The organism is Pseudomonas rosaeacicularis (assembly GCF_057128745.1).
The window spans coordinates 1-57,671 of record NZ_JBSKHT010000007.1; the positions used below are offsets into that span (position 1 = coordinate 1).

Sequence of the window (57,671 nt, forward strand, 5' to 3'; positions counted from 1 at the left end):
TAACAACCCGAAATCCCATGATGCTTCCTTAAGTTGAAACTCCTACATCATGGTCCATAAATATTGAGCCACAACAGCTTGCCCGCGATGAGGACGGCCTGCGCAATATATTTCTAGCGCCCGAAAGATCTTTCGCGGGCAAGCGCGCTCCTACACCGGATCGAGGCGCTGCGTGAATATCGACTCGGCGCGGAGCGTCAGCCCACTGCGTTACGAGACCATAGGCAGAAATGATCAAGTCTGGATTCAATGCAATTTTTGTAGGAGTGAGCTTGCTCGCGATGACGGTTGCAAATCCGATACATCTCCTGCGCTTGGAAGAACCATCGCGAGCAAGCTCACTCCTACAAGAGATCAAGGCGCTGAGGACATGTCGACTCGGCGCGAACGCCGCTCTGTCCGTTCAAGCGCTTTTGATCTTCACTCGCGATCGTCAGAACACCACTAATCGCGACTTGGGTGCAGGCCGAACGCAGGCGGCGCGCAGTGGGATGGCGGGCAGGGACGCCCGCCAAGCGCCGTCAGGACATGGATGTCCGTTCGGCGCGTGCCCACGGAGCGTCGCCGGAGTGAGGGAACCCGACGAAGTCGGGCCAAACCGGGAGCAAATGGTTTTGGTTACTTTTTCCGAAAAAAAAGTGACCCGCCGTAAGGGCGGAACCAATATCAGCAACAACCCAGATAACGGATATGCACACAATCCCGGTACACCCGACACACCGCATCGTCCGAATGCGGCCCAGACCGTCGTTACCTCCGATTGCTCCTACAGGGGATAGCGTGATCCGCTGTAAAAGCGGAACCAATGCTGGAGCCAACTGAGGAACAGATATACACACCATCCGACACCCCACCGCCCACAGTAAAAATCCCGCAAACATCTGCCACCGACGGTATGCGAAGAGCCTGCCACACCGCGCTCGCAGCTTCGCGGGCAAGCCTCGCTCCAACAAGAACGCTGATCTTCAGTTACTACATGAGTGGACGAGCAGCGAGGCTGGGATGCGGCGTGCTTGACACACCGCGTTTGCAGCTTCGCGGGTGAGCCTCGCTCCAACAAAAACGTTCTTATCGTCAGCTCAAGGCTGTGATTGTTCCAACGATCAACTATCGCGCCGCAGATCCGGCGGAATCGGCAGGTTATCCCCGATCGGATTCGGACGTTTCCCGCGGCCGGCGTGGTACTGGCGGATCTGGTAGACGTAGGCCAGTACTTGCGCCACAGCCAGATACAGCCCCGCCGGGATTTCCTGGTCCAGTTCGGTGCTGTAATAGATTGATCGCGCCAGCGCCGGGGATTCCAAAAGGAGGATGCCGTGCTGTCCGCCGATCTCACGGATTTTCAACGCCAGGAAGTCACTGCCCTTGGCCAACAACAACGGCGCCCCACCCTTCTCCGCGTCGTACTTGAGCGCGACGGCGTAGTGGGTCGGGTTGGTGATGATCACGTCCGCGTCGGGGATGGCCGACATCATCCGTCGCTGCGACATGTCGCGCTGCAACTGGCGAATCCGCTGTTTGACCTCCGGCCGACCCTCGTTGTCCTTATGCTCGTCGCGCACTTCCTGCTTGGTCATCAGCAGCTTCTTATGGGCCTCCCACAACTGCACCGGCGCATCTACCGCCGCGATGATGACCAGCCCGAACGCCATCCACAGCGTGCTCCACCCCACAATCTGCAAACTGTGAATCACCGCCATTTCAATCGGTTCGTGGGCGATGGAAACAAGGTCGTCCTTGTCCTTCATCAAGACAACGATCGCCACGGCGAGGACGATCAGAAACTTGGCCAGGGACTTCAACAGCTCAATCAGCGCCTTGGCCGAGAACATGCGTTTAAGGCCTGCTGCCGGGTTCATGCGGCTGAACTTCGGCGCCATGGAACCTGCCGCGAACAGCCAGCCACCGAGGGAAATCGGGCCGATGATCGAGGCCAGCATGAGCGCGATCAACAGCGGTTGAAGCGACAATACCGCCGCCTTGCCCGACGCCATCAGCATCAGGCTCATGGAGCGCTCGTCCATGATGGCTTCGCGGGTGATGGTGAAGTTGTCGCGCATCAACTGCATCATCATCTCGGCCATGGAACCGCCGAACGCCAACAGCCCGCCCGCACCGACGATCATGATCGCAACGGTGTTGAGCTCCTTGGATCGGGCGATCTCGCCCTTTTCTCTGGAGTCCTTCTTGCGTTTGTCCGTGGGGTCTTCTGTTTTGTCCTGACCATTCTCGTTTTCGGCCATATCAGCGCGCCCTGACCATTTCGCGTAGCAACTGCAAGGCGTCGACCGCCAGCGGTTGGTACTGGTTGAGAATATCGCCGAGGGAGATCCACAAAATCCCCATCCCCAGCACCAGTGTCAGCGGGAAACCAATCGAGAAAATGTTCAGCTGCGGCGCCGCCCGGGTCATCACGCCCATCGCGATGTTGACCACCAGCAGCGCGGTGATAGCAGGCAAAACCAGCGCCAGCGCCGCGCCCATCACCCAACCCAGACGCAAGACCAGTTGCCAGAGATTGGCGGTCAGTAACCCCTCGCCCACCGGCAGCGTGGTGAAGCTCTCGATCAAGGTTTCGATCACCACCAGATGGCCATTCATCGCGAAGAACAGCAGCGTCACCAGCATGGTGAAGAACTGCCCGATCACCGCCACCGACACGCCGTTGACCGGGTCGACCATCGAGGCGAAGCCCATGCCCATCTGAATGCCGACGATCTGCCCAGCAATCACGAACGCCTGGAAAAACAGTTGCAGCGATAACCCCATGGCGGCGCCAATGATGATTTGCTGCGCGATCAACAGCAGCGCGCTCAGATCAAGCGCACTCACCGCTGGCATCGGCGGCAAGGCCGGCGCCACCACCACGGTAATCGCCAGGGCCAGGTATAACCGCACCCGCGCTGGCACCAAAGCGGTCCCGATGGCGGGCATGGTCATCAATAACGCGGCGATGCGAAACATCGGCAGCATGAACGTCGCGACCCAGGTGCTGATCTGGGTGTCGGTCAGCGCCAGCACGGGCTCCATCGCCAATCAGCCGATCACTTGGGGGATGCTGGTGTACAAATTGGTGATGTACTCCATGAACGTGCGGATCAACCACGGCATGACCACGATCAGCGTGATCAACATCACCAGCAGACGCGGGAGAAAGCTCAAGGTTTGTTCGTTGATCTGCGTCGCGGCCTGGAACATCGAGACCAGCAGACCGACGATCAGGCTCGGCACCACGAGAATCGCCACCATGGTGGTGGTCAGCCACAAGGCATCACGAAACAGATCGACCGCTACTTCCGGGGTCATGCTGCGCCCTCCTCGATAAACAGGTTCATACGCCGCCGAAACTGCCGGCCAGCGTACCGATAATCAGCGCCCAGCCGTCCACCAGCACGAACAGCATGATCTTGAACGGCAGCGAAATGATCAGTGGCGACAGCATCATCATCCCCATCGCCATCAACACGCTGGCAACCACCAAATCGATGATCAGGAAAGGAATGAAGATCATGAAGCCGATCTGGAAAGCGGTCTTGAGTTCGGAGGTCACAAACGCCGGCACCAGAATCGTCAACGGCGCCTGATCCGGGGTGGCGATGTCGGTGCGCTTGGACAGGCGCATGAACAGGTCCAGATCGCTGGAGCGCGTTTGCGCCAGCATGAAGTCCTTGATCGGCACCTCGGCCTTGGCCACGGCGTCTTGCGCGGTCATCTTCTCGGCCAGATAGGGCTGCAAGGCGTCCTGATTCACCCGATCAAACACGGGCGCCATGATGAACATCGTCAGGAACAGCGCCATGCCGGTGAGGATCTGGTTGGACGGCGTCTGTTGCAGGCCAAGGGCCTGACGCAGAATCGAAAAGACGATGATGATCCGCGTGAAGCTGGTCATCAGCATGACGAAGGCCGGGATGAAACTCAGCGCCGTCATGATCAGCAGGATTTGCAGGCTGACCGAATATTCCTGCTGGCCGTTGGCGCCGGTGCCCAGGGTAATCGCCGGAATCGACAATGGGTCGGCGCCAAACGCCAGCGGCGCTGCCAACACCAGCAGCAGCGTCAAAACAATGCGCATCAGTGCTTATCCTTCTGAACACTACTATTCACTTGTTACCCGTGCCTTTGTTGCTCAGGTCTTTATTGCTCGCGCCCTTGTTGCCAAGTGCTTCCATCAGGCGCCGGGCAAATTCGGGCGTTGTGGACTGGCTTTCGGGCACGTGCACCGGCTCTTTCATCACATGCAACGGGGTGATGCGGCCAGGCGTGACGCCGAGCAGAATCTGCTCGTTGCCAACCTGCACCAGCACCAGTCGATCCCGCGGGCCGAGCGCCCGCGAGCCGAGCAATTCGATGACCTGATTGCCCGCAGGCCCCGCGCGTTGCACCCGGCGCATCAGCCAGGCCAGCACGAAAATCAGACCGACCACCAACCCCAGCCCCAGCAGCAACTGCAACAGTTGCCCGCCAATGCCGCTGCTCATGGCGCTGTTTGCAGCGGTCAGCGCCGGGGTGGCAGGCGCAGGTGCCGATGCTGCGGGCGTCACGGGATCTGCTGCCAGCACGCCGCAAGACAACGCCAGCATCGGCAACGCCCACAAAGCTTTCTTGAAGCGGCCCATTCAGCGCAGCTTCTTGATGCGTTCGCTCGGGCTGATCACGTCGGTCAGGCGGATGCCGAACTTTTCGTTGACCACGACCACTTCGCCGTGAGCAATCAGCGTGCCGTTGACCAACACGTCCAGCGGCTCACCGGCCAGTCGATCCAGCTCGATCACCGAGCCCTGGTTGAGCTGCAGCAGATTGCGGATATTGATGTCGGTGCTGCCCACTTCCATGGAAATCGACACGGGGATGTCCAGGATCACGTCCAGGTTCGGGCCGTCGAGCGTCACCGGGCCGTTGTTTTTCGGCATACCGCCGAACTCTTCCATCGGCAGACGGCTGGAGGACGGGCGCCCGGAATCGGCGGCCAGCAGTGCGTCGATGTCATCCTGACTGGCATCGCTGGATTCGCCCAACGCTGCGGCCCACTCATCGGCCAGGGCCTGGTCTTCTGCAGAAGTCATATCTTTATCATCAGCCATGGAACCCTCGGTGAACATTGATTCGTATACACGCTACATTCTGACGCTGGCGCTGCCCCTATAGCCCGGCAGCTCAGCGTCGTTCTATCGGTTCGATCACTTGCAGGGCCAGATTGCCCTTGTGCGAACCCAGCTTGACCTTGAAGGTCGGTACGCCATTGGCGCGCATGACCATATCCTCCGGCAAATCCACAGGGATCACGTCACCGGGCTGCATGTGCAGGATGTCGCGCAATTTGAGCTGACGACGTGCGACCGTCGCGTTCAGCGGCACCGACACATCGAGCACGTCTTGCTTGAGAGCGTTGACCCAGCGTTCGTCCTGATCGTCGATGTCGGACTGGAAACCGGCGTCGAGCATTTCACGCACCGGCTCGATCATCGAATACGGCATGGTCACGTGCAGGTCGCCGCCACCGCCATCGAGTTCGATGTGGAACGTGGACACTACAATCGCTTCACTGGGGCCGACGATGTTGGCCATGGCCGGGTTCACTTCCGAGTTGATGTACTCGAAATTGACTTCCATGATCGCCTGCCAGGCTTCCTTCAGATCGATAAAGGCCTGATCGAGCACGATGCGGACCACGCGCAATTCGGTCGGGGTAAATTCGCGGCCTTCGATCTTGGCGTGGCGGCCGTCGCCACCGAAGAAGTTGTCCACCAGCTTGAACACCAGTTTGGCGTCGAGGATGAACAACGCAGTGCCGCGCAGCGGTTTGATCTTGACCAGGTTGAGGCTGGTCGGCACGTACAGGGAATGCACGTACTCGCCGAACTTCATCACCTGCACGCCGCCCACCGCCACGTCCGCCGAGCGGCGCAGCAGGTTGAACATGCTGATACGGGTGTAGCGGGCGAAGCGTTCGTTGATCATTTCCAGGGTCGGCATGCGCCCACGCACGATCCGGTCCTGGCTGGTCAGGTCGTAACTTTTGACGCTGCCAGGCTCGGAGATACTTTCGGTCTGCACCAGACCATCGTCCACGCCGTGCAACAGCGCGTCGATCTCATCCTGGGACAGCAGGTCTTGCACGGCCATGTCGTGGTCCTACTGCAATACGAAGTTAGTGAAAAGCAGCTGATCGATTACAGTCTTGCCGAGTTCTTTCTGCGCCACTTCCTGGACGCTGGCGGTGGCCTTCTGGCGCAGCATTTCCATGCCCACCGGCGTCGCAATGGTATCGAAGGGTTGGCCTGAGAACATCATCACCAGATTATTGCGGATGACCGGCATGTGAACCTTGAGCGCTTCAAGGTCGGCTTTGTCACGCGCCAGCATCGTGATGCTGACCTGCATGTAGCGTTGGCGACCGTTGACGTTGTAGTTCACCACGAAGGCGGGGGTGAGCGGTTCGAAGATCGCTTCCTTCTTGGTATTGGCAGCGGCAGCGGCCACAGCAGCCTCGTCGGGCTTGCTCTGGGCCTTGTGCATGAAGAACCAGGTTGCACCCACGGACAAACCGATCACCAGCAGCACGCCCGCAACCACGATAAGAATAAGCTTGAGCTTGCCTTTTTTCGCGGGGTCTACCACTGCTGCGTCGTCACTCTTCGCCATGCCAATAATCCGTCACTATTCCAGGGGTTCGATGTTACGTGACAGAGGGAGAGCAAGGGTTGTGCCAGAAAGGCTGTAGCAGCGCGCTTGCCCGCGATGAAGATCAGGCAAGCACTGGAGATGTATCGCATTGATGGGCCTCTTCGCGGGCAAGCGCGCTCCTACAATAGGCCGGTGTCGATCAGGCGTAGTAGTCGACCGCGCTGGAGCCGATCACGGTCAACGGCTGGCTGGCTGCGACGGCCGCTGAGTCAGCGGGCGAGCCGTCGGCAATCCCGTCCACCCCACCGCTGCGACCGGTGCCATTGCTGCCACGGGCGTTATCGCCGGACTGCTGCTGTTGCGCCTGCTGCTGCCAGCCGCGGGACTGATCGGACACGTTGACGTCCACCTGCCCCATGCCCTGCTGAGTGAATGAATCACGCAGCCGGGCCATCTGGCTTTCCAGCGCATCACGCACGCCGACGTGGGCGCTCATGAAGGTGACTTGGGTCTGCTGGTCCGCCGCCATATTGACGCGGATGTCCAGACGACCGAGCTCGGCCGGTTCCAGCTGAATATCGGCCTGCTTGAGGTTCATGCTCGAGAGGTACATCACGCGGTTGACCACGCCTTCGGTCCAGCCGCTCTGGTTCATCGCCAGCGGCTGATTGAGCAACGGCGCGGTTGGCGCTGCGGTGGTTTTGACCTGGGCCGCTTGAGACAACGCCGCCAGACGGTCCGCGAAGTTATCGATTCGGGTATCGCCCGCCGCGCCCTTTACATCCTTTAGGCCGTCGGCAATCAAACCGCTGAAGGCTTTGTCGTCACCACTGGGCGTGCCGTCCTTATCGACCTGCTGATCGCCCAATGCCGCCAGATTTCCGGCAAGCGCCTGGGCAGGATCGGCATTGGCCGCGTCGGCTTTACCGGTCTTGCCGGCGTCGGCGGCGGTCTTGCTGTTCTGAGCGCTCTGCTGGGCCTTGTTATCCAGCGCAACCTGCACCGCCGTCAGGCCGGCCAGAGGATCGGCGTGAGGGTCAAACGTCGGATCTTCGGCGGGCGCATCCTCCCCGGACACCGGCGCGGCTTGCGCAAACGTACCCGCGAGCAACGCAGGGTCCACCGGCGCAGGGGCTGCATCGGTGACTGCCGCAACGGGCTCTGCCGGGGGCGGCACGACTGTGTCAACCTGCGTCGGATCGCTCACCGAGGCGTCGGCCAAGGTCTGATCCGCCGGGCTGTCGGCGTCGTCGTCTTTATCAGCCTTGCTGTTATCAGTGTCCTTCTCGGCACTGCCGGCGACTGCCTTGTCAGGCAACGTTTTGCCGCTATCGGCCACTGTCTTGTCGTGGGCGGCAGACGTTTCACTGGCGGCAGGCTTGTGCTCGGCTGCCGAAGATTTGGCGGCGGAGGGCTTGGCCGGGCTGTTATCGACGTTCGCAGCCTTGACGCTGGCCTGCTTGGCGTAGACGTCGGAAAAGCTGGAAGCGTTGCTCTTGACGGGGTCCGGAGCCTTGGCCGATTGGCTGGCACTGGCTTTCTGGGCTTTGGCCGTCGTCAGAGCCTGAAGTAATGGGTTGGTGGCAAGGGCCATGATGATCTCCGCAAAAGCACGATTGCCAGGAGACATAGCAATTGCCGGGCCAGCTTTGCCGGCAACTGTGGCGACCTGTTCAGCAAATCAATGGCGAACGGCCAACAGCTGCAGCTCGGCATCGAAAAGACGGCGCACCAGTTGGTATTCGTGGTCGATCCGTTGAGTCAGCTGGAGAAGCGACAACGGGGGAATGGGGTCAGCGCTGCGAGCCAGTTCTTCGAGCTGGCGACACAGGTCGGCCAGTTGCACGGCGCCCATGTTGCTGCTGCTGCCTTTGAAGCTGTGGGCGGTCATGCCCAAAGCTTTGAGATCGAGGTGATCTAATTGAGGGGGATCTGCGCCCGCGTCGTGTGGGCTGACCCATTGATGCAGCGCGTGAATGCGCTCATCGGAGTCCTTGAGGAAAACTTCCAGCAACGTCGGGTATTCATCTTCCATGACGTCGCGCAGAGTATTGAGGACGCTGTCGTCCAGATGAATATCCGACACTTGTTCACTCCTTGATCAAGAATCGCAGGATTATGCCAGACCCTCCCAGGCAAACTCCACACACGCGGTACGCCCGTCCGACGACCACCTGCATTGGTTGCTCAGGCGCTGCACCAGCGATAAGCCGCGACCGGACAATTCGTCCACCGCAGGCGGCCGGGACAGCACGTGTTCGGGGTCAAATCCTGCGCCGCTGTCTTCGACCCGAACGGTCAGGCGCCCGCCACTGCCTTGCGGCACCACCTGCAAATGCAAGCGGATGAAACCGGACTCCAGCTTATCGAGCCGCTCCCCCCGTTGCCGGTAATACAGCGCAAAACCTTCGGCATCACGCTTGAGCGACGAATCGAGCCCCAGCACGCCGTGTTCCAGCGCATTGCTGTACAGCTCGGACAACACGATATAGAGCGCACTGCTTTGCATGCGCAGCCCATGGACTTCCTGCAGCAACTGCAACACGTAAGGCAGCGGGTAGAAGCGTTTGAGCGTGGAGGCACGAAATTCGAAGCTCGCCGACCAGTCCAGCGGGCTCGATGCGCCGCTGTCCGAATAAATCACTGCTTGAGGCCCGATCAATTCGGGCTCGATGAACGCCACCTCAACCATGCTGACATCGTCGCGGGCCTTGCCACGAAAACGCGTGACGGCCCACTGCACTTCTTCAATAAGCCGCTCGGGCTGACGATTGGCAACGAACACCTGCTGCAAGCGCTCCATGCCAAACAACTGCCCGTCATTATCGCTGCTGTCGACCACGCCATCAGACAACAGGAAAATCCGGTCGCCATGGGCGAAGGGATGGACCGTGGTGATGTCATCGAAACTCGCCGCACTCAACACACCCAGTGGCAAGTGGTCAGACACCAGCGGCGTATGCGCTCGCCCATCGCCATGCAACAGATAGCCGTCGGGCAGGCCGCCGTTCCACACTTCCACCAACTGCTGGTTGAAATTGACGCTGAGCAACGCGGCGCAGCAGAACATATCAATGGGCAGGATGCGTTTGAGCTTGGCGTTCATCTCGCGCAGGGTTTCCGGCAAGCCATAGCCCTTGGCGGTCATGCCGTAAAAGACTTCTGCCAGCGGCATCGCGCCCACCGCAGCCGGCAGGCCGTGACCGGTGAAATCTCCCAGCAGCACATGCATGTTGCCGGTGGGCGTCCAGGCCGCAAGTAACAAGTCGCCGTTGAACAACGCGTACGGCGATTGCAGATAGCGAATATTGGGAGCGGACAGGCAGCCGGAATGCGCCACCTGGTCAAACACGGCCTTGGCCACACGCTGTTCGTTGAGCAGATATTCATGATGCCGGGCGATCAGGTCACGCTGGCGCAGCACGGTTTCCTGCAGCAGCCGCAGGCGATTCATGGCATTGATCTTGGCTGCAAGCACCACCTGGTTGTAGGGCTTGGCGATGAAATCGTCGCCGCCGGCGTCCAGGCATCGGGCCAACGCCTCGCCTTCGGTGAGCGAGGTCAGAAAGATGATCGGCACCAGTGACTCGCCAGCCATTTGCTTGATCTGGCGCGCCGCTTCGAAGCCGTCCATGACCGGCATCATGGCGTCCATCAAGACCAGTTGCGGACGCTGCGCCTCAAACAACTCGACCGCTTCGGCGCCGTTGCTGGCGCTGAGTACCGTGTGCCCCTGACGGCTAACAATGGCCGAAAGCAGCAAACGGTCGGCGGCGTTGTCATCGGCAATGAGAATGCACAGCCGCTCGGGAGCAGGATTCACCGATCAGCCTATGTTGAACAGTTTGTTGAAGTTGGAAATGGCGAGAATTTTGAGGACGTCATCGTTGCAGTTGATCAGGCGTACATCGGCGCGTTCGCCACCGGCGTGATCGCGCAATAGCAGCAGCATGCCTAGCGCTGAGCTGTCCAGATAACTGGCGCCCTGAAGATCGACGATGAAACGGCTGATGCCTGTGGATTCTTCGTAGGCACTGCGAAAACCCTGATGCGCAGCAAAATCGAAGCGCCCCCGAATCTTGATGGTCAATTGCTGCCCGTCTTCGGAGCGTTCGGCGGTTACTGACATAAAGCGAATCCTTTTAGATGAGTCAGCGTCAGACGCTTACAGGTGTAGCAGGGGTTTGAATGCGCGGCAATAGAAGCTTTGGTGACACTCACTCAAAACCTGTGGGAGCCTCTGTTTCAGCTTAAGTCCTAGATCTGGCACTGACCCTGTGGGGGCCTTTGTTCAGCGCAAGTTCTGGGTCTGGCACTAAGTCCGTGGGGGCCTTTGTTCAGCTTAAGCTCTGGATCTGGCATTAACCCTGTGGGAGCGGACCTGTCCGCGAAGAGGCCCGTACAGTCAATTAATAATCTGTCGCCTGACAATCAGCCTTCGCGGACAGGTCCGCTCCCACGAGAGACTGTGATTCAGCTCAAGTTCTGGGTCTGGCACTAAGTCCGTGGGGGACTGTGATTCAGCTCAAGTTCTGGGTCTGGCACTAAGTCCGTGGGGGCCTTTGTTCAGCTTAAGTTCTGGATCCGGCATTAACCCTGTGGGAGCGGACCTGTCCGCGAAGGAGCCGGTAGATTCCACCCATTTTCATCGGCAGGTACATCGCTTTCGCGGACAGGTCCGCTCCCACGGGCCGGAGGTCAATACTGCTCATTGCGCGGCAGACGCTGTGACAGTTCGTCCAGCAGCTTTTGCTCGCGCTTGTCTTCCAGTGCGCGGGCTTCATCGATGTAGCGTTGCACCAGTTTGCGCAAGCCCTCGACCCGGGCGTAGGCCTTTTGCCAGACGCCGCGGGCCTTTTCCAGATTCTGCTGATGCCAGGTCAGGCTCTGTCGCTGCTGACTGACCGCCGTTTCCAGCTGATTGAGAAAGCGCTGGTAGTTCATTAGCCACTGGCCGGAAACGCCATGGGCGCCTTTATCAATCCACTGCTGCTGATAATCGAGGCGAAATTTTTCCAGCTCGCCAAGCTTGGCTTCCGCCAGCCGCACCTGACCCTGAAAATGCCCCAGACGCTGAGCCGCCGCACGCTCAGCGCTCTCGGCCATATCGACCACGGGTGTCAGACGCGCTGCGCGACTCTGCGCCATGGGTTATCAGCCACTCGCCGCTGGATTGAAAATACCGGCCAACTGCTCGCCGCTGGTCTGCATGCTCTGGTTCTCGTTGAGGCCCTGACGCAGGTATTTCACCAGTTGCGGTTGCAGGGCAATCGCCATGTCGGTCTCACGATCACCGCCCGCTACATAGGCACCCACGCTGATCAAATCCCGCGCCTGCTGATACCGCGACCACAGCTGTTTGAATTGCTGCGCCTGGCCCATATGCATCGGGTCAACCACCGACGGCATGACCCGGCTGATGGAAGCTTCGATGTCGATGGCCGGGTAATGGCCCTCTTCTGCCAGACGCCGGGACAATACGATGTGACCGTCGAGCACCCCTCGCGCGGAGTCGGCAATCGGGTCCTGTTGATCATCGCCTTCGGACAAAACGGTATAGAACGCGGTGATCGAACCACCGCCCGCCTCGGCATTACCGGCGCGCTCAACAAGCTTGGGCAGCTTGGCGAACACTGACGGGGGATAACCCTTGGTCGCTGGCGGTTCGCCGATGGCCAGGGCGATTTCCCGCTGGGCCTGGGCGAAACGTGTGAGTGAGTCCATCAGCAACAGGACGTTCTTGCCCTTGTCGCGAAAATATTCGGCGATCCGCGTGCAGTACATGGCCGCGCGCAGACGCATCAACGGCGCGTCATCCGCAGGCGAGGCCACGACCACAGAGCGCTTGAGGCCTTCTTCGCCGAGACTGTGCTCGATGAATTCCTTGACCTCACGACCCCGCTCGCCAATCAGCCCCACGACGATGATGTCGGCCTCGGTGAAGCGCGTCATCATCCCCAGCAGCACGCTCTTGCCCACCCCTGTACCGGCGAACAAACCCAGACGCTGACCGCGCCCGACCGTCAACAGGCCGTTGATGGAACGAATACCGACGTCGAGCGGTTGGCTGATGGGGTTACGTTTGAGTGGGTTTATCGTGGGACCGTCCAGCGGCACCCAGTCTTCGGCTTTCATACCGCCTTTGCCGTCCAGCGGACGACCGGCGCCATCGAGCACCCGTCCGAGCATGGTCATGCCCATGGGCAGCCGGCCGGTGTCGGGCAACGGCACAACGCGCGCGCCCGGCGCAATCCCGGCCACGCTGCCCACCGGCATCAAAAATACTTTACTGCCGGAAAAGCCCATGACTTCGGCTTCGACTTCCACCGGCTGGTGGCTGTCGTCGTTGATCACCACGCAGCGGCTGCCCATGGCAGCGCGCAGCCCCTCGGCTTCGAGGGTCAGGCCGACCATGCGCAGCAGCCGACCTTCGACAGTCGCTTGCAGCGGCAGGGAAATGGCTTCGGCGTAAGTGCTCAGGCGCTTGGCGAAGCTGGTGCGCTCAAGACGCATCTGAGGCACCGAGCGGGTACATGGTTTTTTCCGCGCTTTGAATCGCCGCTTCCAGTTCCACCGTGACGTCCGGGGGTGCGGGGTGCAACGCCTGCTCATGCAGTTGATCGAACATTTTACCGATGGCCAGGCTGATGCGACTCTCGACTGTCGCGTCGATCCGGCTGTGCTCGCTCTCAACCCGGCAACCACCGGGCAACAGCGTGTCGTCTTCGAGAATGCGCCAGGTTTCTTCATGGCGCTCACGCAGGGTTTTGATCTGCTCGAAATCCTTGGGATTAAGCAGAATGCGCACGTTATTGGCGCCCATCGGCAACAGCTTCAGGGCGTCGCGCAACACACTGCCGATCTGACTGGAATCGGTCGCCAGCTCGCGCTGAATCACTTGGCGAGCAACGTGCTCCACCAGCTCGATCATCGCTTTCTCGATCGTCGCGTCCTGCTCGGCAATGGGCTCAAGCAAATGAGTCATGAGCTGTTCCAGACTGCTCAGCTTGGCGGCCAGCGCAACCTCGGCTTCCTGGCGCACCTTGAGTTGCGCGCCGTGGAAACCGTCTTTCTCGCCGATGGCAAAACCTTCGTTGTAGGCGTCCTGACGGATGCTTTCCAATTCCTCGAGCGTCAACGGCTGGACTTCTTCGAGCGGCACTTCTTCGCTTTCGATCGGTTCGGGTTCAACCACCGGCTCAGGCTCGGGGGTTTCCACGTGGGGATCGAAACTGGGCAAGGACCAGACATCGAGACCGCTCACATCCTTGGCGCGGATGAGCTCACTGGGTGCTTCTTTATCGGAGCTGAACATCTACGGCACCTTCAATCTTTAGATCATTTCCTCGCCACCCTTGCCGCCGAGAACGATTTCCCCGGCTTCGGCCATACGGCGCGCGATGGTGAGGATTTCTTTCTGGGCGGTTTCCACATCGCTGACGCGAACCGGACCTTTGGCCTCCAGATCGTCGCGCAGCAATTCGGCGGCACGCTTGGACATGTTTTTGAAAATCTTTTCCTTGATTGCCTCGTCCGAACCCTTGAGCGCAAGCACCAGCACGTCCGAGGACACTTCGCGCAGCAACGCCTGGATGCCCCGATCATCGACATCGGACAGGTTGTTGAATACGAACATGAGGTCTTCGATCTGCGTGGACAGATCTTCGTCCACTTCGCGGATCGAGTCCATGAGCTGGCCTTCCATGGAGCTGTCGAGGAAGTTCATGATGTCGGCCGCGCGCTTGATACCGCCAAGGTTGGTACGCGAAGTATTGGCGTTGCCCGAGAACTGCTTCTCGAGGATCTGGTTGAGCTCTTTCAGCGCTGCCGGTTGCACGGTGTTCAACGACGAGACGCGCAGGATGATGTCCAGGCGCACTTTGTGATCGAAATGACCGAGCACTTCACCGGCCTGGTCGGCATCCAGATAAGCCACCACGATCGCTTGAATCTGTGGGTGCTCGAAACGGATGACGTCAGCCACGGCGCGCGGCTCCATCCATTTCAGGCTGTCCAGGCCGCTGGTGTTGCCGCCCAGCAGAATGCGGTCGATCAGGCCATTGGCTTTGTCTTCGCCCAAGGCCTGAGTCAGCATCTTGCGGATGTAGGTGTCAGAGCCCACGCCGACGTTGGTCTGGTCGCCCACGACCTCGACGAACTCGCTCATCACCTGCTCAACCTGTTCGCGGTGCACGTTGCGCATCTGCGCCATCGCCACGCCAACCCGCTGAACCTCTTTAGGGCCCATGTGCCGCAGCACTTGGGCTGCGTCCGTTTCACCGAGGGTGAGCAGCAAAATCGCAGCCTTATCGACCCGGGACAGCTTGACCGCAGCCATACGATTCTCACTCATCAGCGTTGATCCACTCTTTTACGACCTGAGCCACACGGCCCGGGTCTTCTGCCACCAGACTTTTGATTGCGTTCAATTGCGCGTCATAACCCTCGCTCGGGCTAGGCAGCAGAATGCTTTGCGGGCCACCCAGACTCACGCGGTCGTTGGCCAGCTCGCCATCCAGGCCAACCATCCCGCCCAGCTCAACGTCTCGGCCGTCGGCCAGCTTGCTTTTCGGATTGGTGATGTTGTTGAGCACCGGACGCAGCACGCCGAACACCAGCACCAGAATGAAGAGCACGCCCATGGCTTGTTTGACGATGTCCCAGAACCACGGCTGCGAGTAGAACGCGATGTCCGGGATCACTTCGCCGCGCTCGGTGGAGAACGGCACGTTGATCACGCTGACACTGTCGCCACGGCTGGCATCGAAACCGACGGCGTCCTGCACCAGGCGGGTGAAGCGCGCCAGTTGATCGGTGGTCCATGGCACGGTAGTGGTTTCGCCGTTGGCCGGGTTGAGTTTGACCTGATCGTCCACCACCACGGCAACCGACAGACGATTGATCCGGCCCTGCTGCTGCTTGGTGTGGCTGATGGAGCGATCGAGCTCGAAGTTCTTGGTGGACTGCACGCGCTTGTCGGCCGGGTATGGCGCAAGCATCGGCTGACCGGTGGCCGGGTCCATGATCTGCTGGCCGTTGGCGTCCAGCAAAGGTTGGCCTGGAGCGATCGCGCCTGCGCCACCGGCAGCGGCTGTTGCGTTTTGCGGTGCGGTGGCCGGACCTGGCGGCTGGTTGCTCAGTGCGCCGGGTACGCCCGAAGAACCGCTGCTGCTGGTGCGTTGTTCGTTGACCGATTGCTCGCTGCGCAGTGCAGGCTGGTCAGGGTTGAAGCTTTCTGCGGTGGACTCCACCGCACTGAAATCCACGTCCGCCGAAACTTCGGCTTTATAGCGGTCGTTGCCGAGCACTGGCTGCAGGATGTTCTGCACGCGCTGAGTCAACATGCCTTCCATGCGGCGGGTGTAATCGAACTGCTTGCCGGCCATGCTCAGCTCAGAGTTCTCGCCCATGTCCGACAGCAGGGTGCCCTTCTGGTCGACGACGGTGATCTGCGATTTGCTCAGTTCAGGAACGCTGGTCGCCACCAGATTGACGATCGCCAGCACCTGGCTCGGCTCAAGGGTACGGCCGGCGTACAGCTCAACCAGAATCGAAGCGCTTGGCTTGCGTTCGTCACGTACGAACACCGAGCTTTTCGGAATCGCCAAATGAACGCGAGCGCCCTTGACGTTGTTCAAGCTGGAAATGGTGCGCGCCAGTTCGCCTTCCAGACCACGGCGATAACGCGTGGCTTCCATGAACTGGCTGGTACCCAGGCCTTGGTCCTTATCGAGGATTTCAAAACCGACGTTGCCGTCATTCTGCGCGATTCCGGCACCGGCCAGTTTGATGCGCGCTCGCGACAAATCATCGGCCTTAACCAGCAGTGCACCGGAGTTTGGCTCGACGGTGTACGGAATGTCGGCTTGGGCCAACGTGTCCATGATCTGCTTGGTGTCCATCCCCGACAGGCTGCCGTAAAGAGGCCGGTAATCGGGTTGTTGCGACCAAAGCACCACGGCAAAACCAATCGCCACGCTCGCAGCCAGACCGACCATGAGGCCGACCTGACGCAGCATGGTCATCTCGGAAAGATTTTGCAGGAAGGCCAACCCGAACACCGGAGGCTTGGTTCCTGTCGCGCCCGCTTTTGCAGGCACGTTATCGACGGCGGCTTCAGCCATGACTTAAATTGTCCTCAAACCGGCATTTGCATGATGTCTTGGTACGCCTGAACCAGCTTGTTGCGTACCTGTGTCAGCGCCTGGAACGAGACGCTGGCTTTTTGCGAGGAGATCATCACGTCGGTGAGATCCACGCCGCTCTTGCCCATCTCAAATGCGCTCGACAGTTGGTTTGAGGCTTGTTGGGTATCGTTGACCTTGTTCACGGCCATGCCCAGCATGTCGGCAAAGCTGCTTGTGCTCGCGCCGACTTCCGGCGCTTGCGCAACCTTGGGCATGGCCATCGCGTCCATCTGCATGGAACGCATGTCCAACATCAAGCGATTAAATTCGACACCTTGGCTCATGGACATCTCTCTCAAAGGACCCGCAAATTTTTGACACTGATTCAGCGGTTATCCATGTCATAGCAACAAGGGTGCCAGCCCAGTAGTGGCACATCGACACATCTACAGGAAAGTATTGGGAACGGTACAAAAGCGGATGTTTGAAGGTTGACGCAAACCCCGTGGGAGCGGACCTGTCCGCGAAGGGGTCGGTACATCCAGCGCACCTTCAGCGGCTGAACATCAGTCTTCGCGGACGGGTCCGCTCCCACGTTAAATAGATGACGCGGCGCAAGTGGGAGTTGACGCAAACCCCGTGGGAGCGGACCTGTCCGCGAAGGGGTCGGTACATCCAGCGCACCTTCAGCGGCTGAACATCAGTCTTCGCGGACGGGTCCGCTCTCACGTCAGATAGCCGAAGAGAGGTCTGAGCGGCGGGAGATTAACTGGCGAACAAATACCCTTCGACATCCATCCCCGCATCACGCATCTGCGCCAGCTTGTAGCGCAATGTACGCGGGCTGATACCCAGCCGTTCGGCGGCTTCTTTGCGGCGGCCGCGCTCGGCACGCAGCGTATCGATGATCATCTGGAACTCGCGCCGGCGCAGGTCTTCACCCAGCGCGCCCGCCTCCCCGGCTCCCGCTTCCAGTGGCGCCGTATCGCTGGCGCTGAAGGCTGATGACGTCAACGGTTGAGGCGCCACTGCATTGACCACCGGCGCGAAGGTAATCGGGCCAGCCAGGCAAAAATCCTCGGCCTGAATCACGCCGCCCTGCTGCAGGATCAACGCACGCTGAATGGCGTTGTCCAGCTCACGCACATTGCCCGGCCAGGCATAACCCACAAGACACGCCTGCGCCTGAGCCGAAAAACGAACCGGCGCGTGCTTCATTTTATTGACGTGCCTGGCCATCAAGCGCTCGGCCAACGGCAGAATGTCGGCGGGACGCTGACGCAGGGACTGCCACGCCAGCGGAAACACCGAGAGCCGATAAAACAAATCTTCACGAAAGCGCCCCGCTGCCACCTCGCCCGCCAGATCGCGATTGGTGGTTGCCAGCACGCGTATATCCAGAGCGATAGGTTTACGCGCCCCGACCCGCTCCACTTCACGCTCCTGCAACACCCGCAGCAGCTTGGCCTGCAAGCCCATGGGCATTTCGGAAATCTCATCGAGCAAAATAGTGCCGCCGTCCGCCTGCTCGAACTTGCCCGCCTGCGCCGCGATGGCGCCGGTGAACGAGCCCTTTTCATGGCCGAACAAGGTGGCTTCGAGCATGTTGTCCGGAATCGCCGCGCAATTGATCGCGATGAACGGCTTGTCGGCACGGGGAGACTGCTGATGGATGAACCGCGCCAGCACTTCTTTGCCGGTGCCCGACTCGCCGGAAATCAACACCGTGGAATCACTCTTGGCCACGCGGCTCGCCAGGCTCAGCAACTGAACGCTGGCAGGCTCGACCGCAATCGGTCCTTCGCCATCTGCCGGGCCCAGTCGGCCCAGCGCGTGACGCGCCACCAGCGCCAGCAACGCCTTGGGCTCAAACGGTTTGACCAGATAATCCGCCGCGCCCTGGCGCATCGCATCCACGGCTCGCTCGACGGCGCCGTGAGCGGTCATCAGCAGCACCGGCAATTGCGGGTATCGACTGCGTAACTGACTCAATAATTGGTGCCCGTCCATGCCTGGCATGTTGACGTCGCTGACCACCAGACTGAAGGAGTGCTTTCTCGCCGCGATCAGTGCGTCTTCGGCCGAGCCGACGGCCTGGTATTCATACCCGGCCAACAGCAGGGTTTCACCGAGCGCTTCACGCAGGGATGGGTCATCCTCGACCAGCAGCACCTTGAGCGTCATGACGAAAAACTCGCAGCTCGCGTCGCAGGAATCAGCGGTAGCGATACCACAGCGCAGGTGCCACGACCTGGCCGCGACAGGTATTTCACCTGCCCCTGATGCGCGCGCGTCACCGCCATCACTACCGCCAGCCCCAGACCGGTGCCGGTGGTTTTGGTGGTGAAGAACGGCTCGCCGATGCGCGCCAGCGCTTGAGCGTCAATGCCGCTGCCGTTATCACTGATGCACAGGCGCAGGGTGTCGCCACGGCTGTAGGCATGCACCTTGATGCGAGAGTTTGTCGGGCTGGCCTGTACGGCGTTTTCGATCAAATTGAGCATCGCGCCCACCAGCGTGTCGCGGTTGCACAGCAATTCGCCATCGGCGGGGTCACATTGCCAGCGCACGGTCACGTCCTGCACGTGGGTCTGCGCGGCCGTTTCCAGTGCTTCAAACAGAGCGGCAGGCGTCACGCGGTCGTTCAGCGGCAATTCACCACGGGCGAATACCAGCATGTCGCGCACCTGATGCTCCAGCTCGTGCAGACGCTCTTTCAAGCGTCCGGCAAAGCGCTGCTGGGTTTCAGCGGGAAGCACTTGTTCAGCCAGATGACTGGCGTAAATCATCGCGGCAGACAACGGCGTGCGGATCTGATGGGCCAACGAGGCCACCATGCGGCCCAGCGAAGACAGACGCTCGTGGCGTGCCAATTGACCCTGTAACTGGCGGGTTTCGGTCAAATCATTGAGCAGCAGCAACTGACCGGGCTCGGCACCCAGCGAGCGCGTCGAGATGGACAAGCGACGGCCATCCTTGAGCGACACTTCGTGGCCGTCGTCTTCACGAGGAGCGAAACAGCGAGTAATCACCTGCCGCCAAAGCATGCCAATCAGCGGCTGGCCCAGCAGATCGAACGCCGCCGGGTTGGCTTCGCGGACCATCCCCGTGCCGTCGATCACGATCACGCCACCGGGCAATACCTCAAGCAGGTGCTGCAGACGATTGGCCAGGCGCTCTTTTTCCGCCAGTTCCTGCATGCGCTGGGCACTGACCACCGCGAGCTCGCCTTTGAGCTCGGTGACCCGCGCTTCAAGCAAACTGTAGGAATCGTTGAGCTGGGTCGACATTTGGTTGAACAGCGAAAACGCTTGTTCAAGGCCCTGGCGACTCTCCAGCTCAAGGGACGGCTGCACTGCTAAACCAATTTCCGAGCCGGGGGTGGAAGCGGGCTGGGAAGACTTCTGGGCGGCCTGAGGCATAAATCATCTCTCGCGTGACGGACCGTCAGTGAAACGGTAGGTTGCAAGAGACATAGCAATCCTCGTGCCGAAAAAAAACCCCTGAAAATTCAGAGGCTTATTTTTGACGCGTCAAACTGATGTCAGTCGTCGAGCTGATCCTCGCCTTCGCGGCGACTCATCCCGTACTTGCGCATCTTCTCAACCAGCGTGGTGCGGCGAATGCGCAGACGTTCAGCGGCCCGGGCCACGATGCCATTGGCGTCATCGAGCGCCTGCTGAATCAAGCCCTGTTCAAGACCACCCAGGTAGTCTTTGAGGTCCAGGCCTTCAGGCGGCAGCATGGCGGTGGAGGCGAAGTTCGGCGTGTGGCCGTTGATCGCCACGCGCTCTTCAAGATCGGTGCGCAGGCTGTCGACCAGTTGCTCGTCTTCGTCATCAACGTAACGAAACTTCTTCGGCAGCTCAATCACGCCGATCACGCCATACGGGTGCATGATCGCCATGCGCTCGACGAGATTTGCCAGCTCGCGCACGTTGCCAGGCCAGGCGTGGCGGCACAGGGACATGATCGACGCCGAGTTAAAACGGATCGAGCCGCGCTTTTCGTGTTCCATCCGTGAGATGAGTTCGTTCATCAGCAACGGGATGTCCTCGACGCGCTCACGCAGCGGCGCCATTTCGATCGGGAACACGTTGAGGCGGTAATAAAGGTCTTCACGGAAGGTGCCCGTGACGATCATCTCTTCGAGATTCTTGTGGGTCGCGGCGATGATGCGAACGTCAACGCTTTGGGTCTTGTTGCTACCCACGCGTTCAAACGTGCGCTCCTGCAACACGCGCAACAGCTTGACCTGCATCGGCAGCGGCATGTCACCGATTTCATCAAGGAACAACGTACCGCCGTTGGCCAGCTCGAAGCGGCCGGCACGGCTGGTGATTGCGCCAGTGAACGCGCCCTTCTCGTGTCCGAACAACTCGCTTTCGAGGAGCTCGGCCGGGATGGCGCCGCAGTTGACCGGCACAAATGGCCCGTCGCGACGCTTAGAGTGGTAATGCAGATTACGCGCGACCACTTCCTTGCCTGTGCCCGACTCGCCGAGGATCAACACACTGGCGTCGGTGTCGGCCACTTGCTGCATCATCTGGCGAACGTGCTGGATGGCGCGGCTGGTGCCTACGAGGCTGCGGAAAAGATTGGGTTCACGCTGGCGACCCCGCTCGCGGGCCTGATCGTACATTTCACGATAGACCTGAGCGCGGTGCAGCGAATCAAGGAGTTTGCTGTAGCTGGGCGGCATCTCGACGGTAGACAGCACACGTCGGCGCAGGTCGTCGGACAGCTCGGCGGACGAGTGTTCGCCCATGAGCAACACCGGAAGAAACTCGTCCCAGGCGGCGATGGTCTTGAGCAAGCCCTGCAGACTTCCAGGCCCGGCGACCGTGCCGACCATGACGCAGAGGACTTCCCGAGTCGATGTCAGGGAGCCGACCACCTGTTGCCAGTCAGTGCTGGAGCAGGACAGGTTCTCATCACCGAGAAAGTTCAGAATGACCGCCATGTCACGGCGGCGCTGGCTATCGTCATCGATTAGCAGAATTTTGATTTCACGCCACATGCAATAGCAACTTCCCTAGTCAACTCGATGCCCATCACGCGGGCAAGCTTGGCATTCTATGGCCAGATGGCTCTACAGAAACCCAGAAATTAGTGAACATCACTAGTTAAGTCAAAAAACCGTACACAGTCAAATTTATGGCGCACAATCTTTTTCGTTCAACCCAGCGTCAACCGAACAGATGGTAAACCTTTGCAGCGTTTTTCGCTCGCTGCATCTGAGACATTTCATCGGCAATTGCTTGACGCTCTCCTGTCGCAATATCTATCAATTGCTTGTACACGCCAAGAAGTTCTTCCAGATTGCTGCGCAGCGCGGGTCGGTGCTCTACGGGCTCGCTGATGACCTCATCGACACAGGCGCGGCAGGCCAGATCAAGCTTGCCAATCGCCTCCCAATCTCGTTCAGCCAAGGCATTGCTTAACGCTTCACGGGTTTGTTCGATTCGCTGGAGTGCGGCAGTCATGGTGTTCTCCTGGTGACGCAGGTTGGCATTACGGCGCGATTGCGTCCCAGCCTTCTTTGACGGTGAGGAGCAGGCCGCTGACCTCATCGAGAATGACCGGGTCGGATTTGATATTGGCTTGCGCCAGACGTTGGCTCATGTACAGATAAAGATTGTCGACCGAGGCCAGGGCCTTGGCTTGTTTTTCCATATCCAGGCCTTCACGCAGACCACCGATGATCTCAATCGCCTTGCCGATCAGCATGCCCTTGGCGGGGATGTCCTTGCGGTCGATTGCACCTTTGGCCTGAGCGATCCGGGCAAGGCCGGTTTCCATCAACATCTGCACCAGCCGATGAGGCGTGGCCTCGGATGTCTGGGCGTGGGAATTGACCTTCTGATACTGCCGAAGGGCTGCCATCCGGTTCATGTTCTTTCCTCACACAACTTAAAATTCGTATAACTTTGTTATCGACGCCGTACCGACAAACTTTAGTCCACATGCCAAAAACCCGGCAGCGGCCGGGTCTTTGGTTTCACAGCCAAAAATCAGCTGGATTGCTGCGCATTGAGCGTATCGAAGAACGACGTAATACTACTCGCCGAAGCCTTCAATTGCCCAACCAACAAGTCCATCGCGTTGTACTTGGCGGTTAACGTAGCGGTCAGGGTGGTCGTCCGCAAATCCAGGGCTGTCTTCTGATTTTGCAGATCATTGCTCTGCTTGTTCAGACTCGTTGTCCGCGTATCCAGAATGCCGCCGGTCTCAGTGTACGGAGTAAGTGCTGCAGTCATACGCGACAGCAGACCGTTGGTGCTGTCGGTGCCGCTGAACAGCTGCTGCACCTCGCCCCCCAGATTGCCAGTGCTCATGGCCTTGTCAAACTTGGTCGAATCCAGCGTCAACGTACCGTCCGTCTGCCCGGTAGTAATGCCCAACTGCGACAGCACCGACAGCTCTGTGCCTGGCCCCGAAGTCACCAGTTCTTTGCGCATCGCAGACAGAATCGAGCGCGGCATCGAGTCGCCGGTCAATGCCGCAGGCGTAACGGTTGCACCTGTCGTAGGGTCCGGCGTCTCACTGACGGTGGCTTTGGTTACCGTCGCAATGGCCTTGACTACCGCATTGTAGGAATCGACGAAAGCTTGCAGTGAGGTCTTCAAGCCATCTTTATTCGTCGCAACGGTGATCGTCGACGTGGAATTATCGGCCAACAACGTCATGGAGACGCCGCCCAGTGCTCCCTTTACCGAATTGGTCGGGCTTGTGATCTGCATACCATCAATGCTGAACACGGCGTCCTTCGGAATCGCGCCCAGATAACCAGAGCTCGTCGAATCAGTGGTATCGAGCTTGCCGCCACCGATCGTCAGCCCGGTGATACCGCTGGCAGTGATTTCAGTGCCTGCACCCGTGGCCGTAGAGCCCAACACCAAGCGTGAGCCGTTGCTGTCAGTAATGATGTTGGCACTGATATTGGTGGTCGTGCTTTGCGCGTTGATCTGCTTGGCAAGTGACTGAAGGGTGGAACCTTCGGGGACAACGAACTTGGTCGTAATATCATTTTGAGTGATGGAAAAGTCACCACTCAGAATGGCACTAGTGGCACCGTCCTTGAACGCTGCGGAAGCAACCTTCGAGCTGGTGGCGATGTTTGTCACCGCAATGTTGTAGGTGCCCGGCACCGCCGAGTTGTCGGAAGTGACGGTCATGGCATCAGGTTTAGAAGACGTCGCCGCATACCCTGCAAACGCAGGAGAGGTTGTATCTCCAAGCTTTTTCATTGAAGCCTGGAAGGCATCCATCGCGCTTTGCAGCGTGCCGATGCCCGATAGCCTGGTCGTAACAAGTTTGGTCTGCGTGCTGATCTGGGTCGTCTTAGCCAAGGTGTCTGCGGTCACAAGGGCACTTACGATGTCGCCAATCGCGAGACCGGAACCCAGACCGGTTGAGGGAGTAATTGGACTAGCCATCTGAATCTCCTTTCAGTAGTGTCAATCTTTTGACTACATCAGTGCTCAAAAGAGCGGCGTACATAATTCATGCCATTAAACTTTTGCGTTGAACAACAGACTGTGTGCGTTATGCAGACTGTCTGCAATTTTCAGGGCTTCGGCCGAAGGTAACTGCCGAACTACTTCACCCGTTTCACTGGCGATGACCTTGACCACAACTTTGCCGGAAGCTTCGTCGATCGAAAACTCCAGGTTGCGCCGCGCTGACTGTACAAACTTCTGGATTTCCTGGACCGCGGTTTTCAAGGCGTCCGAGTTTTCGGATTCCGAGTTTTTACCTGCGTTGGCATTCGAGTCCGCCGACTTAGGTTCGGTGGGTGCTCGAACGACGGGAGGCACCGCAGCCAGGGTATCAACGCCAGCAGAAGCAGGTTGCACCACAGGGTAAGACAAGCTCAGCTTTACGCTCATATCCATGTCTGTTGACCTCTACAAAGTAAAAAAGCGGAGGAGCATGCCAAGCACGCGCCCCCGCCAAAACCTTTATCCGTTATTACTGAAGCAGTTTCAGTACAGAGGATGGCAGTTGGTTGGCCTGTGCCAGAACAGCGGTGGAAGCTTGTTGCAGAGTTTGCTGCTTGGTCAGGTTAGCGGTCTCAGCTGCGAAGTCGGTGTCTTGAATACGACCCAGTGCAGCGGTGGCGTTTTCGTTGACGTTTTGCAGGTTGGAGATAGTACTGGTCAGACGGTTTTGCGAAGCACCCAGGTTTGCACGGGTGCTGTTGATAGCTGCGAGAGCAGCGTCAATTGCAGTGATTGCGTTGTCGATGTTGCCCGAAGCGGTAGCGCTTGTGCCTGAGATAGCAACCGAGCCGCTGGCGACCGACAGAGAAGCTGCGTCAAATTTGCTGCTCAGTACCAGATTGATACGGTTAGCTGAACCAGTGTCCGAACCTACTTGCAGTTGCATGGTTCCGGCCGAACCGTCCAGCAGATTTTTGCCGTTCAGGTTGGTCGACGCCGAGATACGGGTAAGTTCGTCGGACATCTGAGCGAATTCAGCGTTCAGAGCCACACGGTCAGCAGAACCGTTAGTGTCGTTTCGCGACTGAACAGCCAGTTCACGCATACGTTGCAGAATGTTGGTAGATTCTTGCAGAGCGCCTTCAGCAGTCTGAGCCATCGAGATACCATCGTTGGCGTTCTTGATTGCTACTGTTTGACCACGGATTTGAGCGGTTTCGCGAGTTGCGATCTGCAGACCAGCGGCGTCATCTTTAGCGCTGTTGATTTTCAGGCCGGAAGACAGGCGCTGCATCGAAGTTGCCAGAGCGTCGCTAGCTTTGCCCAGGTTCTTCTGAACAGACAGGGAAGCAACGTTGGTGTTTACGCCTAAAGACATGATGAATTCCTCAATGATTTGGGTACTGCGGCTTTCCGGCCCTGGCAACTGCCGGGTTGGCCTAGAGAACCTTCGTAATAGTTATCGTCGTATCTGCAAGGAGCTTGAGGGCAATTTCAAATTTATTTGCCACCAGAGCGCCACCCCTGCTTTTGACGGGGGATACCTATGGTTTCGGCGCAATCCCTTCAAGCTTTAATCACGACGCTAACCCCCTGTCGAACAAAGAGTTTTAAACCAGACACCCCGGTGAGGATGTCTGGGATTCATCATGCAGCGAAGAAACGGATGAAGTTGTTAAAGAGCGATGAAGCGTTATTGCAACAGCTTGAGCACCGCCGCCGGCAACTGATTGGCCTGCGCCAGGACAGCAGTTGAGGCCTGTTGCAGGGTTTGCTGCTTGGTCAGCTCGGCGGTTTCGGCGGCGAAGTCGACGTCTTCTATCTGCCCACGGGAGGCGGTGGCGTTTTTTGTCATGTTTTGCAGGTTTTCCATAGCACTCATCATCCGGTTCTGATTGGCACCCAGGTCTGCACGCGCACTGTTGATTTCACCAATCGCATTATCAAGAATCCTGACGGTGTACTCGATGTTCTCGATTCGGGCGGCCCTGTTTAGCGTTGAATCTGACTTTTCGGCGTCGGAAAGAATCTTTCTCTCGTCGGTCAACTTTTTCCTCGCATCTGCCAGTGTTTGCTCATCAGCGGCAGTCGGCGGGGCGGAAAGATTTGCATACGCTGCTTCAGCTGCTGCGAGACCGGTCGTGGCTGTTTCCACGTTATCTTTCATGGGTTGCGTCACAGTATTGACAGTGTTTCTAAATCCAGATCCGTCAATAGATAAGGGAGTGTAGTCACCCTTTGTCACTTGCTTCTGCCCCGACGTTGTAAGATCCCCAGCGACTAGTGGCCGATCCTCTGTTGCAGCGAGAAGCGTGCTCGATGAGAAATCCTTACCGAGCGTCAGGCTTATTTTTTCGGTCACCCCTACGTTCGCGCCGATTTGAAAGCTCATTTCTCCCGCACTACCATCCAAAAGATTAAGTTCTGCACCAAAGGTCGTTCCTTTAGCGAGACGTGTAACTTCGGCATTGAGCTTTTGAAATTCTGCATTAAGTGCGTTACGTTCGTTAGGCCCCTTATCGGCGTTAGCTGCCTGCATAGCAAGATCACGCATCCGCTGTAAATTATTCAAAGACTGATCCAGTGCGCCTTCCGCCGTTTGAATAATCGAAATTGCAGCGCCTGCATTCCGAGTTGCGACGGTCAGCCCGCGAATCTGAGTAGTGAGGCGTGTTGCCAGCTGCATTCCCGCAGCATCGTCCTTGGCAGTATTGATTCGAAGCCCTGATGACAAGCGCGTCATGGATGTGCTCAGCGAATCGGAAGATCTGTTCAAATTCCGCTGAACAGACAACGAAGCAATATTGGTATTAACGGTTAAAGCCATTTTAAGATCCCTCGTATTGGAAACGGCTGGTTTTCCGAAACAGGTGACATCCATGTCGCCCAGAAAACCTACAACTTCGTTATCGACGAATCACAAACCGGCTTTAACCGTACTCAACACTTCAAAGCTGCGCCATCACGACAGATGTCGGATAAAAAATCGCGTAACTTCTCGCCATTGTTGCAGTTGCATAATTGTTAAATAATTTCAATAAAAAAAGCCCAGGCAATATTCGCCTGAGCCGTTATTTAAAGCTGGTAACCGCGCACTGTAGGAAGTTTCTTTTATTAGTGCGTCACTGGCTAAATACTAATGTTCCAACACCCTCACAAACTCAACCTCCAGCCAATCCGCCAATCCAATCCAGTCCTGCCGTTCCTGACAGTCCAGGATTGCGCCGAGCACTTGGCTGCAGGCATGTTGCTCGGCGGTTGGGCGCGTGGCGAAGAGCGGCATGGCTGTATCGATCAGTTCGACCATAACGAGACCGGCTTCGATGTCGCGGCCCAGTCGGAAAAGGTCGGCGCAGCGGCGGGCCTCGGTGATGATGCTGGTAGAGGCAATCATGGCGCAGTCCAGTCCGGGTCGAAGGTGGTGCCGACAATCAGTGCGCCGTCGCGGCTCGTGTTGAAGAAACTAACCTCGGGATGCCGGGCGATGTAGCGCTCAAGCGCGATCAGGTAACCGCGAAAGTTGAGTTGGGTTTTCACCTTGTTGCCCCGCCCGTCCATGACCCAATGCCGAGAGATGTTCGCTGCCGGCCCCAAGTCGCCGTCTTTCCAGCCCGTGTGAGTTTTATCGCCAGGGAAGGCAAAGTCGGCGCCGAACAGGGTGATGCGGGCAGCGCCCATCTGCACCGCCAGATCGATCGCCGGATGAATCACACTGCCGCCAGCAAACAAGACTCCCCGGGGTGTTTGCTGGCGAATCTGCTCATACATCGGGCTGTTCGAGTAACCGACATACCGAGGACCCTGCCAGGCACTGAGGACTTTTTCATCCAGTCGGGGTAGGTACACCAGCGTGATGTGTGCAGTGTTCTCGGGCACCAGGTGTCGGGCGGTGATGTGATGATCGATGCTGACCACAAAATCAGGGTCGATGCCGTGTTGGCGCAGGGGAACGAGCGCAGTGTCGACACAGATCAAGAGTGGTCGCTCAGGTGCATCCCGGGTCGCGCGCAACCGTGGCAGGTGTTGCTGCAGGCTGGGTCCGGTGGCGATGATGAACACCTCCCGGCCGACCTGAGTGCCGAACAGTGCGCGCACGTCAGTGTCGCTTTGCAGTAGCGCAAGTCCCTGCTGAAGATGCCGCTGGTTATCCTCGGCCTGGGGATCGAACCCCAGATTGCTGAAACCAAGATGCACTTCGCTGACCAACCGATCCCTGATTCGCGCACTGGAGTCGTCGGCCAGCACCAGCTCGGCAGGTAATGCGAAAAACGGCAGTCTGATTTCAGCCTCGTCGCCGGCATACCCAAGCGTGACCCTTGGGTCGGAGAGCCAGTCTTCCTGCTCAAGCAAATTGAGGACGATAGCGAACAAGGCGCCGTTGAGAATATGAACATGCAGCCGCTGAAGGGACGTTGAAGCCAACAGCACCCGGGGCAAGTCGCCCAGGCCGGTACCGTAGACATGCACTTGCGCGGCGTTGGCAGGCAGGCTGTCTGCCTGAAGCTGTGCTTCCTTGAGCCGGTCATGGCGACTGGTCAGCTGGATGCCGGACACGCTCAGGGTTGGCGTGCGACCTTCCACCAGCTCAACGGCAACTGACTCGACGTCCTCGCCGAGCAGGCGCTGCAGCACTTGGGGCCAGCGTTTTTCAAGGACAGCGCAGTTGCGCTCAAAGATTTCGCTCATCACCGCTATCCATGGAGTGTGATCGGCACCAAAAGCAAAACGGCGACCTGATGATCAGGTCGCCGTTCAGGGTCGCTCGTCAGGTCAAGGACGATAGATGATCGCCGAGCCCCATGACAAGCCCACGCCAAACCCACTGACCGCAATACGCTTCCACTTGGAAGCGATCACGTGTTTTTCCAGCAGCAGCGGGATGCTTGATGAGACGGTGTTGCCGGTCTCGAGCATGTCTTTCAGGAACTTCTCTGGCTCGCCTTCAAAGCGGCGCGCTACGGCGTCGACGATGGCGGCGCTGCCCTGGTGGATGCAGAACGCGTCGATGTCGGACGATTGCAGACCCGACTCCTCCAGCAGTTCATGCAAATGCGCCGGGACCTTGAGCAGTGCGAAGTTGAAGACCTGACGGCCGTTCATGAAGAACACGCCGTTGCTGGTTTTCAGGAACGGCGCGCCGGAACCGTCGGTGCCGAACTTGGCCTTGCCCAGCTGCCATGGAGCGTCTTCGCCCATCCAGGTGGCCGTGGCGGCGTCGCCGAAGAGCATGGTGGTGTTGCGGTCTTCGGGGTCGACGATCTTGGAGTAAGGGTCGGCGGTGACCAGCAAGCCGTTCTTCAGGCCCGCGGCTTCCATGAAGCCCTTGAGCGCGTAGATGCCGTACACATAACCCGAGCAACCCAGGGAAATATCGAACGCAGCCACATGGGTCGGCAGGCCCAGTTTGTCCTGAACGATGGCTGCGGTGTGCGGCAGGCCTTCTTCGTCGCCGTTCTGCGTGACGACGATCAGCGCGTCGATGGACTCGCGCTTGAGATCAGGATTGTTAGCGAACAACGCGTTGACGGCTTCGACGCACAGGTCGGAGGTCTCTTGAGCGTCGTCTTTGCGTGGCAGAAAAGCAGAACCGATCTTGCCGAGGATGAACTCGTCATCCTTCCCGAATTTGGCACCCTGCGCGTAATTGTCAACGCCGGCTGCAGGCACATAACTCGCTATGCTTTTGATGCCAATCATCATGGCTTCCCAATAAAAAACTTGCTGGACATCACCGCCCGCCAGGGCGCGCGGCATTGAAAATCAGGGGGTTGTGGCCGAAAAAAATGGCAACGGCAATAGAGCGTTTTCCCCAGATTGTCTCTGAAATCAACCCTATGCCTTCATCACCCAAACTGCACGATACAGTGAAGATGCCCTTTATGACCCATAGGTCACCAATTGTTTTACAAGCTTTTAGCCGAGCGGCGAGTGCCGTGCAAGACTCAAATGAGCTTCAGACAGGGAATTGACATCAAGACGTCACTGGAGTGTGAAGTGCCGAGTCCCGGGCGCCACGGTATCCGGCTTGCTGGGCACCGTGACGAAGTGACACGATATCAGCACGTAACTCACCGGTTTCAGGGGACGCACAATGAACGACGCCAATGTTAAATATTTCGACCTCTTGGCAGCGCGCAAGGCATACGCCGAAGGCCGGAATGTCTCGCAGGTGCTGCGCGAACAAAAAGGCCTGAACGCCAATACCCCGCAAATCATCGAAATCGCCTACGACTTGCAAGCCGGCACCTACATCGAACACGCCCGCAACAATCACACGAAACAGCTGGCCTACGTCGCGGAAATGGCCGAGGTCATTGATCGTCATGTGGAAGAAGGCTATTCCCTGCTCGACATCGGTACCGGCGAAATCACCACGCTGAGCCTGCTCACGGCCCACCTGGCCCTCAAACCCAGGCATGTTTTTGCCTTCGACATCAGCTGGTCCAGGGTTTACAAGGGATTGGGCTATGCACGCGAGGTGATGGGCGATGGCTACGACGCTCTTGTACCGTTCGTGGCGGACATCTCGGAAATCCCCCTTCAAGACAAATCCATCAGCGTGACGATCTCAAGCCATGCGCTGGAACCCAACGGTGGCGCACTGACCGCGTTGCTGTCGGAGCTTTTCAGGGTAACGGCGCAAACCCTCATCCTTTTTGAGCCGTGTTATGAGCTCAACAGTGATGAAGGCAAGCAACGCATGGACCGGCTCGGCTACATAAAGCACATGGCGCAGACCGTTGAAGCGCTCGGCGGCACGCTCCTCGAGCAAATCGCGATTAAAAACGTCAGTAACCCACTAAACCCCACGGTGGGCTTCGTCATCATCCCGCCGGGAGGAAGGACGACTGATCGCAACTACGAACGGGCAACCGACCGCTTCTCGGTACCGGGCACCGATCTGGCGCTGCAAAAGCAGGACGCCGTGTACCACTCCGAGGGCACCGGGCTTTGTTTCTTTGAACTCAAATCAATCCCTGTGCTGACGTCCAGATCAGCAGTGCTGGCTTCAGCCCTTCTGGACTAGCACTCAAAGCACGGCATCCCAACTCAACGCCGTCCCGCGCTTGATCGCCTGACGCGCCTTGCGACCGAGCACAGCGTCGATGTGTTTAGGCGCCAAACCCAACCCCGGACGGATCGCACGTACGTTGCGGGCAGTGAGCATCTCGCCGGCGGCGACATCCTTGACCACGTATAACGAGCGGCGAAACACCAGTGACTTTTGTTCAGCTTGAGTGGCGCCATACTGCACACGACCCATTCCTTGCCAGGCGCGCTCGGTCTCGATCACAAGGCTTGCGAGTTCGGCCGGCTCAAGGGAAAAGCTTGAATCAACTCCACCATCAGCCCTGTCGAGGGTGAAGTGTTTTTCGATGATCGTGGCGCCCATCGCCACGGCTGCGACAGACACCCCCACGCCCATGGTGTGATCGGACAGCCCAACCTGACAACCGAACAAATCGCGCATATGGGCGATGGTGCGGATATGGCTGTTAAGGGGTGACGCCGGGTAGGTGCTGGTGCACTTGAGCAGTACCAGATCCTGGCAGCCGGCTTCACGGGCAGCGCGCACACTGTCGTCAAGCTCGGCGATGCTGGCCATGCCGGTGGATATGATCATTGGCTTGCCCGTGGCAGCCACTCGACGGATCAACGGAATATCGGTGTTTTCGAAGCTGGCGATCTTGTACGCGGGCACATCCAGACTTTCGAGGAAATCCACTGCGGTTTCATCGAACGGCGTGGAGAACGCCAGCATGCCCAGCGACTGGGCGCGCTCAAAGATGGGGGCATGCCACTCCCAAGGCGTGTGGGCTTTTTCATACAACGAATACAACGATGAGCCCGCCCACAGGCTGTCGGCGTCCTGGATGAAAAACTCGCCGTCCGCGATATCCAGGGTCATGGTGTCGGCGGTGTAGGTTTGCAGTTTCAGCGCATGAGCACCGGCTTTGGCGGCAGCATCGACGATGCGCAACGCCTGATCCAGCGACTGATTGTGGTTGCCGCTCATCTCGGCAATGACGAATGGCGGCGAGTCGTCGCCTACGGACCGTGAACCGATCTTGAAACTACTCATGGCTGATCACTCGCTGAAAATAACATTCGGCCTGCACGTAACCAGCCTTTCGAAAAAGCTGGAGAGACACGTCGTTGTCGGCCATGACTCGCGCTTCGATAATCCGCACGTTTGGCCAGTGTCGACGCACGTACCGCTCGCCACTGCCTAGGAGCACCCTGCCCCAGCCAAATCCTGCCTGGCCCGGCATCAGATAAATGGACACTTCGGCGCGCTCGCCTTGCTGATCGTAACGCAGCACGCCAATCGGCCCTTGGGCGGTCTGTGCAATCAATAGCAGACGCTGATCATCGGCCAGACTCCGCTCGAACCAACGCACATGAACGTCCCAGTCGATCAGATCACCGTTGAATGCCCAACGCCGAACCGACTCGGCATTGCGGCCGTCGAATAACAGGCGCGCATCCTGCGCATTCGCCAGACGCAATGCCAGCACGGGGGCCTGCAGCGCGGCCGCGACCCGCCTTGCCCCCAGCCCGTCGACCAGCGCGTGGGAGCGCGCGGCAAAACTCTGACGCAACTCGCGGTTGGCGCACATCACCGCGATGGCGTCGATCAGCCGTTGGCGATCCAATTGCTGGTGTAAACCCAGATAAAGATGCCCCCCGGCCTGCGCCAACAATTGCGCATTGAGCGCCTGATTGTTGGCCACCGAGACACAGATCGTCGGCAAACCCAGTGCCGCGCGTTCCCATGTCGTGCCACCGCCCGCGCCGATGAACAGATCCGCCTGTTGCAGCAATCGGAAAAAATCACTGACCAGTGCGTGCAAACGCCAGTGGGGTCGGCCGGCAACGAGCCTGCTCATCGCCTCCCAGTCCGGATTGTGCAGGCCTGCCACGAAGTCCACTTCAAGGTCAGGGAAACCGTTGAGCGCGAGCATCGCGTTGTGAACCTGCCGCGCGGCGTCGAATCCGCCGAAATTAACCACTACTCGTTTGACCTGCGGGCCAATCGCGATCGGCGCGCAGTGAAACTGTTCGCGCAACAAGGCAAAGCGCGGTCCGAGCAATGCCTTGCACTCGGCACCGATCCACGGCGCATAGGCCTGATCAACGACCTGCGCGGAGAAGTTCTGGTCCAGCAGCAGGTCCACCGCGTGCGGCCTATTGGCCAGATCGTCGATCGCCATGAGGTGATCGGCGAACTGCCGAGCAGCGCTTTCCCAGCGCGCATCGAGACCGTAATGGTCGACGACCAGCCAGTCAAAGCAAGCCTGTGCGCCTAACACAGCCGCCAGCGCATCAATGTCCGCTTGCCACGCCAATGGCGCTTCGATGTCAACGTCAGGTTGGTGATCCTGAACCGTGGCTTGTGGATATGCCCCCGGCAACGCGTGGGTGACGAAACCCTGATCTTCAAGCCGCTGCAGCAAATGGCCCGGCAATTGCCGACACGCGAAGACCACCTCGGCACCGTCTCTGCGCAGCACGTCGGCCAGGGTCATGCAGCGCGCGATGTGCCCGCTGCCGATGGAGATCGAGGCGTCGGCGCGTATCAGGACTTTCACGGCTGCAGTTCCCCACCCGCCTTAAGCGCGGCGTACATGTACTCGGCGCGCAGCCAGTCCTCTTTGGTGTCGATGTCCTGCACCAGATGCCGGGGCAGGACCACCGGCACGCTCAGCGCAGAAAAAATCACATCGCCGCGCAGCCAGGCCTCGCTACGACCCCAATAGAACTGCCCGGCATCCTGATACGCCGCTGGCAAATCCTGGGAGCGCACGTTGCGGTATTCAGGGTGCATGGGGGCCAGCGTGCCTGCGTCATTGATCAGCAAAGCGCGCTGCACCGGGAAGCCAAAGCTGCACACCGAGAACGCATAAGAGGCCTGCGGCGCAGCGTTCAGCGCCTCGAATCCCAGACGCAGAAAGCGCGTCTGGAGCAGCGGTGCCGTGGCGTAAATGCAGCATACGAAATCGAATGACTGATCCAGCGCCGCGATGGCGTGCTCTATAACCGCCGCAGTCCCGGTGAAGGCGTCCGCCAGTTCTGCTGGACGCATGAACGGCACCTGCGCACCATGCTCGCGGGCAACCTGAGCGATCTCTTCATCATCGGTGCTGACGATCACGCGCTCGAATAACCCACTGGCCAGCGCTGCACGGATCGACCAGACGATGATCGGCAGGCCGTTGAACAGCTTCAGGTTCTTGCGGGCGATGCGCTGACTGCCGCCGCGGGCAGGAATGATCGCCACGGCGTTCACAGCAGCAACTGCTTCAGTCGGCTGATCACTTCGTCCTGCTGAGCATCCGTCATGGCCGGGTACATCGGCAGGCTGATCGCCTGACCGTAATACGCCTCGGCTTCGGGAAAATCCCCCGCCTCGAAGCCCAGAGCGCGGTAGTAGGGCTGAAGATGAACCGGAATGTAATGCACGTTTACGCCGATTCCGGCCTCGCGCAACGCTTCGAACACCTGGCGATGACTCAGACTCGCACGCTCGGTCTGCACGCGCACCACGTAAAGGTGCCACGCCGATTGGGCGTCAGCCTGCGCGGTGGGTAGCGTCAGTGGCAGGTCAGCCAGCAGCGCCTGATACCGAGCAGCCAGCTCACGACGCCGCGCCAAAAAGCCATCGAGCTTGCTTAGCTGCGAAAGGCCCAACGCGGCCTGGATGTCGGTGATTCGGTAATTGAAACCCAGCTCGACCTGCTCGTAATACCACGGGCCGTGGCTTGCCTGGCTCATCTGCGCCGGATCACGGGTCATGCCGTGGCTGCGCAACGAACGCAGACGCTCGGCCAGCTCAGTGCGATTGGTCAGCACCAGGCCGCCCTCACCGCTGGTGATGATTTTTACCGGATGAAAACTGAATACCGTCATGGCGGCGAACTCGCCACAGCCCACCGGGCGCCCGGCATAGGAGGCGCCTACCGCATGGGACGCGTCTTCAATGACCGAAAAGCCATAGCGGTCGGCCAGGCCGGCAATGGCGCGCATGTCGCAGCTCTGTCCCGAGAACGCCACCGCCACCAGCACTTTGGGCAACGTCCCGGCCTGCTCGGCGTGTTCGAGCTTGTGCCTGAGCGCGACCACGTCCAGATTCCAAGTCAGTGGATCGATGTCGACAAAGTCCACATCCGCGCCGCAGTAACGTGCGCAATTGGCCGATGCCAAAAAGGTGTTGGGGCTGGTCCACAGTGCGTCACCCGGCCCCAGGTCCACCGCCAGACAGGCAATGTGCAACGCCGCCGTGGCGTTGCACACCGCCACGCCAAAGCCTGCTTCGCAGCGCGCAGCCATGACCGTTTCGAAACGCTCGATGGTCGGGCCCTGGGTCAGCCAGTCGGACTCCAGCACCTGAACCACCGCATCAATGTCAGCCTGATCCAGGCTCTGACGGCCATAGGGAATCATGGCGCGATATCGGCGTGCAGCTCGGCGATCTGGCTGATCGAGAGGAAATCCGGGTTGGTGTCAGAGCGGTACTCAAAATCATCTGCCACTGCACGACCTTTGGCGCCGGTGGCGTCAAGGCTGAAGTCAGCGTCGACGTTATTGAAGCGAATCGAGGGCGCGACGGTGTAGTGATCGTCGAACTCAAAGGTCATGCGTGCGTCATCCTGAGGCACCATCAGCTCATGCAGCTTTTCGCCGGGGCGAATGCCGACCAAATTGTGTGGCAATTCAACTGCCATGGCCCGGGCCAGATCGACGATGCGCACAGAGGGAATCTTTGGCACGAACACTTCGCCGCCGTGCATGCGGGCAAAGCTCTGCATCACAAAATCCACGCCGTGGTCCAGGGTGATCCAGAAGCGCGTCATGCGCGCATCAGTGATCGGCAATTCCTTGGCGCCGCCGGCGATCAGCTTGCTGAAGAACGGCACGATCGAACCACGCGAGCCCGCCACGTTACCGTAACGCACCACAGCAAAACGGGTCTGCTCTTCACCGGCAATGTTGTTGGCCGCCACGAACAGCTTGTCCGACAGTAGCTTGGTGGCGCCGTACAAGTTGATGGGGCTGGCGGCTTTGTCGGTGGAGAGCGCGATGACTTTTTTCACGCCATTGGCAAGCGCCGCAGCAATGATGTTCTCTGCGCCGTTTACGTTGGTGCGAATGAATTCTGTAGGGTTGTACTCAGCGGCCGGCACATGCTTGAGGGCGGCGGCGTGCACAACGTAATCGATCCCGCGCATGCCTTGATGCAACCTGTCGGCGTCGCGCACGTCACCCAGGAAATAGCGCATGCACGGCGCATTGAATTCCTGCTGCATCTCGTACTGCTTGAGCTCGTCGCGGGAGAACACTACCACGCGCTTGGGCTGATAACGCTCAAGCAAGTGGCGAATGAACATCCGTCCGAACGAACCGGTGGCGCCTGAGATGAAAACTGATTTGCCGTTGAACATGCCGGTACCTTTTCTCAATTGACCTTAAGCGAGCAACCTCGCCCAGTTCACACTGGAGGGGTTGCCGAGGGTGAAGCCCTTTGCGCTGCGAGCCAAGTTCTTGTTATATGCCAGGTCGTGATCGAAGCTATTTGGCCATTTGGCCTGCAAGGCGGCCAGCGCAGCCGGCGCGTCCGCAAGCAGGCCGGGATGTATCACATGCACCTGAGGCGTCCACACCGTGAGATAGCCGCCCTGCGCAACTTTCAGGCACAGGTCGATATCGCCAAAGGCGTCAGCGAAATGCTCGGTGTCAAGCCCGCCTGCCGCTTGGAACAATGCTTTGGGCACCATCATGCAGGTCGCTGAAACGGCAGAGTAGTTCTGCTCGACGATCAAGCGCTGCATGTAGCCCGGCGCATCCTTGGCTTCACCGATAAAGCCCGAGCCCACACCGTCAAAGCCGAGGATCAGGCCTGCCTGGGTCACTTTGCCGGCTTCATCGATCAGCTTGGCGCCGACCACACCGACTTCCGGGCGCAGTGCCTGATTGAGCAGGGAGCCGAGCCAGTTCGGGTTCACCACCACAGCATCGGCCGCAAGCAAGACCAGGAATTCGCCTTTGGCCTGTTGCGCGACTTGGTTGAGAAAGGCTGCAGGGCACAGAGCACTGTCGTTATGCACCACGCGCAGACGGCCACTGAGTTGATCAACGCAGCCGAGCCATTCAGCACTCTCTGCAGTTGGCGCGTCCTGTGCCGCTATTACCACCTCATAGCCTGAATAACGCGTGCGCTGCACGATGTTGGTCACACAACGTTCCAGCGCTTGCAGATCACCGATGCCATGCAGGATGACCGACACGTGCGGGCGCTGGTCGTGCCGGTAGTCGATTTGCCAAGTCCCCGGCTCGGCGCTGGTTACCAACGCCTTGTAGCCGCGCGTGCCAAGATGGCGAATCAAAGTCAGTCGCTCATGGGCGTTTTCTTCAAGCACCGGTGCCGCGCAAATCAGCAGAGGTTCGTCCAGATGGGCCAGCCCACCAAGGCCGCCCTGCTCGATGATGCGCAACAACAGATCGAACTCCAACGCATCGCTGTAATCGGCCGAATAGCCGCCAACCTCCAAAATTACATCCCGGCGAATAAGCCAGTGGCGCGCCATCAAACTGGGCACGCTTTGCAACAAGTCGAGGTTAAAGCCTGGACGGAAAGCAACTTTCAGCGCGCCGCTGCTTTGACGCTGAATCTCGTCGCACGACACTGCACGCACCTGAGCGGCGCCGAGCAGTTCCAGGCTCGCCCTAGTCAGCCCAGCTGGCGTAAAGATGTCGCCGACCTCGGCCAGCAGAAGCCAGTCGCACGCCATCTGCCGTACGGCCTGATTGAGCTTATCAACATGGTTTCTGCGGGTGACTTTAACGAAATGAAGTGTGTTGTTGATGGTCGTGGCCGCTGGGGCGTCGCCTGTGGTGAACACAACAATCCTGAACGACTTTTTGTTGCCTTCGACCAGACTGTCCAGAGTGGCCTGGAGCTTATCCATGTCGTCGTCGAAGTTGAGCAGCAACACGCCAAAACGAGGGCCGCCGCCGTTGGCATCCAGATGGACGGAAATGGCCTGCGCTTGTTCGGCGTCCGGGCTGCGACGGGATAGCCAGTCCAGCAGAAGGCCGGACTGTGTCTTCGCCAGCGTCGCCGGGATATCGTAATCCGGAGCGTAGGAAAGCCTCTGTGCCCATGCTGCCATCATCGGCGCGGCCTCATCGCCCAGCGCGGTCAACTGTGTCGATAGCTTGTCCACGACCTGGCGATTGAACGCACTCAGGTCCATGGCTTCCCACAGACGGTTGATCACGGTTTCCGGGACGTCGTTGCTGTGAGTGGCCAGAAGCTCGCCCTGCCGCACCCATACGCCCTCCAGCTCATCGAGCTGGATGCGTCCGGCGGGCATGGTGTGAATCAGGAATTCACAGTGTGTCAGCTCATCGAAGAACGCCTGATTGTAGAAAGGCATTTCAACGTATTGCTTGGGACCGAATACGCGCGCCGGGCCGTCTTCGGGACTGGTCCACTGCGAGCGGAAGATCGGCTCGGCAGTCAGTGCAGTGCCCTTTCGCAAGCTGTCGGCCATGGCTTCGAAGCTTTCCAGCGCGACCTTCCTGCCGTGCTGCGGATCGGCGTTAAGCTCCAGGGGCAACGAGGCGAGGAAACCGGCGAAGGCTTCTCGCTCGGCGACCATTTTCGGCTCCAGTTGAGCCAGCGAGGCGTAGACCTCGGTGTTGTGGTCCGAGTAGCCCACGTTGATTTCGCGCACCACATAGCCGATCGGCAGCACGCGCGCCTTGGCCCGGGCCAGCAGAAAATAGACGTGGCCGATTTCCTGCCATTCGAACCGGGTGCCCTCCGGCATCGCGTCGTACCATTCGTTGATCAACGAGGTGCAAGTCACGGCATAAAACGGCGGAAGGTACTGGCGCATGTAATCGAGCACGCGCTGCTCGCCGGATTCGGCGTTGTAGTCTTCCTGGACCTTTTTGTCGCGACGGAAGTAACGCACCTGATTGGCCATCGCCAGGTACATCAGGCAGTAGCCGTGGCACATGCCGTAATCAGGATTTGCCTCAAGGAAGGCCACTGATTCGACCAGCGCGCTGTGCACGATGAAATCGTCGTCCGCGGCGAAGACCATGAACGGCGTGGTGACTTGCTTGACGCCGAAGAACAGCTTGGCCTGCAAGCCCCAATAGGCATATTGCGGCAAGTGCCGGTAGTCGATCGAGGGATGGTCAACAACTTCCAGCGCCTGAGGCGAGGAATCGAGCACCAGCACTTTGCAGGGCAAATCACTGTAGTACTGCAAGGCACGGCGAAGGAACTCCGGGCGGTTGTGCGTCATCAGCACGACCGTCAGCAATTCGCCAAGCGGTGCAACGAGTTCGAAGCTGTTATTGCCTTTCATCACCTATTCCTACCACCGAGACTGCGCAATTGACGTGTTGACTGTGTAATCCGACTCAGCGGACCCGGCGCAGATAACCGTCGGGCGCCACGGTAATCAGCAGCTTGTGGTCGATCGAGGAGTCGATCTGGAAGTCGCCGTTTTCTTTGAGATACGTCCACACTGCGGTCTTGGGGTTATCGCCCTTGCCCCACGGCCGGTCAGGGAATGCGTCTTCGGGCATGTCTTCGACCACGGTGTCCATCACCACACAGTAACTTCCCACCGACACCATTGGCGCGTACAGACGCAACTCTTCCAGCACGTGCTGATGCGTGTGATTGGAATCCAGAACGACCAACACCTTCTTGCCGGCAACGCGCTCGCGGACCTGCTCAACGATGGCCGAATCGATGCTCGAACCCTGGATCATGCTGACGCGATGACTCATCGGGTGGGCTTCGATGGCCTCGCGATTGTGTTGGCGGATATCGATGTCGATACCGATAACTTCGCCATGGCCGATCAGCTCGAACATGGAGGCGTAGAACAGGATCGAGCCACCGTGGGCAATGCCCGTCTCGACGATGACATCCGGACGCAGCGCCCAGATGATTTCCTGCATCGCAATCATGTCTTGCGGGTATTGAATGATCGGGCGGCCCATCCACGAGAAGTGGTAGCTGTACTTGTGTCGGGCGGTTTCATTGAAGAACTCGCGCGACAGGCGGCCGAGGTTTTCGTCCTTGCCCTGGGCCGCGATTTCGGTATGGCACTCTTCTTCGAAGATCTGCGCGGGAGTCTTAGCCATGTGTGTTGCCTCGATTAGATTGAAAGTCGGCGCTGTCGACAGCGTGGTAGACGTAGCGGCCGGAGGTCATCCGTTTGATTTCCGGGAGATAGTTGGAATTCATCACAAACAGGTTGGCGCCTTCGGGAAGGCTGTCCATCGCCTCCTGGGGCGAAGACACACGCAGACCACTGAGCGGCAGGAACCGGCCTTGCTTGTCGGGGTTGATATCGACCACGTGATCCACCGCGACGCCGACGCGCTGCAGGAACAACGAGTAAATGACGCCCTTGGACGAAGCGCCCCAGATAGCCGCACCCTGCCCGGGTGCTGCGCGAATGATGTCCACGGCGCGCTCGATGCTGCCGGTGAAATCCAGCGGCAAACGCGCTCGCTCCCAGCCGGCTGGCGGTTCGCGCAGGGTCGCCAGATCAGCCACCACGTACAGGTACTGTCCGCCGAACAGATGCCCGGCTTCGTGGACCGTGCCGAACAGACCGCGCAGGTCATTGAGCCGGAAATAATTGACGTGCTCGTAGAAGACGTCGAACCAGGCCTTATGTTCGAGAATCCAGTCGAAACACGGCACCTCGATATAGATCTGCCCGCCCTGATTGGCCTTGGCGATTTCCCGCAGGAACGCCAGCGGGTCCGGGATGTGTTCCAGCACATGGCGCAGGACCACGGCATCGGCGGACAAACCCAGTTCAGCGGTGAACGGCAGCTTGACCACGTCGGCGTTGCTGCCTTCGTAGGCCGGATCAATGCCGGTGATCGGGTAACCCTTGTCGCGCAGCAGTTCGAGAAAGTAACCCTTGCCGCAACCGACTTCGATCAGGCTCAGGCCTTTGAAGTGCCGCCCGATCACGCCCTCTACGTCTTCCAGATGCTGCTTGAACTGCGCCGAATGGGCCTGTTCGTTCTGATAATTGCTGTCGTAGACGAGCTTGTCCGGGTCGAAGGCCTGGTTGTGGATGAGTCCGGTTCCCGCGTCCTGCACCAGCACCACGTCGCCCCTGGCAGAGGCCCGCGCGCTGGCGGCATCGGCAAAGGTGCGATTCTGCAAGACCGGCAGATCGGTGACGCGATACAACTCATAGGACATGTTCTGCTCCCAGTAACTGCTGCAAACGATCGGGGTTGCCCCAGAACGCCATCGGTTCATGCACCGAGTAACCATAGACGCCGAGATTGAGCTTCATCAACGATCCACGCGCCGTCAGGCATTGCTCGACCAGCGTGCGTACCGACACCGGCTTGCCGCTGCAGATGTTAATCACGCCGGCGAAGTCTGGGCACTGCATGACCTGCGCCAAGTGCCCGGCTGCCGTTTCTACGGCCAGATAATCACGTAACTGCTCGCCTGCGGACATATTGAAGGTTGCGTCATTGGCTTCAATTGCACGCTCAAGGCTGGCCAGCAGGCTTCTGGGATTCTGGCCTTCTCCATGCAGGTAGAACAAACGTGCCCACTGCAACGTGAATGGCTGCTCGCGCGCCAGCGCTTCCAGAAACAGACGCAGGCAGTTCTTTGCCAGCCCATAAGCATTAGCGGGTTGTGGAAGTGTCGTTTCATGAAGCGGACCGTTTTGCAAGCCGTACTCGAAACACGTACCCGTGACCAGTACCTGCTTAACGCCGGCCTGCACCACACGCCGGATAAAAACATAGTCACATGGGAGATTGCGTTCGAAATGGAACAGCCCGTTGTAGTCAGGCAAACCGGGCCAAGCGAGATGCGCCAAGGCGGTCACGCCCTGCGTCAATGCACCGATGTCTGCATCACTGTCCTGAATGTCCGCTTTGACGAACTCTACCTCCCCGAACCATGGCAACACCCGTGCAGCCTCCAGGTTGCGGGCCACCGCCCGGACCTCGAAACCACGCTGCAGCAATGCGCCCACCAGGTGGCGACCAACGAAGCCTGTTGCGCCGGTCACGAGGATTTTAGCGGCGCTCACAACAACCTCAACTCGGGCACGGCAATAACGAATTGTCCGCCCCAAGCATGCACTTGTGCCTGTTGCTGCCTCACTTCCTCAAGTAGATTCCAAGGCAGGACCAAGACAAAATCGGGCTTTTCTTCAACCAAACGTTCAGGCGAAACCACCGGAATCCGGCTGCCCGGCAGGTATTTCCCCTGCTTGTGCGGGTTGGCGTCGGCGACCCACGCGAGCAGGTCGCCCCTTACGCCTGCGTAATTGAGCAGCGTGTTGCCTTTGGCCGCGGCGCCGTAGCCGACGACCCGTTTGCCATCAGCCTTGGCCTTGATCAAAAACGCGAGCAACTGAAATTTGATGCGCTCGGCTGCAGGTGCCAGCGTCGCATAGAAACCACGTGTCTTGACCCCTGCGCTCAGTTCCCTATCGAGCATTTGTGCCACGCTCGGGCGAATCGATTGCACGCCGTCGTCGCGCTGCACGAACACGCGCAGCGAGCCGCCATGGGTCGGCAACTCGCTCACATCGAAAACATGCAGCCCGTTGCGTTCGCACAGGGTTTTTACCGAAGACAGCGATAGGTAGGAATAGTGTTCGTGATACAGCGTGTCGAACTGATTGCCAGCCATCAGGGCCCGCAGGTGCGGAAACTCGAACGTCGCCACGCCAGACGGCTTGAGCAGGGTCGCGAATCCACTGAGGAAATCGTTGATGTACGGGACGTGGGCCAGAACGTTGTTGGCGGCCATCAAATCGGCCGACCAACCCTGATCGCGAAGCATACTGGCGGTCTTCTGGCCAAAGAACAATTCGCGAATCTCCAGGCCCTTCGCGCGAGCCGCTTCTGCCGTGCTGTGAGTCGGTTCAATACCCAGGCAGCCAATTCCACGAGCGGCGACATACTGGAGCAGATACCCGTCATTGGCGGCGACTTCAACTACACAGCTTTCGGCATTCAGATTGAAGCGCTCCACCATCTCGGCGACGTAGCATTCGGCATGGGCGAGCCAAGAACTGGAATAGGAACTGAAATAGGCGTAATCAGCGTCGAAGAGACTATCGGCGCTGGTGTAATCATTGGTCTGCACCAGCCAGCAATGCTCGCAAACCTCCACTTTCAGCGGCACCCACTGTTCGGCCTGACTTAGTTGATCAGCACGCAGATAGGCATTGGAAGGCGGCGAAGTCCCCAGGTCAATCAGTGGCAATTTCAGTTCAGCGCCGCATCCTCGACAGTTCATACACTTACTCCCGCGAAAGACGGATCCAGTAAAGGATGACAGGCATCGCGCGCAGACAGATTTTTGACAGATAAGGGCCATTCGATCCCCAGCCGCGGGTCATTGACCGACAAACCGGCTTCGTGCTCAGACGCGTAATCAGCGCTATGCAGGTAAAGTAATTCGGCATCGTCGGTCAACGCCTGAAAACCGTGGGCGAAACCAGCCGGGATCAACAAGCTGCAACCATCGCCGGCTTCCAGTTGCTGCGCATACCATTGCAAGAATGTTGCCGACTCCGGATTCAGGTCCACTACGACGTCCCACACCGCGCCACGCAGGCACGTAATGAACTTGGCCTCTAGCGCGGCTGCGGTCTGGTAATGCAAACCGCGCACGCTGCCACGCTCGGCAGTCACCGAGTGATTGACCTGACGAATGTGGAACGGATGACCGAAAGCGCGCAAAGCGCTTTCGCAGAACAGCCGACTGAACTGGCCGCGCGCATCGGCGTGGCGACGATGGCGAATGCTGAACAATCCGGTCAGCGGCAACGCGCTCAACTGCATCTCGTTCATGCGTGCTCCGAATACAGCGCCAGTTGGCCTAAGGTAAATAGACGCATGTCCTGGCCGGTTTTCCACGCCAGATGCCAGTCCAGTGTGTGCTTGAGGCACTCCTCCAGCGACCAGCGTGGCTGCCATTGCAGGGATTGACGCGCACGAGTGCTGTCGAGCCGTAGCATGCCGGCTTCGTGCATTTCAGTTGGTTCGATCTGCAACCCAGGTGCTTGGGGCCAATGTGTGGCAAGCGTCGCGACCACATCACCCACGCTGCACATATCGTTGTCGCCTGGGCCGAAGTTCCAAGCACCGTCGTAATCGGCACCGTGCAGGTACAGCTTCTGTGCCAACAACAGATATCCCGCCAAAGGCTCGAGCGCGTGCTGCCACGGACGCACGGCGTTGGGATAGCGCAAGGTCACGGGTTCATTGGCGGACCACGCCTTGAGCACGTCCGGAATCAGGCGTTCGGGAGCGAAATCGCCACCGCCCAACACATTACCGGCGCGCGCAGTTGCCAGGGCCAGACCATGTTCGGCGTAACGATCAGGGTGAAAGAACGAAGCTGCGTACGACTGCGCCAGCAACTCGCAGCAAGCCTTGCTGCTGCTATACGGATCATGTCCCCCGAGAGGTTCGTTTTCCCTATACGGCCAAAGCCATTCCTGATTAGCGTAGACCTTGTCGGTGGTAACTAGAACACAAGCGCGTACGCCTCCTAACTGGCGAATCGCTTCGAGCAGATTCAGCGTGCCTATGACGTTACTGGAATAGGTGCCTAACGGGTCACGGTAGCCCTCGCGAACCAATGGCTGCGCTGCCAGGTGCAAAACGATTTCCGGCCGCGTCTGCGCTATCACACCAAGCAACGCGGCCATGTCGCGCAGGTCACCCCGATGATCATCCACGCCTGATGTCACGTCCGACAGCTCAAAAAGGCTGGGTCGCGTGCCAGGGTCAAGCGCGAAACCGGTAACTTGTGCGCCCATGCTTTCCAGCCACAACGCCAGCCAACTGCCCTTGAATCCAGTATGCCCGGTCAGCAGTACGCGTTTCTTTTGCCAGAAGGCAGGGGTCACGCCCAGTTTTTCCAAGGGGCCTCCCCGCGCTGCCAAAGATCCTCTAGCAGGTTCTTGTCGCGCAGCGTATCCATTGGGTGCCAGAAGCCCTCGTGCTGAAACGCCATCAGCTCACCCTGATCAGCGAGACGATCCAGCGGGCCGGACTCCCACGACGTCATGTCATTTTCAATGTACGGCAGAACCTGTGGCGAGAGCACAAAGAACCCACCGTTGATCCAGCCACCGTCGCCGCGTGGTTTTTCAGTGAACCCCAAAACCTTATCGCCTTCGCGATTCAACGCGCCGTAACGGCCTGGGGGTTGAACCGCCGTGACCGTGGCGAGCTTGCCGTGCCCAAGGTGGAAATCGACCAGAGCGCTGATATTTAGATCAGACACGCCGTCGCCATAGGTGAAGCAAAAGGCCTCTTCGTCCTCAACGTACTTGCGAGCGCGACGCAGGCGGCCGCCAGTCAGCGTCTCCTCTCCGGTATCGACGAGCGTTACGCGCCAAGGCTCGCTGTAATTCTGGTGTACGTCCATACGGTTATTGCGCATGTCGAACGTGACGTCAGAGGTATGCAGAAAATAGTTGGCGAAGAAATCCTTGATCGCGTAGCCCTTGTAGCCGAGACAGATCACGAAATCATGAATCCCGTGGGCGGAATACTGCTTCATAATGTGCCAGAGAATTGGCTTTCCTCCGATTTCGATCATTGGCTTGGGTTTAAGATGCGATTCCTCGCTGATCCGCGTACCGAGCCCGCCTGCCAGAATAACTACCTTCAATTGCAACCCCTCATGTTCCGTACAGAACTCAGCCGCACAAGAGCGGGCGTTGAGATATCCGGCACCCCTGCCGTTCTACGGCTGACAGTCAAGCGCCTGAAATGCGTGATTTATGGCGATATAACCAGTACCTGCAGGAACCGCGCCACTTCGTACAGCTAGGGAAAGACGGCAAAGGCCCTCCGCGGGGGGGGGGGCAGGTTCAGACGCTATCTAGTTAGAGTGCAAAGTGCTTCAAAGCACATTTCGCGGCGCCGGACTGTGGGGTGTCCGGCAACGCCGAGGGATTGAATATCAGTGGGACGCAGCCATGGAGGACAGCTTTGAAGTACTTTTCCCGGAAAGGAACAACCGGCCGCGAAAAGCCCGACATCCAGGTGGGCGCCAATATCGACAAGGCTGTGCGCAAGGAACCGGCGCTGCCGCCGACCAATACAAATGAGGGAATCGAACCCGAATGTTCAGGCTGTCAAATCAATTGCAACGCAGGTCTCGTTTTAACCGGCCTCAATCTGCGAGCCACCCATTCACCCAGTGCTGAAGATTGTCACCGCGTAGCATGAAATCGCGCATCACCGCTTCATGAAGGGCATCACCTTGGCGGTAGCTGGCGTCTGGATCTGAAAGGTGATCACGGATGGCCCTGAGCCATTCCGAAGTACTGTTGGTGTGGATTTGCGTGCGTGGCAGATAACCCTTGTAGGCCGCGGTTTCGGTGCATATCACCGGATAACCGCATGCCCCGTATTCCAATAGCCGCAGATTGCTTTTGCAGTCGTTGAAAATGTGTTGTTCCAACGGCGCCACTGCCAGATCTAGGTTAAGGCTGGCGAGCTTTTTAGGGTAGACAGCCAAATCCACTACTGGATGAAATTCGTGGATGTACGGGCGAAGTAAATCGGGGCACATGCCAAAGAATACCCAGTCCACTTCGTCCGCCAGTTCACGTACCACCTCTGCAATAATTTCCAGATCCCCCGTATGGCTGGTTCCACCACCCCAGCCCACGCGGGGCTTTTTACTGGTGCGGCGCTGGCTTATGAGTCCATCCCAAGCTTGGGGCGTGAGCATGTTCGGCACGACGCGGATGTCGCTGTGCATTGACGACAAAGCATCGGCCAGAGGCTGCGTCGACACCACCACACGGTCACATAGGGAAATGCCGCGACGCACGTAACGCTCCATTTCCGCTCGATCCGGCATACCGCGAACGTGTTCGTTCTTCTTGGGCACCTGGATAACGTAGTCGTCGAGCTCAAAGATCCGTCGCGCCTTGGAATAGGTCTTCAAAGACACGATTTCTTCGACGCGCTCCTCGCTGTAACGCCCCTGCAACACGATGACGTCAGGCAACTGGCGCTCGATCTCGATAATGCTTGGCAGGCCGTAATTGATAACACCCACTGCCCTGCCCGCCGACTCCAGAGCCATCAGCGGTTCGGTCACTCGGTAGTAGCCGATTGCAGAGGCGTTGATCGGTAACGCCAGCACATTGGGCAGCTGCGCTTTGGAGAACGGCGTCCAGCCGCTGTTCAGCCCTGGCTCCAGATCAAAGCTGGTGCCCCCGAGGCTGGTCAGTGAAAGATTGGGGTTATAAGACGGATCACGCGCGACCAGGGGCAGCCAACGCAACAGAAAGCGCCGCTCTTCCTCGCCCCGCCGCGCCCGCCAAGCTGGATCCTGAACAACCGCGGGTTGCGAGCCCAGCGCTATCAGGGCATGCGGTGTCCACACCACCAGATAGCCGCGCTCTCGCAAACGAAGGCAAAGATCGACATACATCAGGTCACGATTAGCCTGAGATTTATCAAGACCACCGACTTCGTCGAAGATTGCCTTGCGCACCATCAGACATTCGCCACCCACTGCGCTGAGATCATGCACAGCCTGCAACCGTTGCATATAGCCGCTGGCGCGCATCGACTCACCGGCGAACGGCACGCCGACCGCGCCATGCAACCCCAGAATCAGACCAGCTTGAACGATCTGTCCGCCAGGGCCGAACAGCATTGGCCCCACCACCCCGACTTCGGGCCGCTGTGCCTGACCGATCAACTCCTCAAGCCAGTCCTTGTGAGTAATCACGGTGTAGGGACTGAGCAGCAACAAGTATTCGCCCCGGGCGTCTTGGGCCGCCGCGTTGTAAAGGCTGACGTGACTTTCCCTACCCGGCTGCCTAAGAACACGAATGCGCACATTGTCGAGTTGCCCCATGCCGTCCAGCCAGGCACGGGTTTCAGGATGTTCGCTTTGGTTATCCACGATCAGCAGTTCGTAACGGCTGTAACCCGTGTTGCCGAGCAAGCTCTCCACGCAACGTTGCAGTGCGGCGAGTTGATCCTTCACAATGACAATGATCGACACCAGCGGCTGATCGGAGTGCAGATAGCGAACACGATTGATGAGCGTCAATTTATCGCCATGGTCAATCCGATGGTCGATTGCGCATCGCTGCAAATGCGCGCGTACAACGTTGAGATTTTCCTCGACCACTCGCGGCAACGCCAACCATTGAGACAATGGCAGTTGCGACTCCACTGCTACCTCACTGAGATGGCCGACCACGACGTCGCCACCTTTTTCGACGAGGCGCCAAATAAGATCGTGAGGCGCTAGCATGCCGAAGCTACTGTCGAACCCCCCTGCCTGCATCAGGCCCTCGCGACTTATCGCCAGCGCACGCCCGATGTAGGGGTAGCAGCGCAGCAGGTCCAGATTGAAATCCGGCTTGAATACTGGTTCTGCCGATTCACCATCGCGCAGTGCGCCTTCATCACTGTACACACACTGCAGGCGATCGTTGACGGCCACGCGCTCCGCGAGCATCAGCAGCGCTGGTTTGACCAAACGATCGCCAGCGCGCAGAAGGTAAAACCATTGTGCGCCTTCAAGTTGAAAAAGCAGTTCATTGAGCTGGGCATGAATATCGTCTTGCAGCGGCAAGCTGAAGACCTGTCCATCCAGGCGCGCCTCCTGGCAATTGCACGACAGCACCAGCGTAAGTTCCGGCGCATACAGTTGAGCGTCGAGACTTTCGAGCGTGACACTAAGGCTAGACCTGCTCCCGGCTTCATCGATAATGACCGGTACAATTTTCGGTCGCGAAGACCAATGCGCCAGCGTATTGGGCAACTGCTCCTGCTGCACTTGAGTCAGGGTGCGGCAGGCCAGCCACTGTGCGTAAAGTTCAGCGAAGCTTTCGCTAGCTGTCCCAATCCGCCATTGCTGTGTCGACTGCTTGGTCCCCAGGCTTCGCGCCAGCGGCATCTCTTCCCAGACGCGTCTTTCGAGTTCTGTGCCAATCATTGGCTGATAACGCACCCAGCCTTTACCTATTGACGGATCGCCGCTGCGCGCCTTGAGCATCTGCACCAGCCAGTCTCGCTCTATACCCAAGACGTCGCGTACCGACTGCTGCCTCGTGAGGCGCTCCGGATGCAGCCGCTCCACACTTAGCACATTGTTAAGCACCATCACGTTGCCGCGTCGCATCAAACACACGTATAGCGCAAGGTCCAGCAATGCAGTGAAGCAGTGGCCGGGCTGAGTCAGTGCTGGTAAGAACTCCCCAACATCAGCGCGCCGAAGAAGCGAGCTGCTTAGACCACCCAGGAAGTTCAGCGGAAAGTTCTCGAAAATGGCCAGCAAGTCGTCGCCATTGAACACCGCACTGTCGGGTGCCAGCGCGCTGTTTTCAAGGCGTGCAGGCAGCTGCGTGTCGTCGGCATCCCAGAACAGCCGTTGGCTGATTACCAGATTGATATCGGCGTAGGCGGTCAATTGTTCTGCCTGCATCGAAACTGACTGAGAAAACAGCTGATCGTCGTCGCACAAGAACTTGATGTACTCACCTTGGGCGTGGCTCAGGCACTCGAGCAGGTTTCCTGCGAAGCCAAGGCGATGCGAGTTGCGCACATAACGCAACGACACTGGACTGACTTTGGCTAAAGCCTCAAAAACGGTCTGAATCTCATTGCCCGCAGAGTCGTCGCAGACGACGACTTCAATGTTGGAGTAAGTCTGCGCTAAGGCTCCTTGCAGCGCCCGCTGAAAAAAACGTGGATTGAAGGCCGGGATGACGATGCTGACGAGGGGAGATGAATTCACAGGACTGACTCACAAGCGGCACACACACCCAGAGGATGCAGGATCTGTGGAACCACTGACAATAACGGTTGGCGCGCAGGGCCGGCAGCGCTGGCCAACGCCAACCCTGCCACCTGACACGCAATTAGAGCTTGCTGAACAGGTTCAACGCAGACAGCTGGGTGAACACCAGCTGAGAGGCCTGGAGCATGGTTTTCTGCAAAGTCAGCCGAGCGATGGCATCGACCGGATCGGAAGCGGTGATGGTGCCCGCTTCAGTGGTGCCGTTGTCGATCAGCACCTGGTTTGTGGTGCCTTGGGAGATGGCTGTTGCAGTTCGCGCTCCGCCATCCCCGATAGCCGTGTTGATCACGTTTGACGCACTTTTCAGGTTGCCGATAGCCGAGGCCAACGATGCCTCAAGCTTCTGCTTGGCCACCGGATCGGCATCCGCTGGCGTATTGAGCGCCGTGATGACCGACGACAGGGTGTTGAGGATGTTCTGGCTCTGCTGAGTCGCCGAGTTAGCAGTGAACTGGTCACCCAAAGCTGGCGCGCCGCTGAGATTAAACGTCACGCCCGCCGCTGTTGCGGTATTGCCCGACACATTGCCGCTCGAAATCGGCTTACTGGTGGTCGCGTCATAGGGTGCGGCGTACATATCGAAAGCAGTGGCGCTGGTGAACTTGAGAATCGTGCCCCCTGACGGGAAGCTTTCGTTGAATTTGGTCTGGTCGGTTACAGATGAACTGGTGATGACAGTAGTCGACGTATTCCCAGGCATGCGTGCGGTACTGATCGAGCTAGGCGACACCGCAAGCTGAAAAGTATGGCCCGCGACAGCACTGTCGGCCTGGCCCGCATTGCCATACTGGGCATCCGTCAGGTTGACGTTCAAACCCAACTCCACCCCACGGAAGTTAATGGTCTGGTTGGCCGCATTGGTCGACGTGAACTTGCCGGCGCCCGAAGCTTCAGCCGTAACGTCGGCCCCGGAGGCATCGAGGATCTTGTATTGGGTGCTGCTCTGGAAAGTAATGGTGTATGGCTGGCCTCCGGTGAACTTGGCGTTGTAAGTCGCGTCGGAAGCCACGGTTCCGCCGGACAACGAGATGACGTTGTCATTGACCGCAGGCGAGGTCAGCGTCGCTGAGGTGCGCGTGGTGTTGATCGCTTTCTCGAATGCATCCCAGCCCGTGGTGTTGCTGGCCATGGAAATACCGTTGCCGATATCCAGCTGGTTCAGGCTCTGATCGCCCTGATAGCTGTAGCTGCCATCGGGGTTGATCGCGTAAGGCGGCGTGGTGGATTTCGAGCCCGAGAAGATGTAATTGCCGTCGGCGTCCTGGCTGTTCATCAGACCAAGAACTTGATCCTGCAGCTGCTTGAGCTCCTGCGCGTTGGCCTCACGGTCATCGTCAGTGAACGTGGCATTGCCAGCACCTAGCACCAACTCCTGAGCGCGCTGAATAGCCGAGGTGATGGCGGTCAGTGCGGTCTCGGTCTGGACGACGTTGGTGTTGATGTTCTCGATATTGGATTTGTACTGCAGCAGCATCGAGCCTTGCTGTTGAAGTTCCAGGACACGGGCTGCGCCGATGGGGTCATCACCGGCGGTGTTGAGTTTGACCTGACTGGACACTTCGTCGCCGGTCTTGACGACGTTGGCGTACGTGCGCTGGTAGTTGGACGCACTGGTTTCGTAAAACTGAGCAGTTGAAATACGCATGGATTACGACTCCTTAAAGACTGTTGATCAGCGTGCTGAAAATGGCTTGAGCGGCTTTGATGATCTGCGACGACGCCGTGTAGTACTGCTGATACTTGATCAGGTTGGCGGCCTCTTCGTCCAGGGACACGCCCGACACACCATCGCGAGCGGCCTTGGCCTGGGTCAGCACGGCGGTGGTGGCTGTGGTGTCGTTCTTGGCCTGGCTGGCCTGGGCGCCGACGGTCTGAATCAGGTTCTTGTTGGAGTCACTCAGGCTCATGCCGGTGCCGTTGGCAGCAGCGATGTCTACGGTTTGCTTGGTCTGCAGGGCCAGCGCGGCGTTGGCATTTCGGTTGTCCGAGGAGCCTGCGCCGGTCAGGTCGATGTTGTAGGTATCGGCCGAGGTTGGCGAACCGGACAGGGTCATGCCGAATTTGTAGGACTGCGCTGCGCCCGCGGAGTCGGTGTAGCCCACTTCAAAACTCAAATCGTTGCTCTGGCCCGGCACGATATTGCCGGTGATCGCGTTGCCCGACGCATCGTTGACGGCCTTGCCCGAGGCATCCACCAGCTTGTAGCTTTGCGAGCCATTGGTGACGTCGCCCATGACCAGTCTGACCGGCATCGAGCTGTCGAGCGCCGTGCGCAGATCAGCCGTGGCCGTCGTGTTGTAGATGTCCGAAGTCGTGGTCAGCGTCGGCTGGCCGAACTGGCCGGTGCCTTGGTTGGTGCCAATGCTGCCGGTCAGCGGCGAGGCGGCGGCGATGGTCTTGGTGTCGGTCATGACCGTGGTGATGCCAGACGCGCCGGTGCGGGTCGGCGATACCTTGAAACTGTCGCCAGCGGCCACCGCGTTGCCGTCCAGCTTCAAGGAAAACCCGTCGATCACCGGAGGGGGCGTTGTCCCCAGATCAAAGGCGCCCATGTCTTTGCCATCCGGCAAGCGCTTGACGCTGTAACCGGTGGCGCTGGTGAAGGTCACTTTGTAGTCGTTGGTGGTCAGGGCGCCGGTGTTGGCAATGGTCACATCCAGATTGCCGGAGCCTGCGCTGTTCCCGGCAGCACCAATGCTGCGTTGGCCGGTCAGGCTCGGATCATTGATGCTGTTGAACAGGTTGGCGCCAAAATCGCCGTTGCTGTCGATGCCCTGATTGAGCTGACTGTTGACCTGATCCGAGACCACCAGCGCCAGGCGTCCCAACTCGTTGACCGCAGGTTGCAACACTTCACTGCGATAACGCAGCAGGCCACCGATGGTGCCGCCGGTGACCACCGTAGAGATGTCTGAACTGCCCTGCGCCGAGTTGATCTTGAGCGCATATTGACTGGGGTCGCTGTCGCTTGGCGCGGCCGAGACACTATTGGCCGTATTACCGACAACCAGCGGCTGACCGGAACCGATCGAGACATCGTAGGCGCCGTTGGTTTCCACCACTTTGGCGCCGACCAGATCGTTGAGCTGGCGCACCGCTTCGTTACGCGCATCCAGCAACGAGTTCGGTTCACTGCCACCGCCACGGGCCGTGGTGATCTGGCCATTGAGGTTGGCAATCGTCGACGCCAGAGAGTTGACCTGGCCGGACAAAGACGTCAGTTGGCTATTGATGCTCGAGTTCTGACCCTGCATCTGCGCCGAGATGGAGTTGAATTGCGCTGACAGCGACTGCGCCGATTTCAGAAACGTCGTGCGCGCCGCCACTGAAGTCCCGTCTTTGCCGACCGCCTGCAAGCTGGTGAAAAAGTTGGTAAGCACAGTGCTGACACCGGTCGAGCTGTCCGACAGCATCGAGTCCAGTTTACTGGCCTGACCCAGATAGGCCGTCGCATCGGCACTGAGCGCGGTACTGGTCTGCAATTGGCTATCGAGGTAACTGTTGTAGACCCGGCGCACGTCGGACAGCGTCGTACCGGTGCCGACAAAGCCGACTCCGGTATTTTGCTGTGCACTGGCGACAGTCATCACCTGCTGGCGCGAATAACCCTGGGTATCAACGTTGGCGGTGTTGTTACCGATGGTGTTCATCGCCGCGCTGCTGGCGTACAGCCCTGAAAGCCCAATTGAAATCAGTGACATGGTTCAAGCCTTATAAAGTCGTGGAAGAGCCCGATACGGCTGCGTAGGTCTGGTCACTCTTCATCTGTTTCGCTATCTGTGAAATCTTGCTGGCGTAGTCCGGATCAGTGGCGTAGCCGGCCTTCTGCAGTTCTTTCACAAACTGTTCAGGGTTATCGGCCGATTTGAGCGTTGCTTGATAGCGGTTGTTGTTTTGCAGGAAGCTCACCAGGTCATGGAAGCTGCTGGCGTAAGAGTCGTAGGAACGGAAGTCCGCCGTTTCCTTGACCATCTGCCCGTCGCGAAACTCGCTGGTGATCGCCCGTGCTTCAGGGCCTTTCCAGCCGGCCTGCGCTTTGATGCCGAACAGGTTGTAGCTGCTGCTGCCATCTTGTTGACGCATGATCGATTTGCCCCAACCGGTTTCCAGCGCTGCTTGGGCGACCAGCACGCTTGGATCTACGCCGATACGTGCGGCGGCCTCCTTGGCCAGTGGCAGCATGGTCGCGACGAACTGGTCGTGGCTGGTGAAAGCGCTCTTGCCGGGCGCCAGTGGCGGTTGCGCCATGGTGCGCAGGTACGGATGGGCCGGGGCTGAATATTCCGGGCCCAACGTCCAGTCGCCGTTGCCTTGGCTGCCGGTGCTTTTTGAGGCGGCGACGGCATTGGAAATCGCGATACGGTTTTTCAGGGTCGTGGCGCTGGCGGCTGCATCCTGCGCCCCCGCAGCGGTGTTTGGCACGATGCCAGCCATGATCCGGTCGGCCAGTTTGCTCGGCAGCGCCAGGCGACGGGAGTTGAGTGCGGCAACGTCGTTGTGCGGCGTGACGCCCTCGGCCAACGTCGTTGCAGTTGCCGCCACAGAGCGTGTTGCCCACAACGGACGCTGGGCAACTTTCGTCGCCAGCCCGGTCTGCGCAACGGCACCGTCGGTTTTTGCTGCGGCAGCCTTGGTTGCCTCGTCGATGGCAGAGGCAGCGGGCACGACGCCGGTCTTGTTTTTAGACAGCTGACGCATCAGCACGTCCTGCAAGCCGATACCGCCGCCTTCGCGGGACATGCTGACCGACAACTGCTGGTCGTACATGTCCTGATACTGCCGCGTGGCTGCGGTGTTCATCGGGTTGTCTTTGGCCAGGACTTCGTTGGCCGAGCGCATGGCCTTGAGCATCTGGCTGACAAAAAGCGACTCGAATTCCTGAGCGACCTTTTTCAGGTTGGCATCGCTGTCGCGGTCGCCGGTCTTCAGAGCGGTCAGGCGATTGAGGTCGGTATACGCCCCCGAATCACCTGATGCCGCTGTACCGCCAGACACGCCGCTCGGAATGTTCATCAGCTGTCCTTAAATCACGATCAGGTCGGCTTGCAACGCGCCGGCCTGCTTCAAGGCTTCGAGAATCGCCATCAAGTCGCCCGGTGCCGCGCCGACCTGGTTAACCGCCCGCACGATCTCGTCCAGCGTGGTGCCTGGGCCGAACTTGAACATCGGGTGCAGCTCTTGCTGAGCGTTGACTTTCGAGCGCGGGACCACAGCGGTCTGGCCGTTGGAAAACGCCCCCGGCTGACTGACGATCGGGTCTTCGGTGATGGTCACGGTCAAGCTGCCGTGGGTCACGGCGGCAGGCGACACTTTGACGTTCTGGCCGATGACGATGGTGCCGGTTCGCGAGTTGATGATGACTTTGGCCGAGGTCTGGCCCGGATCGATTTCAAGGTTTTCCAGCACCGACAAATAGTCGACGCGCTGGTTAGGATCCAGTGGCGCAGTGACGCGCACAGACCCACCGTCCAGTGCCTGAGCGACGCCAGGGCCGAGCATGTCGTTGATCTTGTCGACCACGCGCTTGGCGGTCGTGAAGTCGGAGCGATTGAGGTTCAGCGTCAGCGAGTTGCCCTGATTGAAACCACTCGGCACCGTGCGTTCTACCGAAGCGCCGCCGGGAATGCGACCCGATGACGGCACGTTGACCGTGATCTTCGAGCCGTCGCGACCTTCCGCGTCAAAGCCACCGACCACCAGGTTGCCCTGAGCGACCGCGTAGACGTTGCCGTCGATACCCTTCATCGGCGTCATCAGCAACGCCCCGCCGCGCAGGCTCTTGGAGTTACCGATGGACGAAACGGTGATGTCGATCTGCTGACCGGGTTTGGAGAACGCTGGCAAATCGGCATACACCGCCACCGCCGCCACGTTCTTCAACTGCACGGTGCCGGAGCCGGCCGGCACCTTGATGCCGAACTGCGAAAGCATGTTGTTGAAGGTCTGCAGGGTGAACGGGGTCTGCGTGGTCTGGTCGCCGGTGCCGTTAAGCCCCACCACCAGACCGTAGCCGATCAATTGGTTGGTCCGCACGCCGGAGATGCTGGCGATGTCCTTCAGACGTTCGGCGTGAGCACCGAAGGCTGAGGTCATCAGCAAGGCTGCCGCTATCAGTTGCTTGAAATTGGTCATGGCCATCCCGCGATCAGAAAGGGAACAACGGGCTGAGGAAGAATCGGTCGAACCACCCTGGCTGGCTGGAATCGGCAAACGCGCCTGTACCGGAATAAGTAATGCGCGCGTCGGCCACGCGAGTGGACGAAACGGTGTTATCGGTCGCGATGTCATCGGCGCGAATCAGGCCCGCAATGCGCACCAATTCGTCACCGGTGTTGAGCGTCATCCACTTCTCGCCGCGCACCGACAAAATGCCATTGGGCAACACGTCGGCCACCGTCACGGTTACCGAACCGGTCAGGGTGTTGCTCTGCGCTGCAGTGCCGGAGCCCTTGGTCGCCCGGTCGCCGCTGTAGCCAGCGTCCAGGCTAAGGTTGCCGCCGCCCACCGGGTTGTTGGTGCTGAGACCGGCGCCGAACAGCGAGGTCAGACCGACGCTGGTTTTGCTGGTCTTGCTGATCCCGGAACTGGCGGCTTTGCTCGCGGCCATGCGTTCGGAAAGCGTGATGGTGATGATGTCGCCCACCCGATAAGCCTTGCGATCCCCGTACAGGTTCTGCTCGAAGCCTGCTTGATAGATGGAGCCGTTGTTGGCCGCCGAAGGCAACGGCGTGCGCGGCAACACCGGCGCGTAATAAGGGTCATTGGGCTTGGCCGTTGGCGCAACGCAGCCAGCCAATACCGACAGTCCGCAGACCGACGCTACCAACACACAAAGCCGCAGAACAGGAAGCCGTTTCATGACACTTAAAACCTCGCGGTGTAGCAGGCGCGAATCAGGCGCCCCATCAGTTTCGACAATTGGGTCAGGGTGCATCGAGTGTTACAGGTTCTGCGTGACGTACTGCAGCATCGAGTCGGCGGTCGAGATCACTTTGGAGTTCATCTCGTAGGCGCGCTGAGTGGTGATCATGTTCACCAGCTCTTCAACGGTGCTGACGTTGGAGTTTTCCAGGGTGTTCTGCTTGACCACGCCCAGACCGTTCAGGCCAGGCGTACCGACTTGCGGCGCGCCGCTGGAAGCGGTTTCCAGATACAGGTTGCCGCCTTGGGATTGCAGGCCGGCCGGGTTGATGAAGTCTGCGGTCTGTACGTTGCCGATCACTTGCGGCGTGGCCGCGTTGGTCGACGTGGTGATCGACACCGTGCCGTCTTCGCCGACGGTGAAGGTCTGGGAATCCTGCGGCACGACAATGGCGGGCTCCAGGGCGTAACCGTTGGAGGTCACGATCTGGCCGTTACTGTCCAGGTGGAAAGTACCGTCACGGGTGTACGCCAGGGTGCCGTCAGGCTGACGAATCTGGAAGAAACCACGACCGTTCACGGCCATGTCCAGCGGCTGGTTGGTGACTTGCAGGCTGCCGGCGGTGAAGTTTTTCTGCGTGCCGACGATGCGCACACCGGTACCCAGTTGCAGGCCGGTTGGCAGCTCGCTGTCCTGTGTGGACTGAGCACCTGGCT

51 protein-coding genes (1 of these 51 running past the window's edge) are annotated in these 57,671 nt (G+C 59.0%); 1 reads left to right on the top strand and 50 read right to left on the bottom strand.

Going from position 1 to position 57,671, the window contains the following annotated elements:
* Window positions 1–1,103 precede the first annotated feature (1,103 nt).
* The 30 genes from flhB to ACWKWM_RS10495 form a co-directional block, all read right to left on the bottom strand.
* Entirely contained in the window at window positions 1,104–2,243 is a 1,140-nt protein-coding gene (gene flhB / locus ACWKWM_RS10350) for a flagellar biosynthesis protein FlhB (protein ID WP_483846068.1), read from the bottom strand.
* A gap of 1 nt (window position 2,244) precedes the next feature.
* Complete coding sequence (fliR, locus tag ACWKWM_RS10355; RefSeq protein ID WP_483846265.1) at window positions 2,245–3,030, bottom strand: flagellar biosynthetic protein FliR; 786 nt, start codon at window positions 3,028–3,030, stop codon at window positions 2,245–2,247.
* Window positions 3,031–3,036: 6 nt separating this feature from the next.
* Window positions 3,037–3,306, bottom strand: coding sequence for a flagellar biosynthesis protein FliQ (fliQ, locus tag ACWKWM_RS10360; protein WP_483837444.1), 270 nt, complete (start codon window positions 3,304–3,306; stop codon window positions 3,037–3,039).
* Between the two features lie 25 nt (window positions 3,307–3,331).
* Window positions 3,332–4,075, bottom strand: a complete 744-nt coding sequence (gene fliP, locus ACWKWM_RS10365) for a flagellar type III secretion system pore protein FliP (RefSeq protein WP_483837443.1) — start codon at window positions 4,073–4,075, stop codon at window positions 3,332–3,334.
* 28 nt (window positions 4,076–4,103) lie between these two features.
* The gene (gene fliO, locus ACWKWM_RS10370) at window positions 4,104–4,619 is read right to left on the bottom strand and encodes a flagellar biosynthetic protein FliO (protein ID WP_483846069.1); all 516 of its coding nucleotides are present in this window, start codon (window positions 4,617–4,619) and stop codon (window positions 4,104–4,106) included.
* Complete coding sequence (gene fliN, locus ACWKWM_RS10375; protein ID WP_483846070.1) at window positions 4,620–5,084, bottom strand: flagellar motor switch protein FliN; 465 nt, start codon at window positions 5,082–5,084, stop codon at window positions 4,620–4,622. It lies immediately after the preceding gene.
* Between the two features lie 73 nt (window positions 5,085–5,157).
* A complete protein-coding gene (gene fliM, locus ACWKWM_RS10380; protein ID WP_483837440.1) occupies window positions 5,158–6,126 on the bottom strand; it encodes a flagellar motor switch protein FliM in 969 nt (322 codons plus the stop codon).
* A 9-nt stretch (window positions 6,127–6,135) separates the two neighbouring features.
* Window positions 6,136–6,645 carry a flagellar basal body-associated protein FliL gene (gene fliL, locus ACWKWM_RS10385; RefSeq protein ID WP_483846071.1) on the bottom strand — a complete coding sequence of 170 codons (510 nt, stop codon included), beginning with the start codon at window positions 6,643–6,645 and terminating at the stop codon, window positions 6,136–6,138.
* 181 nt (window positions 6,646–6,826) lie between these two features.
* Window positions 6,827–8,221 (bottom strand): flagellar hook-length control protein FliK, encoded by a 1,395-nt coding sequence (locus ACWKWM_RS10390; protein ID WP_483846072.1) that lies wholly within the window; start codon window positions 8,219–8,221, stop codon window positions 6,827–6,829.
* Window positions 8,222–8,308: 87 nt separating this feature from the next.
* Window positions 8,309–8,662: an Hpt domain-containing protein gene (locus ACWKWM_RS10395; protein ID WP_483846266.1), complete on the bottom strand. Its 354-nt coding sequence runs from the start codon at window positions 8,660–8,662 to the stop codon at window positions 8,309–8,311.
* An 81-nt stretch (window positions 8,663–8,743) separates the two neighbouring features.
* Window positions 8,744–10,450 carry an ATP-binding SpoIIE family protein phosphatase gene (locus ACWKWM_RS10400; protein WP_483846073.1) on the bottom strand — a complete coding sequence of 569 codons (1,707 nt, stop codon included), beginning with the start codon at window positions 10,448–10,450 and terminating at the stop codon, window positions 8,744–8,746.
* Between the two features lie 3 nt (window positions 10,451–10,453).
* Window positions 10,454–10,756: an STAS domain-containing protein gene (locus ACWKWM_RS10405; RefSeq protein WP_483846074.1), complete on the bottom strand. Its 303-nt coding sequence runs from the start codon at window positions 10,754–10,756 to the stop codon at window positions 10,454–10,456.
* 569 nt (window positions 10,757–11,325) lie between these two features.
* Entirely contained in the window at window positions 11,326–11,775 is a 450-nt protein-coding gene (gene fliJ / locus ACWKWM_RS10410; protein WP_483846075.1) for a flagellar export protein FliJ, read from the bottom strand.
* Window positions 11,776–11,781: 6 nt separating this feature from the next.
* A complete protein-coding gene (gene fliI, locus ACWKWM_RS10415; protein WP_483846076.1) occupies window positions 11,782–13,140 on the bottom strand; it encodes a flagellar protein export ATPase FliI in 1,359 nt (452 codons plus the stop codon).
* Window positions 13,130–13,942, bottom strand: coding sequence for a flagellar assembly protein FliH (gene fliH / locus ACWKWM_RS10420; RefSeq protein ID WP_483846077.1), 813 nt, complete (start codon window positions 13,940–13,942; stop codon window positions 13,130–13,132). Before fliH ends, fliI begins: the two co-directional genes overlap by 11 nt.
* An 18-nt stretch (window positions 13,943–13,960) precedes the next feature.
* Window positions 13,961–14,980, bottom strand: coding sequence for a flagellar motor switch protein FliG (gene fliG / locus ACWKWM_RS10425; RefSeq protein ID WP_483837432.1), 1,020 nt, complete (start codon window positions 14,978–14,980; stop codon window positions 13,961–13,963).
* On the bottom strand, window positions 14,973–16,751 hold the full coding sequence (gene fliF, locus ACWKWM_RS10430) for a flagellar basal-body MS-ring/collar protein FliF (RefSeq protein WP_483846078.1): 1,779 nt from the start codon (window positions 16,749–16,751) through the stop codon (window positions 14,973–14,975). Before fliF ends, fliG begins: the two co-directional genes overlap by 8 nt.
* Before the next feature lie 14 nt (window positions 16,752–16,765).
* Window positions 16,766–17,098, bottom strand: coding sequence for a flagellar hook-basal body complex protein FliE (fliE, locus tag ACWKWM_RS10435; RefSeq protein ID WP_483846079.1), 333 nt, complete (start codon window positions 17,096–17,098; stop codon window positions 16,766–16,768).
* A 421-nt stretch (window positions 17,099–17,519) separates the two neighbouring features.
* Complete coding sequence (locus ACWKWM_RS10440; protein ID WP_483846080.1) at window positions 17,520–18,938, bottom strand: sigma-54-dependent transcriptional regulator; 1,419 nt, start codon at window positions 18,936–18,938, stop codon at window positions 17,520–17,522.
* Window positions 18,935–20,044, bottom strand: a complete 1,110-nt coding sequence (locus ACWKWM_RS10445; RefSeq protein ID WP_483846267.1) for a sensor histidine kinase — start codon at window positions 20,042–20,044, stop codon at window positions 18,935–18,937. The genes ACWKWM_RS10440 and ACWKWM_RS10445 overlap by 4 nt, the downstream gene beginning before the upstream one ends.
* Before the next feature lie 254 nt (window positions 20,045–20,298).
* Window positions 20,299–21,774 carry a sigma-54 dependent transcriptional regulator gene (locus tag ACWKWM_RS10450; protein ID WP_483846081.1) on the bottom strand — a complete coding sequence of 492 codons (1,476 nt, stop codon included), beginning with the start codon at window positions 21,772–21,774 and terminating at the stop codon, window positions 20,299–20,301.
* Between the two features lie 169 nt (window positions 21,775–21,943).
* Window positions 21,944–22,240 (bottom strand): flagellar protein FliT, encoded by a 297-nt coding sequence (fliT, locus tag ACWKWM_RS10455; protein ID WP_483846082.1) that lies wholly within the window; start codon window positions 22,238–22,240, stop codon window positions 21,944–21,946.
* Between the two features lie 28 nt (window positions 22,241–22,268).
* Window positions 22,269–22,649, bottom strand: a complete 381-nt coding sequence (fliS, locus tag ACWKWM_RS10460; RefSeq protein WP_483846083.1) for a flagellar export chaperone FliS — start codon at window positions 22,647–22,649, stop codon at window positions 22,269–22,271.
* Between the two features lie 119 nt (window positions 22,650–22,768).
* Window positions 22,769–24,193 (bottom strand): flagellar filament capping protein FliD, encoded by a 1,425-nt coding sequence (gene fliD / locus ACWKWM_RS10465; protein WP_483846084.1) that lies wholly within the window; start codon window positions 24,191–24,193, stop codon window positions 22,769–22,771.
* Window positions 24,194–24,268: 75 nt separating this feature from the next.
* Window positions 24,269–24,652 (bottom strand): flagellar protein FlaG, encoded by a 384-nt coding sequence (locus tag ACWKWM_RS10470; RefSeq protein ID WP_483846085.1) that lies wholly within the window; start codon window positions 24,650–24,652, stop codon window positions 24,269–24,271.
* A gap of 76 nt (window positions 24,653–24,728) precedes the next feature.
* Window positions 24,729–25,577, bottom strand: coding sequence for a flagellin domain-containing protein (locus tag ACWKWM_RS10475; RefSeq protein ID WP_483846086.1), 849 nt, complete (start codon window positions 25,575–25,577; stop codon window positions 24,729–24,731).
* Between the two features lie 315 nt (window positions 25,578–25,892).
* Entirely contained in the window at window positions 25,893–27,026 is a 1,134-nt protein-coding gene (locus ACWKWM_RS10480; protein ID WP_483846087.1) for a flagellin N-terminal helical domain-containing protein, read from the bottom strand.
* A 309-nt stretch (window positions 27,027–27,335) separates the two neighbouring features.
* A complete protein-coding gene (locus tag ACWKWM_RS10485) occupies window positions 27,336–27,593 on the bottom strand; it encodes a hypothetical protein (RefSeq protein WP_483846088.1) in 258 nt (85 codons plus the stop codon).
* Window positions 27,590–28,885 (bottom strand): motility associated factor glycosyltransferase family protein, encoded by a 1,296-nt coding sequence (locus ACWKWM_RS10490; RefSeq protein ID WP_483846089.1) that lies wholly within the window; start codon window positions 28,883–28,885, stop codon window positions 27,590–27,592. Before ACWKWM_RS10490 ends, ACWKWM_RS10485 begins: the two co-directional genes overlap by 4 nt.
* 84 nt (window positions 28,886–28,969) lie before the next feature.
* The gene (locus tag ACWKWM_RS10495; RefSeq protein ID WP_483846268.1) at window positions 28,970–29,896 is read right to left on the bottom strand and encodes a ketoacyl-ACP synthase III; all 927 of its coding nucleotides are present in this window, start codon (window positions 29,894–29,896) and stop codon (window positions 28,970–28,972) included.
* A gap of 394 nt (window positions 29,897–30,290) precedes the next feature.
* Between ACWKWM_RS10495 and ACWKWM_RS10500 the strand changes: the two genes are divergently transcribed.
* On the top strand, window positions 30,291–31,226 hold the full coding sequence (locus tag ACWKWM_RS10500) for a class I SAM-dependent methyltransferase (protein ID WP_483846090.1): 936 nt from the start codon (window positions 30,291–30,293) through the stop codon (window positions 31,224–31,226).
* A 3-nt stretch (window positions 31,227–31,229) separates the two neighbouring features.
* Here the strand turns inward: ACWKWM_RS10500 and pseI are convergent, their stop codons facing one another.
* The 20 genes from pseI to flgG all read right to left on the bottom strand — a co-directional run.
* Window positions 31,230–32,282: a pseudaminic acid synthase gene (gene pseI / locus ACWKWM_RS10505; RefSeq protein ID WP_483846091.1), complete on the bottom strand. Its 1,053-nt coding sequence runs from the start codon at window positions 32,280–32,282 to the stop codon at window positions 31,230–31,232.
* Window positions 32,275–33,792, bottom strand: coding sequence for a UDP-2,4-diacetamido-2,4,6-trideoxy-beta-L-altropyranose hydrolase (gene pseG, locus ACWKWM_RS10510; protein ID WP_483846092.1), 1,518 nt, complete (start codon window positions 33,790–33,792; stop codon window positions 32,275–32,277). The genes pseI and pseG overlap by 8 nt, the downstream gene beginning before the upstream one ends.
* Window positions 33,789–34,490: a pseudaminic acid cytidylyltransferase gene (pseF, locus tag ACWKWM_RS10515; RefSeq protein ID WP_483846093.1), complete on the bottom strand. Its 702-nt coding sequence runs from the start codon at window positions 34,488–34,490 to the stop codon at window positions 33,789–33,791. The genes pseG and pseF overlap by 4 nt, the downstream gene beginning before the upstream one ends.
* Window positions 34,487–35,644, bottom strand: a complete 1,158-nt coding sequence (gene pseC, locus ACWKWM_RS10520) for a UDP-4-amino-4,6-dideoxy-N-acetyl-beta-L-altrosamine transaminase (protein ID WP_483846094.1) — start codon at window positions 35,642–35,644, stop codon at window positions 34,487–34,489. Before pseC ends, pseF begins: the two co-directional genes overlap by 4 nt.
* Entirely contained in the window at window positions 35,641–36,642 is a 1,002-nt protein-coding gene (gene pseB, locus ACWKWM_RS10525; protein ID WP_483846095.1) for a UDP-N-acetylglucosamine 4,6-dehydratase (inverting), read from the bottom strand. The genes pseC and pseB overlap by 4 nt, the downstream gene beginning before the upstream one ends.
* Window positions 36,643–36,666: 24 nt before the next feature.
* Entirely contained in the window at window positions 36,667–39,582 is a 2,916-nt protein-coding gene (locus ACWKWM_RS10530) for a TIGR00180 family glycosyltransferase (protein ID WP_483846096.1), read from the bottom strand.
* 55 nt (window positions 39,583–39,637) lie between these two features.
* Window positions 39,638–40,372 carry a cephalosporin hydroxylase family protein gene (locus tag ACWKWM_RS10535; protein ID WP_483846097.1) on the bottom strand — a complete coding sequence of 245 codons (735 nt, stop codon included), beginning with the start codon at window positions 40,370–40,372 and terminating at the stop codon, window positions 39,638–39,640.
* Window positions 40,365–41,456 carry a class I SAM-dependent methyltransferase gene (locus tag ACWKWM_RS10540; protein ID WP_483846098.1) on the bottom strand — a complete coding sequence of 364 codons (1,092 nt, stop codon included), beginning with the start codon at window positions 41,454–41,456 and terminating at the stop codon, window positions 40,365–40,367. The genes ACWKWM_RS10535 and ACWKWM_RS10540 overlap by 8 nt, the downstream gene beginning before the upstream one ends.
* Window positions 41,446–42,312: an NAD-dependent epimerase/dehydratase family protein gene (locus ACWKWM_RS10545; protein WP_483846099.1), complete on the bottom strand. Its 867-nt coding sequence runs from the start codon at window positions 42,310–42,312 to the stop codon at window positions 41,446–41,448. The genes ACWKWM_RS10540 and ACWKWM_RS10545 overlap by 11 nt, the downstream gene beginning before the upstream one ends.
* Window positions 42,309–43,532 carry a methyltransferase domain-containing protein gene (locus tag ACWKWM_RS10550; protein ID WP_483846100.1) on the bottom strand — a complete coding sequence of 408 codons (1,224 nt, stop codon included), beginning with the start codon at window positions 43,530–43,532 and terminating at the stop codon, window positions 42,309–42,311. Before ACWKWM_RS10550 ends, ACWKWM_RS10545 begins: the two co-directional genes overlap by 4 nt.
* Complete coding sequence (locus tag ACWKWM_RS10555) at window positions 43,529–44,089, bottom strand: dTDP-4-dehydrorhamnose 3,5-epimerase family protein (RefSeq protein WP_483846101.1); 561 nt, start codon at window positions 44,087–44,089, stop codon at window positions 43,529–43,531. The genes ACWKWM_RS10550 and ACWKWM_RS10555 overlap by 4 nt, the downstream gene beginning before the upstream one ends.
* Window positions 44,086–45,159: a CDP-glucose 4,6-dehydratase gene (rfbG, locus tag ACWKWM_RS10560; RefSeq protein WP_483846269.1), complete on the bottom strand. Its 1,074-nt coding sequence runs from the start codon at window positions 45,157–45,159 to the stop codon at window positions 44,086–44,088. The genes ACWKWM_RS10555 and rfbG overlap by 4 nt, the downstream gene beginning before the upstream one ends.
* Entirely contained in the window at window positions 45,150–45,923 is a 774-nt protein-coding gene (gene rfbF / locus ACWKWM_RS10565; RefSeq protein ID WP_483846102.1) for a glucose-1-phosphate cytidylyltransferase, read from the bottom strand. The genes rfbG and rfbF overlap by 10 nt, the downstream gene beginning before the upstream one ends.
* Before the next feature lie 507 nt (window positions 45,924–46,430).
* The gene (locus ACWKWM_RS10570; RefSeq protein ID WP_483846103.1) at window positions 46,431–50,030 is read right to left on the bottom strand and encodes a glycosyltransferase; all 3,600 of its coding nucleotides are present in this window, start codon (window positions 50,028–50,030) and stop codon (window positions 46,431–46,433) included.
* A gap of 124 nt (window positions 50,031–50,154) precedes the next feature.
* A complete protein-coding gene (locus tag ACWKWM_RS10575; RefSeq protein ID WP_483846104.1) occupies window positions 50,155–51,738 on the bottom strand; it encodes a flagellar hook-associated protein 3 in 1,584 nt (527 codons plus the stop codon).
* A 13-nt stretch (window positions 51,739–51,751) separates the two neighbouring features.
* Window positions 51,752–53,794, bottom strand: a complete 2,043-nt coding sequence (flgK, locus tag ACWKWM_RS10580; protein WP_483846105.1) for a flagellar hook-associated protein FlgK — start codon at window positions 53,792–53,794, stop codon at window positions 51,752–51,754.
* A 10-nt stretch (window positions 53,795–53,804) separates the two neighbouring features.
* Entirely contained in the window at window positions 53,805–55,106 is a 1,302-nt protein-coding gene (flgJ, locus tag ACWKWM_RS10585) for a flagellar assembly peptidoglycan hydrolase FlgJ (RefSeq protein WP_483846106.1), read from the bottom strand.
* Window positions 55,107–55,115: 9 nt separating this feature from the next.
* A complete protein-coding gene (locus ACWKWM_RS10590) occupies window positions 55,116–56,225 on the bottom strand; it encodes a flagellar basal body P-ring protein FlgI (RefSeq protein WP_483846107.1) in 1,110 nt (369 codons plus the stop codon).
* A 13-nt stretch (window positions 56,226–56,238) separates the two neighbouring features.
* A complete protein-coding gene (gene flgH / locus ACWKWM_RS10595; protein WP_483846108.1) occupies window positions 56,239–56,952 on the bottom strand; it encodes a flagellar basal body L-ring protein FlgH in 714 nt (237 codons plus the stop codon).
* A gap of 81 nt (window positions 56,953–57,033) precedes the next feature.
* On the bottom strand, window positions 57,034–57,671 hold the 3' portion of the coding sequence (flgG, locus tag ACWKWM_RS10600) for a flagellar basal-body rod protein FlgG (protein ID WP_483837404.1). It continues 151 nt past the right edge of the window; only the last 638 of its 789 coding nucleotides appear in the window; the start codon falls outside the window, past its right edge; its stop codon occupies window positions 57,034–57,036.

What these genes read in the sequence shown, in the direction of transcription:
- flhB (WP_483846068.1), bottom strand. Translation starts at nt 2,243, where the DNA reads ATGGCCGAAAACGAGAATGGTCAGGACAAAACAGAAGACCCCACGGAC.
- fliR (WP_483846265.1), bottom strand. Translation starts at nt 3,030, where the DNA reads ATGGAGCCCGTGCTGGCGCTGACCGACACCCAGATCAGCACCTGGGTC.
- fliQ (WP_483837444.1), bottom strand. Translation starts at nt 3,306, where the DNA reads ATGACCCCGGAAGTAGCGGTCGATCTGTTTCGTGATGCCTTGTGGCTG.
- fliP (WP_483837443.1), bottom strand. Translation starts at nt 4,075, where the DNA reads ATGCGCATTGTTTTGACGCTGCTGCTGGTGTTGGCAGCGCCGCTGGCG.
- fliO (WP_483846069.1), bottom strand. Translation starts at nt 4,619, where the DNA reads ATGGGCCGCTTCAAGAAAGCTTTGTGGGCGTTGCCGATGCTGGCGTTG.
- fliN (WP_483846070.1), bottom strand. Translation starts at nt 5,084, where the DNA reads ATGGCTGATGATAAAGATATGACTTCTGCAGAAGACCAGGCCCTGGCC.
- fliM (WP_483837440.1), bottom strand. Translation starts at nt 6,126, where the DNA reads ATGGCCGTGCAAGACCTGCTGTCCCAGGATGAGATCGACGCGCTGTTG.
- fliL (WP_483846071.1), bottom strand. Translation starts at nt 6,645, where the DNA reads ATGGCGAAGAGTGACGACGCAGCAGTGGTAGACCCCGCGAAAAAAGGC.
- ACWKWM_RS10390 (WP_483846072.1), bottom strand. Translation starts at nt 8,221, where the DNA reads ATGGCCCTTGCCACCAACCCATTACTTCAGGCTCTGACGACGGCCAAA.
- ACWKWM_RS10395 (WP_483846266.1), bottom strand. Translation starts at nt 8,662, where the DNA reads ATGGAAGATGAATACCCGACGTTGCTGGAAGTTTTCCTCAAGGACTCC.
- ACWKWM_RS10405 (WP_483846074.1), bottom strand. Translation starts at nt 10,756, where the DNA reads ATGTCAGTAACCGCCGAACGCTCCGAAGACGGGCAGCAATTGACCATC.
- fliJ (WP_483846075.1), bottom strand. Translation starts at nt 11,775, where the DNA reads ATGGCGCAGAGTCGCGCAGCGCGTCTGACACCCGTGGTCGATATGGCC.
- fliI (WP_483846076.1), bottom strand. Translation starts at nt 13,140, where the DNA reads ATGCGTCTTGAGCGCACCAGCTTCGCCAAGCGCCTGAGCACTTACGCC.
- fliH (WP_483846077.1), bottom strand. Translation starts at nt 13,942, where the DNA reads ATGTTCAGCTCCGATAAAGAAGCACCCAGTGAGCTCATCCGCGCCAAG.
- fliG (WP_483837432.1), bottom strand. Translation starts at nt 14,980, where the DNA reads ATGAGTGAGAATCGTATGGCTGCGGTCAAGCTGTCCCGGGTCGATAAG.
- fliF (WP_483846078.1), bottom strand. Translation starts at nt 16,751, where the DNA reads ATGGCTGAAGCCGCCGTCGATAACGTGCCTGCAAAAGCGGGCGCGACA.
- fliE (WP_483846079.1), bottom strand. Translation starts at nt 17,098, where the DNA reads ATGAGCCAAGGTGTCGAATTTAATCGCTTGATGTTGGACATGCGTTCC.
- ACWKWM_RS10440 (WP_483846080.1), bottom strand. Translation starts at nt 18,938, where the DNA reads ATGACGCTCAAGGTGCTGCTGGTCGAGGATGACCCATCCCTGCGTGAA.
- ACWKWM_RS10445 (WP_483846267.1), bottom strand. Translation starts at nt 20,044, where the DNA reads ATGTCGACCCAGCTCAACGATTCCTACAGTTTGCTTGAAGCGCGGGTC.
- ACWKWM_RS10450 (WP_483846081.1), bottom strand. Translation starts at nt 21,774, where the DNA reads ATGTGGCGTGAAATCAAAATTCTGCTAATCGATGACGATAGCCAGCGC.
- fliT (WP_483846082.1), bottom strand. Translation starts at nt 22,240, where the DNA reads ATGACTGCCGCACTCCAGCGAATCGAACAAACCCGTGAAGCGTTAAGC.
- fliS (WP_483846083.1), bottom strand. Translation starts at nt 22,649, where the DNA reads ATGAACCGGATGGCAGCCCTTCGGCAGTATCAGAAGGTCAATTCCCAC.
- fliD (WP_483846084.1), bottom strand. Translation starts at nt 24,193, where the DNA reads ATGGCTAGTCCAATTACTCCCTCAACCGGTCTGGGTTCCGGTCTCGCG.
- ACWKWM_RS10470 (WP_483846085.1), bottom strand. Translation starts at nt 24,652, where the DNA reads ATGGATATGAGCGTAAAGCTGAGCTTGTCTTACCCTGTGGTGCAACCT.
- ACWKWM_RS10475 (WP_483846086.1), bottom strand. Translation starts at nt 25,577, where the DNA reads ATGTCTTTAGGCGTAAACACCAACGTTGCTTCCCTGTCTGTTCAGAAG.
- ACWKWM_RS10480 (WP_483846087.1), bottom strand. Translation starts at nt 27,026, where the DNA reads ATGGCTTTAACCGTTAATACCAATATTGCTTCGTTGTCTGTTCAGCGG.
- ACWKWM_RS10485 (WP_483846088.1), bottom strand. Translation starts at nt 27,593, where the DNA reads ATGATTGCCTCTACCAGCATCATCACCGAGGCCCGCCGCTGCGCCGAC.
- ACWKWM_RS10490 (WP_483846089.1), bottom strand. Translation starts at nt 28,885, where the DNA reads ATGAGCGAAATCTTTGAGCGCAACTGCGCTGTCCTTGAAAAACGCTGG.
- ACWKWM_RS10495 (WP_483846268.1), bottom strand. Translation starts at nt 29,896, where the DNA reads ATGATTGGCATCAAAAGCATAGCGAGTTATGTGCCTGCAGCCGGCGTT.
- ACWKWM_RS10500 (WP_483846090.1), top strand. Translation starts at nt 30,291, where the DNA reads ATGAACGACGCCAATGTTAAATATTTCGACCTCTTGGCAGCGCGCAAG.
- pseI (WP_483846091.1), bottom strand. Translation starts at nt 32,282, where the DNA reads ATGAGTAGTTTCAAGATCGGTTCACGGTCCGTAGGCGACGACTCGCCG.
- pseC (WP_483846094.1), bottom strand. Translation starts at nt 35,644, where the DNA reads ATGATTCCCTATGGCCGTCAGAGCCTGGATCAGGCTGACATTGATGCG.
- pseB (WP_483846095.1), bottom strand. Translation starts at nt 36,642, where the DNA reads ATGTTCAACGGCAAATCAGTTTTCATCTCAGGCGCCACCGGTTCGTTC.
- ACWKWM_RS10530 (WP_483846096.1), bottom strand. Translation starts at nt 39,582, where the DNA reads ATGAAAGGCAATAACAGCTTCGAACTCGTTGCACCGCTTGGCGAATTG.
- ACWKWM_RS10535 (WP_483846097.1), bottom strand. Translation starts at nt 40,372, where the DNA reads ATGGCTAAGACTCCCGCGCAGATCTTCGAAGAAGAGTGCCATACCGAA.
- ACWKWM_RS10540 (WP_483846098.1), bottom strand. Translation starts at nt 41,456, where the DNA reads ATGTCCTATGAGTTGTATCGCGTCACCGATCTGCCGGTCTTGCAGAAT.
- ACWKWM_RS10550 (WP_483846100.1), bottom strand. Translation starts at nt 43,532, where the DNA reads ATGAACTGTCGAGGATGCGGCGCTGAACTGAAATTGCCACTGATTGAC.
- ACWKWM_RS10555 (WP_483846101.1), bottom strand. Translation starts at nt 44,089, where the DNA reads ATGAACGAGATGCAGTTGAGCGCGTTGCCGCTGACCGGATTGTTCAGC.
- ACWKWM_RS10575 (WP_483846104.1), bottom strand. Translation starts at nt 51,738, where the DNA reads ATGCGTATTTCAACTGCTCAGTTTTACGAAACCAGTGCGTCCAACTAC.
- flgK (WP_483846105.1), bottom strand. Translation starts at nt 53,794, where the DNA reads ATGTCACTGATTTCAATTGGGCTTTCAGGGCTGTACGCCAGCAGCGCG.
- flgJ (WP_483846106.1), bottom strand. Translation starts at nt 55,106, where the DNA reads ATGAACATTCCGAGCGGCGTGTCTGGCGGTACAGCGGCATCAGGTGAT.
- ACWKWM_RS10590 (WP_483846107.1), bottom strand. Translation starts at nt 56,225, where the DNA reads ATGACCAATTTCAAGCAACTGATAGCGGCAGCCTTGCTGATGACCTCA.
- flgH (WP_483846108.1), bottom strand. Translation starts at nt 56,952, where the DNA reads ATGAAACGGCTTCCTGTTCTGCGGCTTTGTGTGTTGGTAGCGTCGGTC.